Source organism: Bacillus sp. BC05(2025), from assembly GCF_056725905.1.
Genome location: NZ_JBWYRA010000011.1, coordinates 1 through 57,671, shown reverse-complemented (window position 1 = coordinate 57,671; position 57,671 = coordinate 1). Strand labels below are relative to the sequence as shown.

Sequence of the window (57,671 nt, the reverse complement as noted above, 5' to 3'; positions counted from 1 at the left end):
ATGACAATCAAACGCAAGAAAGTTTCAGTCATCGGTGCAGGATTTACAGGAGCAACAACAGCATTCTTATTAGCACAAAAAGAACTTGCAGATGTTGTATTAGTGGACATTCCACAACTGGAAAATCCAACAAAAGGGAAAGCGTTAGATATGTTAGAAGCGAGCCCAGTACAAGGTTTTGATGCTAACATTATTGGAACATCTGATTACGCAGATACTGCTGATTCTGACGTTGTCGTAATTACAGCAGGTATTGCGCGTAAGCCTGGTATGAGCCGTGATGACTTAGTAGCAACAAACTCTAAAATTATGAAAAGTATTACGCGCGACATTGCAAAACATTCACCAAATGCAATTATTGTTGTATTAACAAATCCAGTTGATGCAATGACATATTCTGTATTTAAAGAAGCAGGATTCCCGAAAGAGCGTGTTATCGGTCAATCGGGCGTATTAGATACAGCTCGTTTCCGTACATTCATCGCACAAGAATTGAATCTTTCTGTGAAAGACATTACAGGATTTGTTCTTGGTGGACACGGTGACGATATGGTACCTCTTGTACGTTATTCTTATGCAGGTGGCATTCCGTTAGAAACGTTAATTCCGAAAGAGCGTTTAGAAGCAATTGTAGAACGTACCCGTAAAGGTGGCGGCGAGATTGTAGGCTTATTAGGAAACGGTAGTGCATATTATGCACCAGCTGCTTCTTTAGTTGAAATGACAGAAGCAATCTTAAAAGATCAACGCCGTGTATTACCGGCTATTGCGTACCTTGAAGGTGAATATGGTTATAGTGACCTTTACTTAGGGGTACCAGTAATTTTAGGTGGTAACGGAATTGAAAAAATTATTGAATTAGAACTTCTTGCAGATGAAAAAGAAGCGCTAGATCGCTCTGTGGAATCTGTACGTAATGTTATGAAGGTTCTTGTTTAATAATTAAATATAAGTAGAAAAAGATTCGGGGCTCCGAATCTTTTTCTACTATATATGCAAATGTTTTTTTGAAATAATATGAAAACGCTATCATTTGGTGTATCCTATAATGAAACTATAGATTGATACTATACATTGCCCTCATCATAGTAAATTTCGGATCAAGTATCGCTTTTAGTAGGATAATAAGGTGAAAAAATCGGAGGGGGTTGTAACATGTTAAAGAAAAAAGTTCAAATTGGTCGTAAAATGGATGAAATTACAGTAGGAGAGAAATTATCTATCACTGAAAAAATTGAGGATAAAGATTTGTTATTGTACTTAGGTTTAACGAATGATGCCAATCCATTATATATTCAGCATGATTACGCATCCCAAACTCCGTATGAAAAGCCGATTGTACCAAGCATTATGCTAACTGGAATGATTACAACGGCAGTTACGAAATATTTACCAGGTCCAGGTAGTCATATTACGAGAAAGGACCTTACGTTCGTGAAGCATGTTCACCATTATGAAACGTTACAAATCCACTTTGAAGTTGTGGCTGTTTCTGAGGAGGAGCATACAATTGATATGCTTGTATCTGCTCATGATGAAAAAGGAGAAACGGTTGTAAAAGGTTCATTAACAGTAACGCCGCCTTTCAAATCAGTTTCTATTATGGAAAAAGCATTAGATAATTTTTAAAAAATGAAAATATGAATAGCGCTAGCATACCTTACTATAAGGGGCTAGCGCTATTTTTAGTTGAAGAATCCTTGTGTGAATCCTTCAGCGAAATCTGAACAGCCTGTTTTAATCGTATCCCAGCTTGGGGCGTTGAATGTAAGAATACACGTTACTATTAAAGATAGAATAGGTAGAACTAGTCGCATAAAAGACCTCCATATAATAAATATTTATATATTTAAATTAATAATATAAGTATTGGTAATGTAAGTCAATGAAGGGGGATTTTTTAGGATGAGATGGAAAAAAGAAGACGTTATCTTTGAAACGATAAGAGAAGCTGAAGTGTGGGCGGACGGGGTCGCGAATGAAATGTATGGAAGACTATTTAATGGATATGAAACACCGGACTATAAAATAGCATATGCTCTTTCGTTTTTTCTAGCGCAAAATCGAGAATTCAATATTCATACGGAAGTAGAATGGAATGAAAAGATAGATGTGTATAAAGTATGGATAACAACACGTTAATGGAAGGGAATGAGTAAAAACGATAGAACAATCTGAATCCATGAATAGACAATTATATTGAGAGGGGCCTTGTTTTCTAGTATGATGAGAATAACGGGGAAAATACTAGGATGAAGAAGGTTTCAAGTCTATAACTTGGAGGAAAAGAATGAACAATCGTATTTTAGTAGTTGATGATGAGGAGTTTATCTTAACTTTAATTGAATTTAATTTACAACAAGCTGGGTTTGAGGTTATAACAGCGATGGATGGAGAAATGGCGCTTCAAAAAGCGACAACAGAACGCCCAGATTTAATTATATTAGATTTAATGCTTCCAAAAATGGATGGTATGGAAGTTTGTAAAGAATTACGATTGCAGCGCGTTATGACGCCGATTTTAATGTTAACAGCAAAAGATGATGAATTTGATAAGGTGTTAGGTCTTGAACTAGGGGCGGATGATTATATGACGAAGCCGTTTAGTCCAAGGGAAGTTGTGGCACGTGTGAAGGCGATTTTACGCCGTACGAAATTGCAACAAGAAGAGCAAGTTACAGAATCATCAGATGAAGAGAGTATCACAATTGCTGACCTTAAAATTTTGCCAGAGTTTTATGAGGCTTATTTCCAAGGAAGAAAGCTTGAACTAACACCAAAAGAATTTGAACTACTTGTTTATCTTGCGAAAAATAAGAGCCGTGTGTTGACGCGTGATCAATTATTAAGTGCTGTATGGAACTATGATTTTGCTGGTGATACACGAATTGTTGACGTTCATATTAGCCATCTGCGTGATAAAATTGAACAAAATACGAAAAAACCGACGTACATTAAAACGATACGTGGTTTAGGATATAAATTAGAGGAGCCAAAAGGGGATGAATAAATTTCGTTCCAGGCTTCTTTTTACATTTGTTTCTCTTATTGTTTTCATTTTAGTCGGACTAGGTTTACTGCTGGAAACTGTGTTTGAAAACTACTATATAGATCATGCAAAAGAGAGAATGGTAAAAGAGACAGAATATGTTGCGGTATTAGCAGAAGAACAAGGTTTTGATAATGTTTTAAAAAATCCGTACGTTTTTGAAAAGTTAGAAGAAAAAATTCAGGCGTCTATTGCATTTGTAGATGAAAAAAAGAAAGTTCAATATAGCGGAGGAGAACATTCTGCGTTTAGCCAAGGGATAATTAAAGAACTTTCTTCAGAAACAACGAAACAAAGAAATAAAGTCATTACGAAAGAAACAGATCAAAATAATGAATTTTACCATGCGGTGTTCGTTCAAGATGTAGCAGGGAAACAAGGTTACATTTTGGTGAAAAGTACAATTGAGCCTTTGAAAGCTGTTCATCAAAAAACGTGGGGATTATTAATTATCGGATTTGTTATCGCGTGTCTCGTCGTCGTATTTCTAGGTATGAGAATTACAGGGCAATACATTAGGCCGATTGAATCCGTTACGAAAGTTGCTATCGAATTAGCGAAGGGCAATTATAAAGCACGCGCTTATGAAAGTCATTCAGATGAAACGGGAATGTTAAGTAAGGCGATTAATATTTTAGCTCGTAATTTACAAGAGATGACACTTGAACAAGAAATGCAACAAGATCGTCTGCATACGTTAATTGAAAATATGGGAAGTGGAATGATTTTAATTGATAGTCGCGGTTATATAAACCTTGTAAACCGTTCATATAAAGAAACTTTCCACGTAACAGATGAAGAATATTTAGATCGTTTATATTATGAATCGTTTCATCATCCAGAAATTATAGAGCTTGTGGAAGAAATCTTTATGACAGAAGTGAAAGTGCGTAAACAAATGTTATTGCCGCTTGGAATTGAGCGAAAGCATTTTGAAGTATATGGAGCACCAATTATCGGGACGAATCATGAATGGAAAGGAATTGTACTTGTATTCCATGACATTACTGAGCTGAAGAAATTAGAACAAATGAGAAAAGACTTCTTAGCGAATGTTTCTCATGAACTAAAGACGCCGATTACTTCTATTAAAGGTTTTTCGGAAACGCTATTGGACGGTGCTATGGATAATAAAAAATTCTGCGAACATTTCTTACACATTATTTTAAAAGAAAGTGAACGCATGCAAGGGTTAATTGAAGATTTATTAGATCTATCAAAGATTGAACAACAAGGATTTAAATTGAGTATGGGGACCGTTGATATGAAGGGACTTCTTGAAGACATTCATATGGTGCTTGATAATAAAGCGGGAGAAAAAGAAATCTCTCTACAAGTAAATACGCTAAAACGAGTCTCTGTCATTGGAGATCCAAGTCGTTTGAAGCAAATCTTTATTAATTTAATTAACAATGCAATCGTATATACGCCGGCTGGAGGCGTTGTTTCTGTAGAATTGGCAGAAGATAAATATAATGCTTATATAAAAGTTTCGGATACTGGAATTGGTATTAGTAAAGATGAAATTCCACGTATTTTTGAACGCTTTTACCGAGTAGATAAAGCGAGAAGTCGAAATACTGGTGGGACAGGTCTCGGATTATCAATTGTAAAGCATTTAGTTGAGGCGCATCACGGTACGATTACAGTGGATAGTGAAGTTGGGGAAGGGACAACATTTACAGTTGTTTTACCAAAATCAGCAACTGAAAAATAGGATGAAGGATGTTTACAATATATTAACAATGGCTTAATTAAATATTAATAAAGCTCTGTTAATATAATACATGAAAACCCCTTCATCCAAGGAGTAATTTTGGACGAGAATAGTTATGCTGTTCTCGTCACTTCCCTTTTATATTAGTAAACGTTTTTATATATGATAGAAAATAGCCGTTATTTTTCTTCTCTCTATTAGTCATGTTAATATAGAGAGAGGAAAGGAACGGTTTTTTTCTGTGAAAAAAATCATTTCAAATTTGTATGGGGAGGTTTCTGATTTGGAAAAAAAGGTCGTATTAGTAGATGGTAATAATATCGCGTATCGTGCTTTCTTTGCACTACCGCTTTTAAATAACGACAAAGGTATACATACGAACGCAATTTACGGTTTTACAATGATGTTGATGAGAATATTAGAGGAAGAAAAACCGACGCATATGTTAGTAGCATTTGATGCGGGGAAAACGACATTCCGTCATAAAACATATAGTGAGTATAAAGGAGGGCGTCAAAAGACTCCACCTGAATTATCAGAGCAATTTCCGTTTATTCGTGAGATGCTTGATGCATTCAACGTACCGCGCTATGAATTAGAAAATTATGAAGCGGACGACATTATGGGAACGCTAGCGAAAGAAGCGAGTGAACAAGGAGCAAATGTAAAGGTTATTTCAGGAGATAAAGATTTACTTCAACTTGTTTCTGATAACACGCTTGTATGTATTCCTAGAAAAGGAATTACGGAAGTAGATGAATATACGAAAGAAGCTTTATTTGAGAAATACAGCTTATCACCAAAGCAAATTATCGATATGAAAGGTTTAATGGGAGACCAATCAGATAATATTCCAGGTGTACCAGGAGTTGGTGAAAAAACTGCGATTAAATTGTTAACACAGTTTGGAACGGTTGAAGAAGTGTATGAAAATATAGATCAAGTAAGCGGGAAAAAATTAAAAGAAAAACTGGAAGCAAATAAAGAGCAAGCTCTTATGAGTAAAGATCTTGCAACGATTATTACAGATGCGCCGATTACAGTGCATGTGGATGATATGGAGTATAAAGGGTATGAAGCAAGTGATGTCATTCCGATGTTTGAGAATTTAGGATTTACATCTCTTTTAAATAAATTAGGTGTTACGCCAGAAGAAACGGCTCCAGCTGAATTAGATGATATTGCATTTGATATTGTGGAAGAAGTTACAGATGAGATGCTTCAGCAAGATAGTGCGCTTATTGTTGAAGTACAAGAAGATAACTATCATAAAGCAGATATTCAAGGTTTCGGTATTCAAAATGAAAATGGTTGCTACTTTATTCAGACAGACATTGCACTTAAGTCAGACGCTTTTAAAGAGTGGCTTGCAGATGGGGAAATGAGAAAGCATACATTTGATGCGAAGCGTGCGATCGTTGCACTGAAATGGAACGGTATAGATATGCAAGGGATCGACTTTGATCTATTAATCGCCGCTTATTTACTTGATCCGGCTGATACGGATAAAGATTTCCGTACTGTAGCGAAAATGAAAGAAACGCATGCTGTGAAATCCGATGAAGAAGTTTACGGAAAAGGTGCGAAGCGTGCTGTGCCAGAGTTAGAAGTAGTAGCGGAGCATGTAGCTCGTAAAGTGCATGTATTATATGATGTAAAACAAACTTTCGTTGAAGAATTAGAGAAGAATGAGCAATATGAACTGTTTACAGAGTTAGAATTACCGCTTGCACGTGTATTAGCTGATATGGAAGTAAAAGGTGTAAAAGTTGATACAGAGCGCCTTCGTAATATGGGAGAAGAACTTGCAGGTAGATTAAAGGAAATGGAACAGGAAATTTATAAGCTTGCGGGAACAGAATTTAATATTAATTCACCGAAGCAGTTAGGTGTTATTCTGTTTGAGAACTTAAACTTACCAGTTATTAAAAAGACGAAAACAGGTTATTCTACGTCAGCAGATGTATTAGACAAGCTGATGGATCACCATGAAATTATTCCAAACATTTTACATTACCGTCAATTAGGGAAACTAAATTCAACTTATATTGAAGGATTATTAAAAGTTGTACATGAAGATTCATCTAAAATCCATACTCGTTTCAATCAAGTATTAACGCAAACGGGCCGATTAAGTTCAACGGATCCAAACTTGCAAAATATCCCGATTCGATTAGAAGAAGGAAGAAAGATTCGTCAGGCATTCGTTCCATCTGAAGAAGGATGGATTATGTACGCAGCGGATTATTCGCAAATTGAACTTCGTGTATTAGCTCATATTGCAAATGATAAAGGGCTAGTTGACGCATTCCAACATGATATGGATATTCATACGAAAACAGCTATGGATGTATTTGGCGTTGAAAAAGATGAAGTAACTTCAAATATGAGAAGACAAGCGAAGGCTGTTAACTTCGGAATTGTGTATGGTATTAGTGATTATGGTCTTTCACAAAACTTAGGAATTACAAGAAAAGCAGCAGCGGAATTTATTGAAAAGTATTTAGAAAGTTTCCCTGGTGTACAAGAATACATGGATGACATCGTAAAAGATGCGAAGCAAAAAGGATATGTGGCTACACTATTAAATCGCCGTCGTTACATTCCAGAAATTACGAGTCGTAATTTCAATTTACGTAGCTTTGCTGAGCGTACAGCTATGAATACACCAATTCAAGGTACTGCAGCAGATATTATTAAAAAAGCGATGATTATTATGGCAGATCGTTTAGAAGAAGAAGGATTACAAGCGCGTCTTCTTCTGCAAGTACACGATGAATTAATATTTGAAGCACCAAAAGAAGAAATTGAAAAATTAGAGAAGCTTGTACCAGAAGTAATGGAGCATGCAATTGAACTCGCAGTTCCGCTAAAAGTTGATTATTCTTACGGTCCAACTTGGTACGACGCAAAATAAGGAAGTGATGAAATGCCTGAATTACCAGAGGTGGAAAACGTCAGACGGACACTTGAAAATCTTGTAACAGGAAAAACAATTGAAGATGTCATTGTTACCTATCCCAAAATAGTAAAACGTCCAGATGATGCAGAAATCTTTAAAGAAATGCTAAAAGGCGAGACGATTGAAAGTATAAAGCGAAGAGGAAAGTTTTTGCTTTTATATGTAACGAATTATGTCATTGTTTCACATTTGCGTATGGAAGGTAAGTATTTACTGCATCGAGAGGATGAGCCAATTGATAAGCATACGCACGTCCGTTTCTTATTTACAGATGGAACTGAATTACATTATAAAGATGTGAGAAAGTTTGGTACGATGCACCTCTTTAAAAAAGGTGAAGAGTTGAATCAAATGCCTCTTGCTGATTTAGGTCCGGAGCCTTTTGATGCTGAATTGACACCACAATATTTACAAGAGAGATTGCAAAAGACAAATCGTAAAATAAAAGTTGTATTATTAGACCAGCGTCTTTTAGTAGGGCTTGGAAATATATATGTAGATGAAGTTTTATTCCGTTCTCAAATTCATCCGGAACGAGAAGCGTCGTCTTTGACAACAGAAGAAATTGAACGAATTTATGAGGCGACTGTTACAACGTTAGGCGAAGCAGTGAAGCGTGGCGGAAGCACCATTCGAACATATATTAACTCGCAAGGGCAAATTGGTTCGTTCCAGGAACTTCTAAATGTATACGGAAAAAAAGGAGAACCGTGTGTGACTTGCGGTACGATATTAGAAAAAACGGTTGTTGGCGGAAGAGGAACGCATTACTGCCCGATTTGTCAGCCAAGAATATAGAAAAGAGATAACATCGGATAGGCATTTGTCATATACATACAGCAGAGCTATGTATAAGGGAGGAGCTTACCGATGTACCTTTATTTATCTCTTATTTTATTAGCTTTTACATTAAGCTTAGATAGCTGTAGTGTAGGGCTAACATATGGGTTAAGAAGTGTAAGAATTCCACTAAGATCAATTATAATTATCGGAATGTGTTCAGCGGCTGTTATGCTTGTTTCAATGGGAATTGGACATATGATCGCAAAGATATTTTCACCTGTTATCGCAACGCGTATCGGTGGGCTTGTTCTTATTGGAATAGGAATTTGGGTATTATACCAATTTTTTCGAAGTGAGAAAAAAGAAGAACCGAAGCAAGAGGAGAAGGTTTGGAAATTAGAAATTGCTTCACTCGGGCTAGTGATCCAAATTTTACGGAAACCGACTGTCGCAGATTTCGATAAATCAGGCACCATTTCTGCAGGAGAAGCATTGCTTCTTGGTATCGCTCTCTCTGTAGATTCGTTCGGAGCTGGAATTGGTGCATCTTTATTAGGGTATGCACCTGCAATGATGGCAATATTAGTTGCGGTTATGAGTTCTTTGTTTTTATTTATCGGAATGAAACTTGGAACGGTTTTATCAAATATGAAATGGTTACAAAAATTTACATTCCTGCCTGGGGTATTACTCATTATTATTGGAATTTGGAAAATGTAAGTATGGGCGTGGAACATTAGTTTCGCGCCTTTTATTATGAGGAGGGGAGGACGGTAAGTATATATTTATAGATAAAAAACCATTGTCAGGGTAAGGTAGCCCCATGGGGTGAAAAATCTTAAATTATATTCAATTGGTGATTTTGCAAAAAAGGCAGGTAGGACAGAGTAAACTAGTTGCCATCTTCAAGGAAAAAGAGCAAATATAGCTAAGAAGATGGTTAAGGAGTTGTTGGAAAGTGATGCTTGCGAAGAAAGTGAGAATCAAGCCAAATAAAGAACAAGAATTGCAACTTTGGAAATCTGTTGGCACGGCAAGATGGGCTTATAATTGGACACTGGCGAAGCAAGAGGAGAATTATAAGAATGGCGGAAAGTTCATATCAGACGGTTTTTTACGGAAAGAATTAACTGTGTTGAAGCAGACTGAAGAATATGCTTGGTTGTATGATGTTTCGAATAATTATAGCCAAACAAGCAATCAAAGATGCTTGTGAAGCATATAAACGATTTTTTAAGGGGCTGGCTGATAAACCACGATTCAAAAGCAGAAGGAAATCAAAACCCTCTTTCTACAACGATAACATCAAGTTAAAAGTAAAAGAAAAACAAGTTTTGATTGAGAAAGTTGGTTGGGTAAAAACATCCGAAAAGTTACCTGTAGAGGTGAAGTACTCTAATCCGCGCGTTAGCTTTGACGGTAAGTATTGGTATTTATCTGTCAGTATCGAACAGGAGTTTACAAAAGAGAAGTTAACGGCTGTTTCGTTAGGAATAGATATTGGAATCAAAGAATTAGCATATTGTTCTGATGGTCAGAAAAAGAAAAATATCAACAAAACAAAGGTGGTAAGACAGGCAGAGAAACGCCTTCGTAGGTTGCAACGTCAAGTTTCTCGTAAATATGAAATGAACAGGGAGGGAAACCGTTTTGTCAAAACGAGCAACATTATAAAAATCGAACAAGAGATACGACAACTACATAGAAGGTTATCAAATATCAGAAAGAATCATCTTCATCAGTCAACGAGCGAAATTGTGAAAAACAAGCCATTGCGTATTGTGATGGAGACGTTGCATATGAAAGGTCTGATGAAGAATAGACACCTAGCTAAAGCGATTGCGAAGCAGTGTTTATATGAGTTCAAAAGACAAATTCAATACAAGTGTGAAAAATATGGTATTGAATTTGTAGAAGCTGATACATGGTATCCTTCTTCAAAAATGTGTTCCAATTGTGGAAGCATCAACAAAGAACTAAAACTTTCTGACCGTGTATACAAATGCACTTGTGGTCACGAAATGGATAGGGATTTAAATGCGGCTATCAATTTGTCACAGTATGAATTAGCCAGTTAAAATCTAAAAGGTTACGGCTAATATGTAGGATTCGTTGTATCCGAATTTACGCCCTCGGAGTGTTAGATCAAACGAAAGTAGCTTTCTGCAAAATCGGACACATAGAACAGGGAAATAAACAAAATTTATAGATTTTTATAAGTTTATGGCAACGGATTATGATGACAGTAGTAATTGGATTAACGGGAGGCATTGCAAGCGGGAAAAGTACGGTATCAGAAATGTTTCGTGAGTTAAGTATACCGGTTATTGATGCGGATATTATTGCAAGAGAAGTTGTAGAGCGAGGAAAACCAGCATATAACAAAATAGTGGAAGTGTTTGGAGCGGAAATATTACAAGAAGATGGAGAACTGGATCGGCCGAAATTAGGAAGTGTCGTTTTCTATAATGAAGAAAAGCGATTGCAGTTAAATAAAATTGTTCATCCTGCAGTGCGTGAGGAAATGAATAGGCAAAAGGAAATGTACATAAAAGAAGGTGCGCAAGCGGTTGTGTTAGATATTCCTCTCTTATTTGAAAGTAAATTAACAAGTCTCGTTGATCGTGTTTTAGTTGTAGCAGTTAAGCCGCAGACGCAATTAGAACGCTTAATGAAGCGCAATAATTTTTCAGAAGAAGAAGCAACAGCGCGTATTCAATCTCAAATGCCGTTAGAGGAAAAAGTGAAACATGCAGATGAAGTGATAAATAATGATGGCACAATTGTGGGAACGAAAACACAATTGCGGGTAATTTTAAAGAATTGGAACATTATTGACTAAAAAATTGTGAAATTAATGAAAATGCTTAGTGACATATCCCCTTTTTGTGTTATACTATTATTGGGATTGGAGATAAATAGTATAACGCATTCAAGGGGGATAACATATTATGACTCGTGTGGCAATTAATGGATTTGGACGTATTGGGAGAATGGTATTTCGTCAGGCAATAAAAGAAAGCGCATTCGAAATTGTAGCAATCAATGCAAGCTATCCATCTGAAACGTTAGCACATTTAATTAAATATGATACAGTTCACGGCAAGTTTGACGGAACAGTAGAAGCATTTGAAGATCACTTATTAGTTGATGGGAAAATGATTCGCCTTTTAAACAACCGCGATCCAAAGGAATTGCCTTGGACAGATCTAGGTGTTGAAGTTGTAATTGAAGCAACTGGTAAGTTTAATTCAAAAGAAAAAGCAATTCTTCACGTTGAAGCTGGAGCGAAAAAAGTTATTTTAACAGCGCCTGGTAAAAATGAAGATGTAACAATTGTAGTTGGTGTGAACGAAGACCAATTAGATATTACAAAACATACTGTCATTTCAAATGCATCTTGTACAACAAACTGTTTAGCGCCTGTTGTTAAGGTGTTAGATGAGCAGTTTGGAATTGAAAACGGTTTAATGACGACAGTTCATGCTTATACAAATGACCAAAAAAATATTGATAATCCACATAAAGATTTAAGAAGAGCACGTGCTTGCGGACAATCGATTATTCCGACAACGACAGGTGCTGCGAAAGCGCTAGCAAAAGTTCTTCCACATTTAAATGGAAAACTTCATGGTATGGCACTTCGTGTACCAACACCAAACGTGTCTCTTGTTGACTTAGTAGTAGATGTAAAACGTGATGTGACAGTTGAAGCTATTAACGAGGCATTCAAAACTGTTGCAAATGGTGCGCTTAAAGGCATTGTAGAATTCAGTGAAGAGCCTTTAGTATCTATTGACTTTAATACAAATACACACTCAGCTATCATTGATGGTTTATCTACAATGGTAATGGGTGATCGTAAAGTGAAAGTACTTGCTTGGTATGATAACGAGTGGGGTTACTCTCGTCGTGTTGTAGATCTTGTAACGTTAGTTGTTGAAGAATTAGCGAAACAAGAAAATGTGCAACATATTTAAGTGAATAAGGGAGAGGGCAAGTGAATATTTGCCCTCTTTTTTTTAATTTTTTCTGAAAAGGAAAAAAATTATAGGAGTATATTTTCGGAAGTGGACATACCACGAAACGTTGGGATTACTGTATTTGTGAATCATTTATTTTTTTTAGGGAAAAGTAAAGAGGAAAATATGACAGAAAATCGAAAAAACTGTTGTTGCAAAATGAAAATAAACAAAGTATACTAACACTCGTAAACTTAAGAGCTGAGGTACGTAGTCACTACTTAAAGGGTTAGGACCTCTCTGGACTAACTTTCCCCCGTGGTAGTGGAGCAAGCCAAATTGCAAATTAGTTTTCAATTCGAACAGTTAGAATAAATTTACAAGGGGGAACTGTAGAATGGATACTATGGATACGATGGGTCGTCACGTGATCGCTGAACTTTGGGATTGCGATTTCGACAAGCTTAATGACATGCCGTATATTGAACAATTATTTGTGGATGCAGCACTAAGAGCTGGTGCTGAAGTGCGTGAGGTAGCTTTCCATAAATTTGCACCACAAGGTGTAAGTGGAGTAGTAATTATCTCGGAATCACATTTAACAATTCATAGCTTTCCGGAGCACGGTTACGCAAGTATTGATGTTTATACTTGTGGGGATCGTATTGATCCAAATGTTGCTGCAGAATATATTGCAGAAGGTTTAAACGCAAAAACGCGTGAGAGCATCGAGCTTCCTCGAGGCACTGGTAGCTTCGAAATTAAGCAGAGAGAAACAAAAGCTCTTTAAAAAAGAACATAATTGATTTAAAATGTAAAGAGGTGTATAATGCACCTCTTTTTTAGTTTATAAAAAAGAGGAAATATAACGTACTCGTTAGGGAAATAAATGGAGCTCTTACGAATAAGTTAGCATTCCATCTACCATCTTATTTTCGAAACCGAGATGATGACATAACGTGCTTTAACTTAAAGTGGTAAGAGAGTTAGAATGAGTTATATAATAATGTATATATATTGTCAGATGAAGTAAGTAGAGAAAAAATAAAGAGTATAGTGTAAAGGAGTGAATATATTGCGTTGTCCATCCTGTTCTCATAATGGTACAAGAGTGTTAGATTCGCGTCCGGTAGACGAGGGGCGCTCTATTCGAAGAAGGAGAGAGTGTGAAAGCTGTTTAAGCCGCTTTACAACATTTGAAAGAGTAGAAGAGTCACCTCTTATCGTTGTAAAAAAAGAAGGAACACGAGAAGAGTTTAATAAAGAAAAAATTTTACGTGGCTTAATTAAAGCGTGCGAAAAAAGACCAGTATCTTTAAGACAATTAGAAGAAGTAACTCAAAGTGTGGAACGTGAACTTCGTAATTTAGGTATATCAGAAGTGAAAAGTGATATGATTGGTGAAATTGTTATGGAAGAACTGCGTGATATCGATGATGTTGCTTACGTGCGTTTTGCTTCTGTATATCGCCAATTTAAAGATTTAAATGTATTTATTGAAGAATTAAAAGATATACTGCAAAAAGAAAGAGAGTAGAATTTGTATTGTATTCTCTTTACATACTATAAGGAATGAGATAAGAGAGCTAGAAGCGAAAGCTAATAGCTCTTTTTCGCTAAGAAATTATATAATAAAGATAGAACGAATGCAGTAGAGGATAGATTGGATGAGAGAAAGGAAAAGCAAGAATGGAAAAACAGTCATGGATGGAGCTATTGCCGATTGATCGTTATAAAGTAAGTGCGAAAGGGTTACTGCATAATTACGACCGAAAAGTGTTGACGATATTGTACCAACCGTTAATAGGTAGTAGAGCTTTTAGCTTGTACATGACGCTATGGGGAGAGTTAGAGCAAGATCGTGTGTTTGGAAAAGAGAATACGCATCATTCCCTTATGGTGACTATGCAAATGCAACTTCCTGAAATATATGAGGAACGAGTAAAGTTAGAGGCAATTGGGCTTTTGAAAGTATATATTAAGAAAGAAAAAGATATTCGAATGTTTATATATGAGCTGCAACCACCTTTATCTCCAAAGCAGTTTTTTGATGATATTGTTTTAAGTATCTTTTTGTACAATCGATTGAGTCGGACAAAATATAATCAAGTAAAGCAATATTTCTTAGAAGAAGAATTTGATTTTGTATCTTATGAAAATGTTACGCGTTCTTTCAATGATGTATTTGGTTCGTTTAATCCAGGACAGCTTGAGCATGCGCAAGAGGATCTTCGTATTCCGAAAACGACAGCTATGCCAAGTCGCGAGAAGGGAGACGCTCCAAAAGTTTGGAATGATTTCTTTGATTTCTCCTTATTTGTAGATGGATTGTCCGCTCTTGTCCCTAAAAAGGCCATTACAGATCAAGTGCGAGAATGTGTCATTACACTTGCTTACGTGTATGATGTAGATGTGTTATCGATGCAAAATATCGTTCTTGGTGCGGTGACAGAGATGCAGACAATTGATATTGAAAGGCTTAGAAAAGGAGCGCGTGATTGGTATCAGTTCGAAAACGGTCAAGCGTTACCTGTATTGAGTGAAAGAGTACAGCCTCATGCGGCACGTATGATGAAAGAGAAAGAGCCTTCTACGCAAGAAGAGATGTTAATCAAACAGTTAGAAGAAATCTCACCAAAGCAGCTATTGAAAGAAATCTCTGGCGGTGCAGAGGCGACGAAAGCGGACTTGCAAATCGTTGAAGACGTAATGATTAATCAAAAATTAACGCCAGGTGTTGTGAATGTACTTATTTATTATGTTATGCTACGCTCAGATATGAAACTTGCGAAAACGTATGTGGAAAAGATTGCTGGGCATTGGGCGCGTAAAAAGGTCGGTACAGTAGCTGAAGCGATGGCATTAGCGAAAGAAGAAAACCGTCAATATCAAGAATGGGCTGAGACGAAGAAAAAAGGTCGTACGTCGAAGAAAACAGTGCGAAAAGAAATGGTACCAGATTGGCTGAAAGAAGAGCCGAAAGAACAAGTGAAAGAAACTGTGAAAAAAGATGTAAGTGCTGAAAAAGGTGCAAGTACGTTAGAAGATGAACGAAAACGACTAGAAGAAGTGTTGAAAAAATATAAGCGTGATTAATAGAAGAGAATGAACGCTCTTTGAGGTGAGGAAATGGAGCATATTCAAAATTCGTTTGCAAAGTTAATGGAAAATGAAAATTTTAAAAATAGATATGAAGTATTAAAGGCGGAAGTAATGGCACATCCGCGTGTGAAAGAATTTATAGAAGAACATAAAGGTGAAGTAACAACTTCTATGATTGAGCGTAGCCTTGTGAAGTTATACGAATATATTGGACAAAGTGTAGGTTGCGCAGATTGTCCAGATTTAGGCTCGTGTAAAAACATGCTGCAAGGATATGAGCCGAAGCTCGTTATCCAAGGGAAGATGATCGATATTCAATACGATCGTTGCGTTAGAAAAGTAGCATATGACGAGAGAAAGAAATATGAAAAACTCGTTCAAAGTGTATATATGCCATCTGATATTTTACAAGCAACGATGGAAAACTTGGATCCATCAGATTTAGATGCACGTATTGATGCAATTGGTGCAGCTAATGAATTTTTAAGTACATATGAACCTGGTAAAAAAGTACAAGGTTTATATTTGTACGGTAAATTTGGTGTAGGGAAAACGTATTTGCTAGGGGCAATTGCGAATGAGCTTGCTCGAAAGAAAATAAGTTCGATGCTCGTATATTTCCCTGAATTTTTACGTGAAATTAAAAGTTCGATTCAAGATAATTCGATTGGGGAAAAGATTGATGCGGTGAAACGCGTACAAGTTTTAATGTTAGATGATATTGGAGCAGAAGCGATGTCAAGCTTTGTGCGTGATGATGTGCTTGGTGCAATTTTACAGTTCCGTATGTTAGAAAACTTACCGACGTTCTTTACGTCTAACTTTGATTTCAAGGAGTTGGAACATCATTTAACGTATACACAGCGCGGTGAAGCGGAAGAAATGAAAGCAGCTCGTATTATGGAACGAATTAAATATTTAGCGAAACCAATTCCAATTGGCGGGAAAAACCGTCGTCATAAGTAAAGAGTAAGCTGAGAAGCTTACTCTTTTTTTCGTATGAAGTACTTTTCAAAGTAGTCGAATTGTAAAATGAAAAGTTCTTATTGAAAATTCGTAGTAGCTTGTATCATTTTTTTCTCCCTCCCTTAATATATATAAAATTAGCAAGCCATATTGAGTGGATTTTCTAACGATAGGAAATGTAATTCTACTAAGAGTGAACTTCACGCGGGACGGACTCTTATAGGATTTGTAACGTATAGATACAGTCCTTTAGAGCAGGGATAAAAGGGGGGACAAAAGTGATTGAAATTTGCTTCGAAGAAAAAAATGATGCTATGCACGTATATAGACAACTACTGAAAAGAGCGGAACTGTTATATGAAGAAACGAGTGTGTATTTACAGGAACAAAAAGTGGTGATTCACATACCAGTAGGTGAATCGAATTATATTGAAAAGATTTTATTGCCAGTAATGGTATATTTTATTGTGAATGTGAAACAAAATGAGTGGATATATACAATCTTAAAAGAGAAGTTTTTTTATGAAGAAGAGGAAGAGTGTCATCAAATATTGCATATGGCACATGAGATTTTAAAGGGAAGAAGAAAAGGGATTACCAGTGAATTAACGCGTCACACATTTGAATCATATATTAAATCTTCTTTAAATAACTGGCTTTGTGATCCGCTTTCATTCTCGTTTTCATCATATGTTCGTTTTCGTCTTCGTACATATAGGGAAATGGTAGCTAAGCTTGCCGAAGTGGCGATTGATGAGTATAAGTTGGAACAAGAATATCAAATGTTTATTGAGTCGCTAAGACAACAAGTGCGTAGCCGGAAATCACGTTTGTCCTGTGTGCATCTTATTTTTGATGAGAGTTTTATTTTCTACGATGATAAAGGTAGACGTTTAAAACAGGAGAAATTGGTTCAATATATAGATGAGGAATTATTGAAGCAAAAGGATGTATATATTGATACGAAAGTAATTGCGCCACTTCTTTCTATTTCGCCGAAAAAAATTTATTTATATACGAAAGAACAAGACCATAATATGATTATTACTTTGCGAAATGTATTTCAAGAACGGGTACAATTACATGGATTACATGAGTTTGAGCGCAATGTGAAAAATTTAAAAAATAAAGGTAACGCCCTTGATTTTCTAAGTTTTTGAGCATATAATTACCTACATAAATGAAATATATTGAAATGTCATGATGAGGACATGAGTAGTTTTCTACGATTTTCAGAGAGGGAAGCCTTAGGGTGTGAGCTTCCTAGTACGGGATTATTACTTACCACCTCTAAACTTTAGCAGTGAACGATTCTTCTAGTAATTGCTAACGGACAACACCGTTATGTTGAACTTGAGCAATTAACAATAAGGTTAATTGGAACAAGGGTGGAACCACGAATTCAACACTCGTCCCTTTTTACGGGATGAGTGTTTTTTATTTTGAGAAAAAGAGGAGTGACCAGTGATGGCAGATGTAGTTAAAATTACTTTCCCTGATGGAGCTGTGAAGGAGTTTCCAAAAGGCGTAACAACTGAAGAAATCGCAGCTTCTATTAGCCCAGGCTTAAAGAAAAAAGCTGTGGCTGGAAAATTAAACGATGAGATGATTGATCTTGTTACACCAATCGAAGAAGATGGTGCAGTTTCTATCATTACATTAGATTCTGAAGATGGCTTATATATTTTACGCCACTCAACAGCTCACCTTTTAGCACAAGCGTTAAAACGTTTATATAAAGATGTTAAGGTTGAGCTTGGCATTGGTCCGGTAATTGAAAATGGCTTCTACTACGATATTGATATGGAAGAAGCAATTACAGTTGAAGACTTCAAGAAAATCGAAAAAGAAATGCAAAAAATTGTGAACGAGAACTTAGAAATCGTTCGTCATGAAGTACCACGTGCAGAAGCAATTCGTCGTTTTGAAGAAATCGGCGATGAGTTAAAATTAGATTTAATTAACGATCTTCCAGAAGATGCTGTTATTTCAATCTATGAGCAAGGCGAATTCTTCGACCTTTGCCGTGGCGTTCACCTTCCATCTACAGGGAAAATTAAAGTATTTAAATTATTAAGCGTTGCAGGTGCTTACTGGCGCGGCGATAGCAATAATAAAATGCTACAACGTATTTACGGTACTGCATTCGTTAAGAAAGCAGAATTAGATGAGCACTTACGTATGCTTGAAGAAGCGAAAGAGCGCGATCACCGTAAATTAGGTAAAGAATTAAAACTATTTACTAATAGCCAAAAAGTAGGACAAGGTTTACCACTTTGGTTACCAAAGGGTGCAACAATCCGCCGCATTATCGAGCGTTACATCGTTGATAAAGAAGCGAGCTTAGGCTATGATCACGTATACACTCCAGTACTAGGAAGCAGAGAGCTTTATGAAACTTCTGGACACTGGAACCACTACCGTGATGGTATGTTCCCATCAATGGAAATGGATAATGAAGAGTTAGTTCTTCGTCCAATGAACTGCCCTCACCACATGATGGTTTATAAAAACGATATTCACAGCTATCGTGAATTACCAATCCGTATTGCGGAACTTGGAACAATGCACCGTTATGAAATGTCAGGTGCGTTATCTGGCTTACAACGTGTACGCGGAATGACTTTAAACGATGCACACATTTTCGTTCGCCCAGATCAAATTAAAGAAGAGTTAAAACGTGTTGTAAACTTAACTCTAGAAGTGTACAAAGATTTCGGTTTAGAGAACTATTCATTCCGTCTATCTTATCGTGACCCAGCAGATACTAAAAAGTATTATGCTGATGATGAAATGTGGGAAAAAGCACAAGGTATGTTAAAAGAAGCTATGGATGAAATGGGTCTTGATTACTATGAAGCTGAAGGTGAAGCGGCATTCTACGGTCCAAAACTTGACGTTCAAGTTCGTACTGCTCTTGGAAAAGACGAAACACTTTCAACTGTACAATTAGACTTCTTACTTCCAGAACGCTTTGAACTATCTTACGTTGGTGAAGACGGTAAACAACATCGTCCAGTTGTAATTCACCGTGGTGTTGTATCTACTATGGAACGTTTCGTAGCCTTCTTAATTGAAGAATACAAAGGTGCATTCCCAACTTGGTTAGCTCCAGTTCAAGTACAAGTAATTCCAGTTTCTCCGCAAGTACATTTAGACTATGCGAAGAAAGTACAAGACGAATTACGCCGTGCTGGTATCCGTGTTGAATTAGATACTCGTGAAGAGAAAATTGGTTACAAAATCCGTGAAGCACAAATGCAAAAAATTCCGTACATGCTTGTAGTAGGTGACAATGAAGTAACTGAAAACGGCGTAAACGTACGTAAATACGGTGAACAAAAATCAGAAACAATCGCATTAGATGCTTTTGTTGACATGATTAAAGTAGAAGGAAAACGATAAGAAAAAGCCGCGGTATACCGCGGCTTTTCTATGTAATATAAGTAAGAGAAATTAGAAAAAAAAACCATGTAATACTTATCGTAAAAAAGTATTGCAAGTATGTTAGTTGTTTGTTACAATATTTCTTGTTGTTAGTAAAACACATCGCGTCTTCTTGACAGACGTCATGTCCTATGATAAACTCATCAAGGATAATAGAATATTGTTTTGTGGAACAAGTAGAAGCACCCGCTTCTCACCTGATGGACGCATTCGCAGTTTACAGGTAAATGTATTTCTTACTTAAGATTTTACAAGTGTGGGTGTCGTATGCCCGCACTTTTTTTGTCGGGTTCTATGACTACAAACTATGTTCTGAGAAAACCTTGGAGGTGGCTTACTATTAGCAAGGATATGATGATTAACGAGCAAATTCGTGCACGTGAAGTACGTTTAGTTGGTGCAAATGGCGATCAACTTGGAATCAAGTCTCGTAATGACGCTTTAGACTTAGCTGCAAATCTTAATCTTGATTTAGTATTAGTTGCTCCAAATGCGAAACCGCCAGTATGCCGCATTATGGACTACGGTAAATTCCGCTTTGAGCAACAGAAGAAAGAAAAAGAACAGCGCAAAAATCAAAAAGTAATTAGCATGAAAGAAGTTCGTTTAAGTCCAACAATTGATGAACACGACTTTAACACAAAACTTCGTAATGCTATCAAGTTTTTAGAGAAAGGCGACAAGGTTAAAGCGTCAATTCGCTTTAAAGGACGTGCCATTACTCATAAAGAAATCGGTCAACGTGTTTTAGATCGCTTCTCAGAAGCTTGTGCTGAAGTTAGTACAATCGAATCTAAGCCTAAAATGGAAGGACGCAGTATGTTCTTAGTTTTAGCACCGAAAAACGATAAGTAATAGATAGAGGAGGAAATACCTATGCCTAAACAAAAAACTCATCGCGGCGCTGCAAAGCGTTTCAAAAAGACTGGATCAGGTAAACTGAAACGTTCTCACGCTTACACAAGCCATTTATTCGCTAACAAATCTACAAAAGCTAAACGTAAACTACGTAAAGCTGGTGTAGTAAGCGCTGGTGACTTCAAACGCATTCGTCAAATGCTTGACAACTTAAAATAAGTTCGGCTGATATATAGAACAATTAGGAGGTAATATTATGCCAAGAGTAAAAGGTGGTACAGTTACTCGTCAACGTCGTAAAAAAGTAATTAAATTAGCAAAAGGTTACTACGGTTCAAAAAATACATTATTCAAGGTTGCTAACCAACAGGTTATGAAATCTCTAATGTATGCATTCCGTGACCGCCGTCAAAAGAAACGTGACTTCCGTAAATTATGGATTACACGTATCAACGCAGCAGCTCGTATGAATGGTCTTTCTTACAGCCGCTTAATGCACGGTCTTAAAAATGCTGGCATCGAAGTTAACCGCAAGATGCTTGCTGACTTAGCTGTTCATGACGAAAAAGCTTTCGCTGAATTAGCAACAGTTGCAAAAAACAACATTAACTAATTAATTAGTTGAAACCTTAGAAGATTTTTCTTCTAAGGTTTTTTGTTTGTGTACAAAGAGAGATATGTCGTTATCGATATGACAAAACCAATATAAAAGCTATAGCAATATAGAAGAATATGCATATGAAGCCAGGAGAATCCTCCTGGCTTCTTTTAATTATCACCTTCTGGAAAGAAGAGTATCTTTCCTACCTGAAACGACACTGCTATAATGGAAAGATGATATGGAACTTTCATCAGATAAAATAATATTTTTATTAGTGGGCAATTCCTGGATAATTATTAACTATCATCAATCGGAATGAACAATCTAATCGTGATGATTGAAACGTATTTGTAAATTAAGGACAAGCTATTTTGTAAAGAGGTAGATAGCTGACTTATTAATAAGAAACGAAAAATAATAATGAACTTTGAGATGAAACAACATTGTTGCGTAACATGCGATGTTGGAGGAGGACAATAGAATGGACTTACTACAACTATTTAAATTACAAAAAGAATTAGATGACCGTATTGCGAAGGAGCATGACTTACAACCGAAAAAGTTGTTAAAAGAAAAAATGTTAGCTCTTCTTGTAGAAATTGGAGAACTTGCAAATGAAACACGTTGTTTTAAATATTGGAGCAACAAACCAGCATCAGAACGTGAAGTGATACTAGAAGAATACGTAGATGGTTTACATTTTATTTTATCAATCGGAATTGATTTAGGTATTGATAAAAACTTCCTATTCTATAAGTGTGCACAGACGAATAAAACACAAGTAGAAATTTTCTTAGACACATATGCGAAGGTAATTCGTTTTACAGATCAACCATCTATTACGAACTATATTGAATTATTTACAAGCTACCTTCGACTTGGACAAGCGCTTGAGTTTGAACAAGAAGAGATCGAAAAAGCATACTTAGATAAAAACGAAGTAAATCATCAGCGTCAAACACAAGGATACTAAGTTAATTTTTGAATATTTCAATTTCCTTTTGTATAATGAAGTGACTGAAGAAAAAGGAGGGTGTTGGCAATGACAAAATTAGACGAGACATTGACAATGCTAAAAGAATTAACAGATGCACGTGGTATTGCGGGTAACGAGCGTGAACCACGCGAAGTAATGAAGAAATATATTGAGCCGTTCGCGGACGAACTTTCTACTGATAATTTAGGAAGTTTAGTTGCGAAAAAAGTAGGGGAAGAAAACGGCCCGAAAATTATGGTTGCAGGTCACTTAGATGAAGTTGGCTTTATGATCACGCAAATTGATGACAAAGGTTTCCTTCGTTTCCAAACAGTTGGTGGCTGGTGGTCACAAGTTATGCTTGCGCAGCGCGTGACAATTGTAACGCGTAAAGGAGATGTAACAGGTGTAATTGGTTCAAAACCACCGCACATTTTACCTCCAGAAGCGCGTAAAAAGCCAGTTGAAATTAAAGACATGTTCATTGATATTGGTGCTTCTAGCCAAGAAGAAGCAATGGAGTGGGGCATACGACCAGGAGATCAAGTTGTACCTTACTTTGAATTCCAAGTGATGAAGAATGAAAAAATGTTACTTGCAAAAGCATGGGATAACCGAATCGGTTGTGCAATTGCAATTGACGTATTAAAACAATTAAAAGATGAAAAGCATCCAAACGTTGTATACGGCGTAGGGACTGTACAAGAAGAAGTCGGTCTTCGTGGTGCGAAAACATCTGCAAACTATATTAAACCAGATATCGCGTTCGCAGTAGATGTTGGTATCGCTGGTGACACACCTGGTGTAACGTCAAAAGAAGCGCAAAGTAAAATGGGTGATGGACCACAGATCATTTTATATGATGCTTCTGTTATTGGTCATACAGGTTTACGTGACTTTGTAGTTGATGTTGCTGATGAATTGGAAATTCCATACCAATATGATTCAGTAGCAGGCGGCGGAACGGATGCAGGTGCAATCCATATTGCTGTAAATGGTATTCCGTCTATGGCCATTACGATTGCAACGCGCTACATCCATTCTCATGCAGCAATGTTACATCGTGATGACTATGAAAATGCAGTGAAGTTAATTGTAGAAGTTATTAAACGTCTTGATAAAGAGGCTGTACATAACATTACATTTAATTAATAGAAAAAGCGAAGGAGGTGCTCCTTCGCTTTTTTACATTTTAAAAAGGTCTCTCTAACCCTGCTGCAGTATGAGCTCCTAAAATAATTAAACGAGTTAATTGCATAGCCATAAAATGCGGGGTATATATCATCCCTCTTTTTAACCATGACATAATCATCCCGATATGAGCTCCTGTCACATAACTAATTAAAATATCACGAGGAACCATAAGATCTTTATCATCGGGCTGTGAAATAGATAAGCTTAATGTTAAATGTGTTTGTATCGTTTTCATCATTTTATAAGAGTAGTTTCCAGCAGCTTTATCGCCAAGCATAACGTTATAGAAGTTCGCATTTTCTGCGATATGCTCGAACAAAGCTAAAAATGTCGGATGTGGTGAATCAAATGTAAGTTGAAACTCTTCTTTATTTCTATTTTTGGGTTTAATAACTTCGGTTAATTTTTCTAACATTTCTTCGATGCTTTTGTCTAGTAAGTCATATTTATCGTGGTAATGACTATAAAACGTAGCACGATTTACAGGAGCACGTTCTGCAATATGTTGAACAGTTACATCGTCAAATCCTTTTTCGCCTACTAAAGCGACAAAAGCATCCTGTATGAGTTGTCTCGTTCGCTTTACACGTGGATCATTTGTATTTTTAATAGACATTTTTACTTCCCCTCGTTTAATTTTCTATACTTAAACAACATATTGGTATTATATTGTTGTTTAAGCGACATTTCATACGTAAAATGTCGGTTGTAGATTCGAAATAATTATTTATAATTATAAACGATAGTCCTTCAGAAATCAGCACCGCTCGCAGGTAGATAAATTTCGATTTACACCTCAGATGGTGTGATTTTTTTGTTTAAAAGTTAATATAATTAACAATTAAACAGTCTAAACAATAAGGACATAAATAGTTTAGAAAAAAATTATATGCGATATAAGGAGAGGAATGCAATGAATCAGTTTCGAAGAATGGTGATTATTAACATTATCACATTAATTGTACTAGTTGGCGGCGGTATTGGCGGTTATTACTATTACAATCAAGCGGAAAATTACTTAAAAACAGACAATGCAAAAATTGATGGAAAGGTAATTCCGATTGCATCACCAGTAGCAGGTAAATTAACTGACTGGAAAGCCGAAGTAGGTAAGAACTACAATGAGAACGATAAATTAGGTGCTGTTACTGTAGCAGCAGCAAATGGAGAACAAACAGTAGATGTAACAATTCCACAAAATGCAACAGTTGTACAATCAAACGCGACGACAAATGCTTTCGTTGGAGCAGGTAGCCCAATTGCTTATGCATTTGATATGAACAATTTATGGGTAACGGCAAACATTGAAGAAACAGATGTTGACGATGTACAAAAAGGTCAAGACGTAGATGTGTATGTAGATGCATACCCAGATACAACGTTATCAGGAAAAGTAGAGCAAGTTGGATTAACAACAGCAAACACATTCTCTATGTTACCATCAAGCAACGCAACAGCGAACTATACGAAAGTAACACAAGTAGTACCAGTTAAAATTTCTTTAGATCATAGTAAATCAGTAAATATTGTTCCTGGAATGAATGTGTCAGTTCGTATTCATAAGTAAGGGGGAGATGAGATGTCCTCAATTGCAATTGCAGGATATGCACTATTTTGTATAATCGTCTTCTTCCTTGTAAATCGTCTTTTACGAAAGAAAAAAACGAACGTGGGAGAAGAACAAGTCCCAGCCGTAAATAAAATAGAAGTAAGTAAGGTAGAAACAGAAGAGAAAGAAATTGAACGAGAGCAAGAATCGGAAATTTCTAATGTAGTTGAGTTAGAAACAGGAAAGCAAGAAGAAGTAAAAGAAGAAAAAGAAGTGCCGAAAAAGCAAATGTCTACGCCTGTAGAGAATGTGAATGTAAAAGCAGTTGTAGCTGTATTAATTCTCGGCATGTTCGTTTCTATTTTAAACCAAACAATCATTAACGTTGCATTGCCTCCGTTAATGAATGAATTTAACGTATCAACTTCAACAGCACAATGGTTAATTACAGGTTTCATGCTGGTAAATGGTATTTTAGTACCGATTAGTGCCTTTTTAGTTTCACGATTTACGTATCGTAAATTATTTGTAGCAGCAATGTTATTCTTCACGGTAGGATCTATCATTTGTGCTACTTCAGGAAACTTTACGATGATGATGACGGGCCGTGTTATTCAAGCGGTTGGTGCGGGTATTTTAATGCCGGTTGGTATGAATATCTTCATGACATTATTCCCGCCTCATAAGCGCGGAGCAGCGATGGGATTACTAGGTGTAGCGATGATTTTAGCTCCAGCTATCGGACCGACTGTAACAGGTTGGGTGATTGAAAATTACAGCTGGAACTTAATGTTCTACGCGATGTTTATTATAGGTTTAATTATTACGTTCCTATCTTTAAAATTCTTTACATTAGCTCAGCCAGTGTCTAATACGAAATTAGATGTATTTGGTGTTGTTAGTTCAAGTATTGGACTAGGAAGCTTACTGTATGGATTTAGTGAAGCTGGAAATAATAGTTGGACTAGTGCCGAAGTTGTTATTTCGCTTGTTATCGGTGTAATTGGTTTAGCGTTATTTATTTGGAGAGAGTTAACAACAGATAATAAAATGCTTGATTTACAAGTGTTTAAATACCCAGTATTTACTTTTACTTTAGTAATTAACGCAATCGTTACGATGGCATTATTCGGAGGTATGTTATTACTTCCAGTATATCTGCAAAACATTCGCGGTTTCACACCGATTGAATCAGGTTTATTATTACTTCCAGGATCATTAATTATGGGGATTATGGGACCTATTGCAGGTAAACTATTTGATAAGTATGGTATTCGTCCGTTAGCGATTGTTGGGTTAGCCATTACAACATTTGCGACATATGAATTCACAACGTTATCGATGGATACACCGTATAGCGTTATTATGACGGATTATATTATACGTTCGATTGGTATGTCATTCATTATGATGCCAATTATGACAGCTGGTATGAACGCACTGCCGATGAAATTAATTTCTCACGGTACAGCAACGCAAAATACGTCAAGACAAGTAGCTGGTTCAATTGGAACGGCGATATTAATTACACTTATGACGCAACAAACGACTGCTCACGTAGCAGATTACGGCAACATGTTAACAACTTCAAATCCAATTTTAGTTGATAAAGTACACGGCATGGGGCAAAGCTTAGCGGCCTTAGCTGGATCAGCGCAAGCAGGAGACGCGATGAGTACACAACTATTATATGGACAAATTTCAAAGCTATCTGCAATTAACGGTATTAACGATGCCTTCTTAATTGCAACGATACTCGCAGGGATTGCTTGGGTGTTATCGTTCTTCTTACCATCAGGCAATAAACGAAATAGAAAAGCAGGGAATTAATTTCCCTGCTTTTTTTGTTCTTTATGCGGTTAAATATAAAAGCTGATAACCAGCTATGGAGCAAAGCCCTGTTATAAACAAAATTGTTCCCATAGCACGAATACTTGATATTTGTCTGCCGCTTATAATAGCCAATAGTCCAGCTAAAGAGAAGAGGCACCAATATAAAGTTCCCGAAATTGGAACCATCCCCTCTAAATCTATTCCAGAACCTATACAAACGATAGGAACAACGATAAGCGATATGCTAATGAAACCAGCTATAATGGTAAGTGATTTACGACATTTAATACCAGCAATAATTAAAAAAATGCCAATGATGAAGTCGCATAAAATCAAAGTAAAAGCTAAAATTATCCAACCTAATATTCCGAACAAGTCTGTATTACCTCCGATTTATGAGTTTTTAAAAAATATTATATATAGTATGAATCACCCACAGTCGTGAGTAGCCAGAAGATAACCCCTAATATACCAGTGATAAAAATAATGAATCCCATATTACGTATACTTTTCATCTTTGCTTGTAATCCACTCAATCCTGCCGATAATCCAGTTAAAGAAAACAGTATCCAATATAAAGTAGTTGAAATAGGGAGGATTGTATTGCTCTCCACCCCCATGCCCCAAAAAACAAAAGGTAGTGTGGCAAAGGAAAAACTAAGTAGCCCCATTAAACCGACAAATAATTTACGGTGTTTCACGCTAGTAACAATTAAAAAAATACCACCGAAAAATCCGCATAAAACAAGAAGTGGCATATAAACAACCCAAAGTAAGCTCAACATATGTAATCTCCTTCTATGTAATCAGTTACATTTTACTACATGAGGTTTATTTTGGATATTATTGATAAAGTGAAACTTTAATCAGTGGGAGTCTTACTGCCCATTAAAGCGGGATAAATATGTATAAATTGATAGAAATGAGAAGTAATCATACGAATTGATAAAAGAGGTATCGCGATGATACCTCTTTTTAGCTCAAGAATGCCAACAGATTATTCATAATATGAAATAACATAGCTGGAATAATAGATTTTGTTTTTTTACATAAAATAGCCATTAATAATCCCATGAAGAAAGTAATGACCATTACGCCAAGTGAGTATGTATGAGCGATACCGAAGAAGAAGCTTGTTATAATCGCTGCAATCCAAAATGGAAAGCGTTCTGAGAAAAAACGAAGTATAAAGCCACGGAAAATAAGCTCTTCAAAAATTGGTGTGAGTATTGCAAAGCCGAGAAGTAATAATATTTGATACTGCTTAAAGACATCTAAGTTTAGTGCGGAAGATTGCTGCTTTGTTGCGTCTTGGAACACATAATTTAACAAGACGTAATTGAGTAAAATGTTTATAGCGAAGAAAAGAAGTAAGTATACGTATGTACGCCATTCTTTAAGTGCTTTAAAGTTAAATGATTGTAGTAGTAATTTTTTTGCGGGTTCGAATTTGAAAATGAAGAATAACAACACGGCTAGTTGTAATACGATACTTGCAGTATTTACGATAGATTCATACAGGGCAATTTGTTTTTTATCTGTAAGACCAGCTGTATAAATTGTTAAGGGCATTGCGAGGAACACAGTAATGAGTCCGGTTCCGAAAAAAGCAAATAAAACGGAGCTAATAAATTGTCCCCATGACATAGAGTATTTCTGTTCATTAGAGAGTTGTGTAGCGGGTTGCATTTGTAAAATCACCTCTTTATATTTGTATATTTAATTATAAAGTATTTTATTTTTGGATGTAACATTTAAATATTACATATACAGGTGTATTTTCCATAAAATAATAAAAGAGGTATCACCCTATAGTGATGCCTCTTTCTCATTGATAACTATGTTCGGCCTTGTTATTCAATTTTGATTGCTCTATTTGCAATTCGTGCTCTACCAATCGATCTAACTGTTGAATAGCTTTTAATGCTTTTTCATAAGAAATCGTTCTATAATGATGCGCTCCGCCCGGTTCTTCATCTGCTTCGTCTGCCCATTTAATAATGTTTTGAAGAGACGTTCTTTCAATTTCTTGTTCCACTAAGAAAGAATCTGTATGAAGAAGAATCGCAATAGAAATTTCTTTTGCTAGTTTAGGGTGCTCTCCTAATCTAATAAGCAATTTATGAGCTCTTTCTGCTCCTTTAATTGCGTGTATATCATTCTTTTTGTATAAATCATAGTCCCATTCGCCGCCTGTGTACCATGTATGATGTCCGATATCATGAAGGAAACCAGCTTTTGTCGCAGCATCGACTGAGGCGTGATGCTTTTTAGCTAAGTGAAACGCATGGTAAGCGACAGCAATCGCGTGGACCATCCCAGAACGATTTACGTATTTTTGTGTAATATGGTGTTTAAAAATTTGTTCAAGCGTAATACGGTGCATAAAACATTCACTCCTTTTATCTTATGGTGTCTATAAAGAAAATCGATCGGTTTAAATGTATTTTGAACATTGTACTCCATCATAGTTCGTTAGTAAAGTAGAAATGTTTAGGAGAAGAAAAAATTTTTCTGCAAAAAAATCACCTTGGCCTATGCAAAGGTGATTTTCAAATTGCTTATTTTTTTAATCCTTGCTCTAGTGTTTCTAACATTTCGTGCTTTTCATTTTCATCAGCGTTTTTCCAAATGACTTCAAATAAAACACCAAGACCTGGCAGCATTTTTTCTTCACCGCTTTGAATTGCATCGACAATTGTTTCTTGTAATTGATCTTGTGTATTACCAGATACATTTGCTAATACAGCACCGCGTAAATTAAAACTCATTGTTTTCACCTCTTCTTCAGAATTGAAACTGACGTTAGTTTTTGTTCTTTTTTATGTAAATATGTATGGAAAATAGGCTATAATGATAAGACAAGAAGAGAGGGAAATACATATTATGAAAAACATTGATTCAGTACAAAATCCGCGTGTGAAGCAGTGGAAAAAGCTGCAAACGAAAAAAGAGCGCGATAAAAAAGGTTTATTTTTTGTAGAAGGATTCCACTTAGTGGAGGAAGCTTTAAAGGCAGGGATTGTAACGGAACTTATCGTGTCAGATCAGACAGACCTTCCGAAAGATTGGACAGTTAATGATGTAGAAATGTATATCGTACCTGAAGCTATCGTAAAAGTACTTCGTGAAACAGAAACGACGCAAGGTGTATTTGCTGTTTGTGAAAAGCATGAGAAGGAAGTAGCTCTTGCTGATGGGAAATTTCTTTTATTAGATGGCCTGCAAGATCCAGGTAACTTAGGGACAATTATTCGTACAGCTGATGCAGCCGGTATTCATGCCGTTGTGCTTGGAGAAGGATGCGTTGATGCATATAATAGTAAAGTGCTTCGCTCTACACAAGGTTCTATTTTCCACTTACCAGTTGTAAAAGGTAACTTAGAAGAATGGGTAGACGAGCTAAAAGAAAATAACGTTCCTGTATATGGAACAGCTCTTGAAAATGGAGTTCCTTATGGTGAAGTAACACCAGCTGGTAGTTTTGCATTAATTGTAGGAAATGAAGGAAATGGCGTACGCCAAGAAATTCTTGCGAAAACGGATCAAAACTTGTATATTCCGATTTACGGCGGGGCAGAATCATTAAATGTTGCAGTTGCAGCAGGGATTTTAACGTATTATTTGCAAAGCCCGGTTGCGAACAAATAAAAAACTTCTTATAATAAGTTGAAGTACATTATATCAAAAGTTAAATAACGAAAAACGTTGATAGAGAAGAGTAGCTTACAAAATCGCCATATAGGGAGAGAATGCCGTAGACTGAAAGCATTCTTATGGTAGACGGAAGTGAATTCACCTCTGGAGTTGACGCCAGGACCATGTACATGTAAAGGCGTTCCGGTCAGAATTGATCGTTATAACTAATGAGTGGGCAGACATGTTCTGTCAATTTAGGGTGGTACCGCGAATTTACCTCGTCCCTTTTTGGGAGCGAGGTTTTTTTATTTTTAAAATTAGGAGGGTTCCAAAATGGAAGCACGTTTAAAAGAGCTAAAGCAAAAAGCGTTAGAGCTTATTGAAGAAGCGAAAGAGCTAAAAGGCTTAAACGACGTACGCGTAGCGTATTTAGGAAAAAAAGGTCCAATTACAGAAGTATTACGCGGCATGGGAAAATTATCAGCAGAAGAGCGTCCACGTATGGGAGCATTAGTAAATGAAGTACGTGAAGCGATTCAAACTCGTTTAGACGACAAAATTAGTAATTTAGAAAAAGCAGTAATCGAAGCAAAATTAGCTAATGAAACAATTGATGTTACCTTGCCAGGTCGTCCTGTTGAAACAGGTTGTCACCATCCATTAACAGCTGTTGTTGAACAAATTGAAGATGTATTCATCGGTATGGGTTATGAAGTAGCTGAAGGAACAGAAGTAGAAAAAGACTACTATAACTTCGAAGCATTAAACTTACCGAAAGATCACCCAGCGCGTGATATGCAAGATACATTCTACATTACAGAAGAAACGTTATTACGTACACATACATCTTCTGTACAAGCACGTACGATGGAAAATAATAAAGAAAAAGGTCCAATCAAAATTATTTGTCCTGGTAAAGTGTATCGCCGCGATGACGATGATGCGACGCATTCACACCAGTTCATGCAAATTGAAGGTCTTGTAATCGATAAAAACATTCGCATGAGTGACTTAAAAGGTACACTGCAAGTATTCGTGAAAAAGATGTTCGGTGAAGATCGTGAAATCCGTCTTCGTCCAAGTTTCTTCCCATTCACAGAGCCATCTGTAGAGATGGATATTTCTTGTATGATGTGTCACGGTAAAGGTTGCGGCACTTGTAAAGGAACTGGATGGATCGAAATTTTAGGCGCAGGTATGGTTCACCCGAACGTACTTGAAATGGCTGGTTATGATTCAAAAGAATATCAAGGTTTCGCATTCGGTATGGGCGCAGAGCGTATCGCAATGTTGAAATACGGCGTAGATGACATTCGTCATTTCTATACAAATGATGTACGTTTCTTACAACAATTCAAACGAGCGTAAGGGAAGGAGAGGATAAGTATGTTCGTATCATATCGTTGGTTACAAGAGTATGTAGATATTAAAGATGTAACAGCACAAGAACTAGCAGATAAAATCACGAAAAGTGGTATTGAAGTAGAAGGTGTTGAAGTATTAAATAAAGGTGTAAAAGGTGTTGTAGTTGGTCACGTATTAGAATGTGAAAAACACCCAGAAGCTGATAAGTTAAGCAAATGCTTAATCGATATCGGTGAAGAAGAGCCAGTTCAAATTATTTGTGGAGCTGCTAACATTGCAAAAGGTTTAAAAGTACCAGTTGCAAAAGTTGGAGCTGTACTTCCTGGCAACTTTAAAATTAAAAAAGCAAAACTACGTGGTGAAGCTTCTCACGGTATGGTTTGTGCGCTTCAAGAGCTTGGTATTGATGGAAAGTTAGTTGCGAAAGAATACGCAGACGGTATCTTCATCTTCCCAAGTGACGCTGAAGTTGGTGCAGATGCACTTGAAATTTTAAACTTACATGATGAAGTACTTGAGCTTGGTTTAACGCCAAACCGTGCAGATTGCTTAAACATGTTAGGTGTTGCATATGAAGTCGCTGCTATTTACGGTCGTGAAGTAAAACTTCCAGCTATCGACTTACAAGAAACAGCAGAAAAAACTGCTGATTACATTTCTGTAAGTGTAGAAGCGAAAGAAGAAAACCCATTATATATTGCGAAAATGGTGAAAAACGTAAAGGTTGGTCCATCTCCAATGTGGATGCAAACGCGCCTTATGGCAGCTGGCATTCGTCCAATTAGCAACGTAGTTGATATTACAAACTACATTTTAATGGAATACGGTCAACCGTTACATGCATTCGATTACGATAAATTAGGTTCAAAAGAAATCGTTGTTCGTCTTGCAAAAGAAGGCGAAAAAATTGAAACGTTAGATGATCAAGAGCGTACGTTACAAAATCATCATCTTGTAATTACAAACGGCACAAAAGCTTTAGCTGTTGCTGGTGTAATGGGTGGAGCTGATTCTGAAGTTACAAATGAGACAGTAAACGTTTTAATCGAATCTGCATACTTTGCAGGTCAAACAGTGCGCCGTACATCAAAAGACTTAGGTCTTCGCAGTGAATCAAGTGCACGTTTCGAAAAAGGAATCGACCCAACGCGTACGTTTGAAGCAATTCAACACGCAGCTGCTTTAATGGCGAAATACGCTGGCGGAGAAGCACTTGAAGGTGTAGTAGAAGCTGACAATTTACAGGTACAAGAGCGTACAGTATCTGTTACGGCAGAAAAAGTAAACCGTGTATTAGGTACAAATATTTCTGCAAGTGAAATGGGTACAATGTTCACAAACTTAAAATTCCCATTCACAGAAGTAGAAGGAACATTCCATGTGAATGTACCAGCACGTCGTCCTGACATTACAATTTCAGAAGACTTAGTAGAAGAAGTGGGTCGCCTATACGGTTATGACCACATTCCAGTTACATTACCTTCTGGAACAATGACTCGTGGTAAATTAACATCAGCACAAACGAAACGTCGTAAAGTACGTCGTTTCTTAGAAGGTGCTGGTTTATATGAAGCGATCACATATTCATTAACAAGCGCTGACAAAGCGAAACAATATATGGTTGAGCCAAACGAAAAGGCGCCTGTAGGTCTTGCACTTCCAATGAGTGAAGAGCGTAGCCAACTTCGTTTAAGCCTAGTGCCACAATTGTTAGAAGCAGTTTCATACAATGTTGCTCGTAAAAACGACAGCGTTGCTTTATATGAAGTAGGTTCTATCTTCTTACCAACAGAAGATGGAGAACTTCCGAAAGAAGAACAACATCTTGCAGGTGTTATGACAGGTCTTGCTCTTCACCATGCATGGCAAGGTGAGAAGAAAGTAGTAGACTTCTTCGTTGTGAAAGGTGTACTAGAAGGATTATTCGACGTACTTGGCGTTTCAAACCAAATCACTTATGCACCAGCAAAACGTGAAGGTATGCACCCAGGTCGTACAGCTGACATCGTATTAGATGGCGAAGTAATTGGTTTCATCGGTCAATTGCACCCAGAAGCAGAAAAACAATTAGATGTGAAAAATACATTCGTATTCGAATTATCTCTTGTAAAAGTATTCGGTGCAGATGCAGAAGAAACTTACTACTCAGCGATCCCACGTTTCCCATCTATGACACGTGATATGGCTGTTGTCGTAACGAAAGAAACAAAAGCTGGCGAAATGAAGCAAGTTATTGCTGAAGCTGGTGGAGAACTTCTGAAAGACGTAACACTATTTGACTTATACGAAGGAGAAAAAATGGAAGAAGGCAAGAAATCACTTGCATTCTCTATGAACTACTTCGATGCAGAGCGTACGTTAACAGACGAAGAAGTAACAGAAGCACATAACCGCGTGTTAACAGCGGTAGAAGAGAAATTTGGTGCGGAGTTACGTAAATAATAAGAAATTGCCGGATTTATTCCGGCAATTTTTTTATGGAACGATTGTAAAAATCGTCGATATATTTTTAGGTGTCTTGCATCTTTCTCTCGAATGTAGTACATTAATTTTAGTTTAACAAAATGAAAGACGATGATAAGGAAAAGTAGTATATACTATAATCCAAAGCGAGTCAGGGACGGTGAGAGCCTGATGAGGAGGTATATGTGAAGAACACCTTGGAGTTGCTAACCGAAATTGAATCTTGTATTCAAGAGTAGACTTAGACGGGAATCCGGCCTGTTACAAACCGGGAAGTATGTATTACATACGAGTTAAAGTTGGTCTTTATGACAAATTGGGTGGTACCGCGAAGTTTAACCTTTCGTCCCTTTATGGATGAAAGGTTTTTTTGTATTTAAATATATCAGCAAAGGAGAATTTCACTATGGAAAACACATTAGTAAAAAGTCTGTATAGAGATACAGATAAATACGCAGGTCAAACAGTACAAGTATCAGGGTGGATTCGTAACTTACGTGATTCAAAAGCATTTGGTTTCATCGAATTAAACGACGGTAGCTTCTTCAAAAGCGTTCAAATCGTTTTCGATACGGAATTAGATAACTTCAAAGAAATTGCAAAACTTCCACTTAGCTCTTCAGTTAAAGTAGAAGGTAAAGTAATTGCAACGCCTGGAGCGAAGCAACCATTTGAAATTAAAGCAGACAAAATTGATATCGAGGGCTTATCAGATTCTGATTACCCACTTCAAAAGAAACGTCACACGTTTGAATACTTACGTACAATTGCTCACTTACGTCCAAGAACAAACGCATTCTCTGCAACGTTCCGCGTACGTTCTATTGCAGCATTTGCAATTCATCAATTCTTCCAAGAGCGTGGATTCGTACATGTCCACACACCAATCATTACTGGTAGTGATACAGAAGGTGCTGGCGAAATGTTCCGCGTAACAACGCAAGATTTAAACAACGTACCAAAAGGTGAAGATGGACAAGTTGATGAATCAAAAGACTTCTTCGGCAAAGAAACAAACTTAACAGTAAGCGGACAGCTGAACGCTGAAGCTTATGCGTTAGCATTCCGTGATGTATACACATTCGGACCTACATTCCGTGCAGAAAACTCAAACACAACTCGCCACGCTGCTGAGTTCTGGATGGTTGAGCCTGAGATTGCATTCGCTGAACTAGGTGATGTAATGAACCTTACAGAAGATATGCTGAAATATGCAATGAAATACGTATTAGAGCATGCACCAGAAGAAATGGAATTCTTCAACAGCTTCGTTGATAAAACAGTTTTAGAGCGCATGAACAACGTAATTAACTCTGACTTCGGTCGTATCACATATACAGAAGCAATTAAAGTGCTTCAAGAGTCAGGTGCTGACTTCAAATACCCAGTAGAATGGGGTATTGACTTACAAACAGAGCATGAAAGATACTTATCAGAAGAAATCTTCAAACGCCCTGTATTCGTAACTGACTATCCGAAAGACATTAAAGCATTCTACATGCGCTTAAATGACGACGGTAAAACAGTAGCTGCTACTGACCTTCTAGTTCCTGGCATCGGCGAATTAATCGGCGGAAGCCAACGTGAAGAAAGAATGGACGTTTTAGTAGACAGAATTAAAGAATTAGGTATGAACGAAGAGGATTACTGGTGGTACTTAGAACTTAGAAAATACGGCGGTACAAAACACGCTGGATTCGGTCTAGGTTTCGAGCGCTTTCTAATGTACATCACTGGCATGGCTAACATCCGTGACGTAATTCCATTCCCAAGAACTCCAGGTTCTTCTGAATTCTAAAATATGAAAAAAGCGAGAGGATTTCCTCTCGCTTTTTATTTTGTATATTGTATAGTTTATTCTCCCGTAGCAAAAAGTAATGCGAAGGGGTGAATTTAAATGAGTAAAAAAGTGAAAAAAGATCATTCAAGATCGGACCTAGGTTCTCCAGAAGTAGAAGGACAAGGAACGACAACACATGAAACAGGTTCTCATAAAGTACCTTCATCTAATAAGAAGCAGAAACGAAGTTAACATAAAAAGGAGAGTCTTGGCGGCTCTCCTTTTTTATGTATTACATCTTTTTATCATGAATCTCTTTTGTAATGTTATCTATATCTTTGTCTATTCGATCTAAATAGAAAAACCAAAGTAAGCTCATGAACACATAATAGATGGCCATCACACCAAGGTTATCAGATATATTTTCGAATGTGGATTTAGAAGTGAAAAAAGCTCCCCAAATGATAGAAATAGTGAGGTAAGAAAGTGGGCCCACGAGGTGTACGAAAACATATAATAACTTTTTAACTTTTACAGCATTTATATGAAAAACCTTCTTTTTCTAATCATACATTCAAGTTCCTCACAGAAGTGTTGTAGTTTTGCTGGATTATGTATTAAGAAGCGGGCATCGTGTTTTCCGATAAATCTTCGAATTCGAAAGTTTAATAAAAAAGAACGGCCATAACGCTCTATTAAATCGTTGAACTCTCGTTGCTCACTGAGTAGCTGAATATTTTCTCTAATTTCAAACTGTCTTTCGTGTGGATCGCCTAGTAAAATATTTAGAATCATTTGTAGAAGTAGCAATGGGAATCTCCTCCTATGTTAGAATAATCTGTATATTATAATTATAACAAAACTATAAGGACAATAGTAGGGTGAAACAAAAAAACAGGAGTTTGTAGGCTCCTGTTTTTGTCGATACTATTTTAGTAAGCGAAGCGCCTTCTCCGTATTAGCAAAATGCAGTTTCACAAACTCAGGTAATCGTTCTTTACCAAGCTTTTGAATTAATTTAGCGGCAGCGATATCAACTTGTTTACCAGCACCTTTTGGAAGTGGCATACCAGCTTTTTTGCTTAGTTCGTCAAATTGTTTTACGAATGAGTAACGAGCTAAAATAGAGGCAGCAGCTACTGCTAAATGGACGCTTTCGCCTTTCGTCGCGAAATAAACATTTTCACGCTGTACCTGTTTTTGTTTAGCTAAATATTTGTAGTATGTATCAGGTTGTGTAAATTGATCGATTAAGACGCCTTCAGGTTTTGTAGGTGCGATTTTTGCTAATAAGTTTGTAATAGCTTTATTATGTAGTAGGGCTTTTAACTTACCTTGGTTGTTTCCTTTATCAAATAGCTCGTTATATTTTTCATTATGAAGAACGAGAGAGCTGTAAGGAACAACGTGTAGAAGTTGTTTCGCAATGGCAGTAATTTGATCGTCATTTAAGTTTTTAGAGTCTTTTACACCAAGCTCTTTTAGCAATGGAATTTGCTTCGAATCCACATATACAGCAACGACTGTCATCGGTCCGAAGAAATCACCAGTACCCACTTCATCTGACCCCACGATAGACATTGTACCGATGGAAGCAGGTGGTATATAACGGTGTGAATCGACAGATTTTTTTACAGCTATTTTCGGCGTTTGGGGGACAGTTTGCCAACGGGCAGCTTCCGCTTCAGCACGTCCACCTTGGAACATTACTTTGCCGGATTTATACGCTGTAATTGTGCAAGATGGTACCTTTGCCATGAAGATCCCGCCTTGCGGAGTTTTCGGGCTAAGAGATTGTTTATATTGTTGTTTCATGTCTTCAATTACTGTAGAATTTGTTTGAATTACGATAGAATTTGACATAATGGTCGCCCCTTTTTTTATATTGTTATTTTTATCATATCGGATTGTTCTTTCTGTTTCCATATTATGAAGGTTCATGGTATGATAAACTTTAGGATTCTGTACGTGATTGGAGGCCGGTGAGTTGTCACAACAAAAGGGAAAGAAAAGTCGAATTAATGTAGAAATCTATGGTCAGCAATATTCAGTTGTTGGCGATGAAAGTACAAGTCATATCCGCATGGTAGCAGCGATTGTGGATGATAAAATGCGCGAACTCAATGCCAAGAATCCTTCGCTTGACACGAGTAGACTAGCGGTATTGACGGCGGTAAACGTCATACACGATTACATAAAATTAAAAGAAGAACATGAGAAATTGAAAGAAAGTATGACAAAAAAAGGAATGGAATAACATGATTGATATTATTATCATTTTACTGCTTGTTATGGGATTTTTCCTCGGCTTACGCAGAGGGTTTATTCTGCAACTTGTAAAGTTAACAAGCTTTATTATCGCATACCTTGTTGCATACTGGTACTGTAAAGATTTAGCGCCAGCACTTGCGAAATTTATTCCGTATCCATTTGATAAAAACGTATCTGTTCCAGAATGGATTGATGCAAATAATATTGAGACAGTATTTTATCAAGCGCTTGCGTTTATCATATTGTTTATTATTACAAAAATTGCACTTTCATTACTTGGTAATTTGTTAAATATGTTTGCAGAAATACCGGTTTTAAAGCAAGTCAATGCGTTCGCGGGGGCAATCCTCGGATTTTTAGAAGTATATATTATTTTGTTTGTGTTAATTATCATTGGAAACATTCTTCCGATTGAACAACTGCAAACACCATTACAAAAATCATCAATTAGCAAAATAATTGTAGACGATACACCGATTCTCTCTGAAAAGGTGAAGGAACTATGGCAGACAGGTAGCAGAGTATAACTTCTCTTTTTTCGGAAAGAGGAGTTTTTTTCTATGAAAGAAAGGTGGGGCAATCATGAAAGTAAATAAAAAACAAGTTATTAAATTATTAGAGACAATCGGCCTGTTTATGGAACTAAAGGGCGCGAATCCATTTAAAATATCGGCATTTCGTAAAGCGGCAGCAGCATTAGAAAGTGATGATCGTAGTCTTTCTGAGATTGAAGATTTCACGAAGATTCCGGGCATTGGAAAAGGAACAGCAGCGGTTATTCAAGAATATATAGAGTCGGGAACATCTGAAGTATTACAAGAGCTTGAACAAGAAGTGCCAAGTAGCTTATTACCGTTATTAAAATTGCCAGGCCTTGGTGGCAAAAAAGTAGCTAAGTTATATAAAGAGTTAGGCGTTATTGATATGGAGACGTTAAAAGCTGCTTGTGAGGAAAATAAAGTACAAGCTTTAGCTGGTTTCGGTAAGAAGACAGAAGAGAAAATATTAGAAGCAATCGATCAAGTAGGATCTCGTCCAGAGCGTGTACCAATCGCAATGGTATTGCCTATTGCCGGGGAAATAGAGGAGAAATTGTCGAATATTGCTGAGGTAATTCGTTTCTCTCGCGCTGGTAGTTTGCGCCGCGTTCGTGAAACAGTGAAAGATTTAGACTTTATCATTGCAACGACAGAACCAGCCGCAGTACGTGAACATTTACTACAGTTCGATAATATGATTGAAGTAATCGCAAGTGGAGATACGAAAGTTTCTGTCCGTCTTCAATATGAATATGATATTTCGATTGATTTCCGCTTAGTAAAACCAGAAGAGTTTATTACAACTCTTCACCATTTCACAGGATCAAAAGACCATAACGTAAAAATGCGTCAAATCGCAAAAGATAAAGGCGAGAAAATTAGTGAGTACGGTGTAGAGAACTTGGAAACAGGTGAAGTGAAAACATTTGAAACTGAAGAAGAATTCTTCGCTCATTTTGGTCTTCCATTTATCCCGCCAGAAGTGCGTGAAGATGGAAAAGAAATTGAATTAATTAAAGAGTATCCAAACTTAATTCAGTTCACTGATATACAAGGTGATTTACATATGCATACAACATGGAGTGACGGTGCTTTTTCTATTGAAGAGATGGTACAAGCGTGTCGTGCTCGTGGATATAAGTTTATGGCAATTACTGACCACTCACAATACTTAAAAGTAGCGAACGGTTTAACGAAAGAGCGCCTTCGTGAACAAGCGAAAGAAATTGAACGCATGAATGAAAAGTATCCAGACATTACAATTTTACGCGGAATTGAAATGGATATTTTACCAGACGCAACACTTGATTTTGATGATGAAGTATTAGCGGAATTAGATTACGTCATTGGAGCGATTCATTCTAGCTTCTCACAAGACCGTGAGACGATTATGAAACGCCTTCGTGCTGCGCTAGAGAATAAGCATGTCACAATGATTGCCCATCCGACAGGACGTCTTCTTGGACGCCGTGAAGGATACGATGTAGATACAGATTTATTAATCGAACTCGCAAAAGAAACAAATACAGTTTTAGAATTAAATGCGAATCCAAATCGTTTAGATTTAAGCGCGAAATTATTAAAACAAGCACAAGATGCTGGTGTAAAAGTAGCGATTAATACGGATGCTCATACACTTGAAATGTTAGAAGATATGGAAACAGGTGTAGCTGCAGCACGTAAAGGTTGGATTCAAAAAGATAATGTGATTAACACGTGGGATATTGAACGTTTATTAGACTATATTAAACGTAATAAGTAACACAAGGGGGACCTGCAACATGTTAGAAAGAACGTTGCGTGTATTAGAATACAATAAAGTAAAAGAACAATTACTTGAACATACAGCCTCTTCACTTGGTCGTGACAAAGTGAAGCATTTAGTGCCAAGCACTGATTTTGAAGAAATTGTAGAAATGCAAGATACAACGGATGAAGCAGCAAAAGTCATTCGTTTAAAAGGTAGTGCACCATTAGGTGGTATTACGGATATTCGCTCAAATGTGAAGCGTGCAAAGATTGGAAGTATGTTAAGCCCAAATGAACTACTTGATATTGCGAATACGATGTATGGTAGTCGCAATATGAAACGTTTCATTGAAGATATGGTTGATAATGGTGTCGAGCTTCCCATTTTAGAAACGCATGTCGCTCAAATTGTATCTTTATATGATTTAGAAAAGAAAATTACAAATTGTATCGGTGATGGTGGTGAAGTAGTCGATAGCGCAAGTGATAAACTACGTGGTATTCGTACTCAAATTCGTACTGCAGAAAGCCGTATTCGTGAAAAGTTAGAAAACATGACGCGTTCTTCAAACGCGCAAAAGATGCTGTCTGACTCGATTGTAACAATTCGTAACGAACGTTACGTAATCCCGGTAAAACAAGAATACCGCGGTGTATACGGCGGTATTGTTCACGATCAATCAGCATCTGGGCAAACGTTATTTATTGAACCGCAAGTCATTGTAGAATTAAATAACGCGCTTCAAGAAGCACGTGTGAAAGAAAAACAAGAAATCGAACGCATCTTATTGATGTTAACAGAAGAAGTAGCAGTAGAAGCGGATATCGTTTTATCTAACGTAGAAGTAGTGGCGAATCTTGACTTCATCTTTGCGAAAGCTTTTTATGCGAAGCGTATTAAAGCAACGAAGCCAATCGTAAATAACGAGCGTTATATGGACTTAAAACAAGCGCGTCATCCGCTTATTGATCCAGAAATTATCGTGCCAAATAACATTATGTTAGGTAAAGACTTCACGACAATTGTTATTACAGGGCCGAATACAGGCGGTAAAACAGTTACGCTGAAAACAGTTGGTATTTGTGTGTTAATGGCGCAATCTGGTCTTCACATTCCTGTAATGGACGAGTCAGAGATTTGTGTATTCAAAAATATCTTTGCTGATATTGGTGATGAGCAATCGATTGAACAAAGTTTAAGTACGTTCTCCTCACATATGGTGAACATTGTTGATATTTTAGAAAAAGCTGATTTCGAAAGCTTAGTTTTATTCGATGAATTAGGTGCTGGAACAGACCCACAAGAAGGGGCTGCACTAGCCATTTCAATTTTAGATGAAGTATGTAATCGTGGTGCTCGCGTTGTTGCTACGACGCATTACCCAGAATTAAAAGCATACGGATATAACCGTGAACAAGTTATTAATGCGAGCGTTGAGTTTGACGTGAACACGTTAAGCCCAACGTATAAATTATTAATTGGTGTACCAGGACGTAGTAATGCCTTCGAAATTTCGAAACGTCTTGGGTTATCTGATCGCGTGATTGAACAAGCGCGTAACCACATTAGTACAGATACAAACAAAATTGAAAATATGATTGCGAAGTTAGAAGAAAGTCAAAAGAACGCAGAGCGTGACTGGAACGAAGCAGAAGCACTTCGCAAGCAATCTGAAAAGCTGCATCGCGAATTACAACGTCAAATCATTGAATTTAACGAAGATCGTGATGAACGATTATTAAAAGCGCAAAAAGAAGGGGAAGAAAAAGTCGAAGCTGCAAAGAAAGAAGCAGAAGGTATTATTCAAGAACTTCGTCAATTGCGTAAAGCACAGCTTGCAAATGTGAAAGATCACGAGCTAATTGAAGCGAAGAGCCGTCTAGAAGGTGCAGCACCAGAGCTTGTGAAGAAACAAAAAGTAAACGTGAAAAACACTGCACCGAAACAACAGTTACGCGCAGGTGATGAAGTAAAAGTATTAACATTCGGTCAAAAAGGTCAACTACTTGAAAAAGTAAGTGATACAGAGTGGAGCGTACAAATCGGTATTCTGAAGATGAAAGTAAAAGAGTCTAACATGGAATACATTAACACGCCGAAGCAAACAGAGAAAAAAGCAGTTGCGACAGTAAAAGGTAGAGACTACCACGTTTCATTAGAACTTGACCTTCGTGGTGAACGATTTGAAAATGCAATGGCGCGCGTCGAGAAATATTTAGACGATGCCCAACTTGCAAGCTATCCTCGCGTATCAATCATTCACGGTAAAGGAACAGGAGCACTTCGCCAAGGTGTTCAAGATTACTTGAAGAAGCACCGTGGTGTGAAAAACTTCCGTTACGGTGACATGGGCGAGGGAGGCCTAGGCGTAACAGTTGTCGAATTAAAATAGAAAACAACGAAACAAAGGGGAAACCATTATATGTTTATGGACAAACTTGCAAAAGTATTGTTAGCTTGTTGCGGAATATTTTTGGTGATTGGGGTTATTTATTTAGTTGTTTTTGCGAAGTAAACGAGCGTCAATCGTGGCAGAATGATATTGCCATAGATTGACGCTTTTAATATATATGAAAAGGAATAAAACATGAAAATCAACCAATACATAAGTGAAGCAAAATCTTGCTCAAGACGCGAAACAGACCGCCTTATTAAAGCTGGACGCGTGGCTATTAACGGCAAAATATGTACGCACGGTGCAATCGTGAACGATGGTGATGTTGTAACGATTGATGGGCAGGTTCTTGCAAAGGAAGAGAAAGAAAAGGTGTATATCGCTTTTCATAAACCAGTTGGTATTACTTGCACAGCAGCCGATCATATTGAAGATAATATTATTGATTATATCAATTACCCAGAGCGTATCTTTCCTGTTGGGCGATTAGATAAAGAGTCGGAAGGGCTTATTTTATTAACGAATGATGGCGCCATTGCGAATCAAATTTTACACGGAGATCATGAGCACGAGAAAGAGTATGTTGTCACTGTCGATAAGCCATTTACAGATTGGTTTATTGATGAGATGTCTAGCGGTGTAAAGATTAGAGATGGAATGACGAAGCCGTGTAAGGTGACGAGAGTGGATCATTCTACATTTCGCATCGTTTTAACGCAAGGAATGAACAGACAAATTCGTAGAATGAGCCGTGCTTTCGGGTTTACTGTAACAAAGCTAAAACGAGTTCGTATTATGAATATAGAGCTAGACGATCTTGAAGTAGGAAAATGGAGAAGCGTTACATCTGAGGAATTAAACATATTAATTGGGCAGTTATAGGGAGGAAAAATTTTCTCCCTATATTTTTTTGTCAGAAAAAATAAAACTATTGATTTTTTTAAAAATAGCCCATATAATAAAAAACAACAAGTTTCGACAAGATATTTTATAAAAGTAATGATGAGGACATGAGTTGTTTTTTACGATTCTCAGAGAGGGAAGCCTAGGCTGTGAGCTTCCTAATACGGAAAGACAGACTTACCACCTCTAAACTTCAAGAGTGAACTGCATGATGCATTGTAATTCTTGGCGGATAAAACCGTTATCAATTTACACGAGCTATAAAATGAGCTTATTTTGTTATAAATTCATTTTATTAGAATAAGGGTGGAACCACGATTTCAACACTCGTCCCTTTGTTAGGGACGGGTGTTTTTTGCGTTCTTTTACGGGGAAGTATGCTTGAAAGAGGATATGTGACGGATTTTAATTCAGAATATTTTGTTAATTAATCATTTTAGGAGGTTAGTAGAAATGAAATCATCTTTAAAGTTTTCTGAGATGTTTGCAATAAGTTTAATGTTATTTGCACTATTTTTCGGTGCAGGTAATATGATTTTTCCACCAGCTTTAGGGCAAGGTGCTGGAACAGATGTATGGATTGCCTTGTTCGGTTTTATCGTAACGGGTGTTGGATTACCTTTATTAGGAGTTATCGTTATCGCTTTAAAGGGAGATATAAATGAGTTAGCAGGACGTGTACACCCTATATTCGCACTAGTGTTTATTACTGCAATTTATTTATGTTTAGGCGTATTCGTAAGTGTGCCGCGTACAGGAACTGTTGCTTATGAGATGAGTGTTGCACCGTTTTTACCAAGTGAGATAGCTGGTCAATCGTATCCACTTGTTATCTTTACATTCATTTTCTTTGCCGTAACTTTCTATTTAGCTTTAAACCCATCGAAATTAGTGGGTCGAATTGGTAAAGTATTAACTCCAATTTTATTAGCTGTTATTGCAATTATCGTAGGTAAAGCATTTATTACACCAATTGGAGAATTTGGCGCACCGACAGAAGCGTATAGTGCTCCTCTTTTCAAAGGATTTATTGATGGATATTTAACTTTAGATGGACTTGCAGCGCTAGTATTCGGAAATGTTGTCATTCATGCTTTAAAAGAAAAAGGAATTACAAATAAAAATAGTATTGCAAAAGTAACAATCTTTGCAGGATTTATTGCAGCACTTGGTTTACTGCTAGTTTACTTAGCTCTTGCTTATCTGGGAGCTTCAAGTGTGTCTCTTGGAATGGGAGCAAACGGAGGAATTATTTTAACAAACGTTGTAAATCATTTATTCGGTAGTTACGGAACTTTATTATTAGGAATCGCAATTTCAGCAGCATGTTTAACAACTTCTGTAGGTATTGTTGCAGCTTGTGGGGAATATTTTTCTTCTTTATTACCAAAGCTTTCTTATCAAAAAGTCGTTTTCATTTTCTGTGTATTAGCATTTATGGTAGCAAATCTTGGGTTAACTCAGTTAAATGCATTAGCATTACCGATTTTAATTGCAATTTACCCAATTGGTATCGTGCTGATTGTATTATCGCTAGTTGAAAACTATATTCGTCTTCCTTTAGTAATGTATGTAGGTGGTATTGTAGGAGCATTCATGATCAGCTTCTTTGATGGATTGCACAATGCGAATCTTCAAATTGAGGCATTAGCACCTATTTTAAATAAAATTCCGTTATATAGTGTAGGGATCGGTTGGTTAGTTCCTGCTCTAGTAGGTATTGTAATTGGATATGTCATTTCTATTTTTCAAAAGCAAGAAGTTGCTGTAGAAAAATAGTGAAAAGAGGCTTTCTATGAAAGAAAGCCTCTTTTTTTGTAGAGAAAGCCGTATATATAGAAATTTAGATATTCGAAATTTTATACGTAATATAGTTGACAAAAAAATTATGAGTAGGCTAAGATTGACTTAGTTGTGGAAATATTGGAAGGAAAGTGAGGAGTGGAAGGTATAAGGTTTTCTATAACGATATCATTTTTGTAAATAGGGGTGATAGAGTAGGAGAATGATAGTTTTATTTTTTTTGCGTTTCATTGAGAATGATAATCAATGATTAGGGACTTATGTTAAAATATGAATCGCTCTTTATAAGGAATAGGGAGGGATATTATTTTTAACACGCATTGAGAATGATAATCAATAATATCTATATTACATAAACAAATTACAATTAAATAATGATAGAGGATTATTATTTTTTCTTATAAATTGAGAATGATTATCATTTTTAAAAAAGTGTAGATGAAGGATAACAAGGAGGAAGTAAGCCAAATGAGAAAGATTTCTGTATTACCCGCTTTTATTATAACGTTCGTATGTATGCTAGCTTTTCTTGTCATGCCATATGGGAAAGTTTCAGCACAACTAGCTGACGGTACTTATGATATTAACTATGTCATCCAAAAAGCGGAAAATGATTCAGCTTCCATGGCAAATGATTATTTTGAAAAACCAGCTAAGTTAGTTGTAAAAAATGGTGATATGAGAGTACAAATTCCGATGAATCATAGTGCTTGGATTACAGAATTTAAAGCACCTGAGAACGGGAATTTTGTTGATGCAAAAGTTGTTAGTAAAGATGAAGAGGCAGATAAAAGAACTGTAGAGTTTAAAATAGATGATTTATCTAAACCAGCAGCTGCAAAAATTCATGTTGTTGTACCAAACGTAAACTATGACCATCACTACACAATTCGCTTTGCGTTTGATGCAAATATAAAAGCGGTAGGTGGAGAAAATAAAGCAACTACTGCAACAAAGAATAATGATCAAACAAAAACAGAGACAAAAGTAAAAGAAGAAGTGAAGAAAGAAGAGAGTAAAGAAGCAAATAAAGAGGCGAACAAAGGAACAAATGAAAATGGTAAAGCTGAAAAAACAGATAACCCAAAAACAGGCGATGAATCACGCATCGGATTATTTGCAGTGTTAATCCTTATCTCAGGTGTCTTCTTAATTCGTAAAGTACGTCAAAACTAAATAAAGGAGCGTTATTCCATTGAATAGATATCTTAAAATTGTGATTGCGATGTGCTTAATGATATTTACATTCGTATCGACATTACAACCACTTGCTGTTCAAGCAGCTACTAAACTAGCCGATGGTGAATATTCAATTGGTTTCAAAGTTCTTAAGGACACATCAGATGAAGAATCTATGATGAATCAATACTCTGTAAGTCCAGGAACTTTAAAAGTGAAGGATGGGAAGAAGAAGGTATCCTTTACGTTAGAACATAGTTCATGGATTACAAAGTTTGAAACAGAAAAAAATGGCCAGTTTGTTGCGACAAATATAAGTAGTGAAGATAAAGAAAAAGATACAAGAGTAGTAGAATTTGAAGTGGACGATGTAGAGAAAGTATTACATGCGAAAGTAAAAGTAGACATAGACTTTTTAAATTATCATCATGATTATGATGTGCGTATTGCATTTGATCAAAACAGTATTACACCGATTCATGTAGAAAAACCAAATGAAAAAGAGGATCCAGCAAATAAGCCAGATCCAAATGAAAAACCAGATCCAAGTCAGAAGCCCGACCAAAAGCCTGACCCAGATCAACAACCAAATTCTAACACAATTGCAGATGGAGAGTACAGTATTCCATTTAAAGTGTTAAAGGATCAAACAGATGAAGAATCTAAGATGAATACTTACATGGTAAATCCAGGAGTATTAAAAGTAGAAAATGGTAAGAAAAAAGCAATTGTAACACTAAAAAGTAGCTCGTTAATTAAAAATTTCCAAACTGAAAAAGATGGTACGTTTGTTGATGCAAAAGTAGTAAGTGAAGATAAAGAAAAAGATACAAGAGTAATAGAGTTTGAAGTAAACGATTTATCAAAAAAACTAAATACAAAAGTATTTATCGAAATGACGTCAAGAAACTATAAGCAAACGCATGATGTGCAACTTTTATTTGAACAAGATAAGCTTGAACAAATTAAAAACGAAGAGAAACCGGAAGTAGAAAAGCCAGATGGAAACAAGAATCCAGATACTGACAGAATGAAAGACGGCGAATACAGCATCAGTTTCAAAGCTTTAAAAGATCAATCAGAAGAAATTTCAATGATGAACACGTACACGAAGAGTCCAGGTGTGTTAAAAGTGAAAGATGGTAAAAAATATGTATCATTCACATTAACAAATAGTGCATGGATTACAAAGTTTGAGTTTGAGAAAAATGGCTCGTTTGTTGATGCGAGTGTATTAAGTGAAGATAAAAAAGCTGATACACGTGTAGTGGAAGTTGAAGTAGACGATTTAACGAAAAAGCTAAATGCAAAAGTAAAAGTAGATATCGATGCGATGAATTATCACCATTTTTATGACATTCAATTTGCATTTGATAAAGATAGTATTAAACCGTTAGACAACCAAGGCGGAAAGGATAACCAAGGCGGAAAGGATAACCAAGGCGGAAAGGATAACCAAGGCGGAAAGGATAACCAAGGCGGAAACGACAACCAAGGTGGAAAGGATAACCAAGGCGGAAACGACAACCAAGGTGGAAAGGATAACCAAGGCGGAAACGACAACCAAGGTGGAAACAATAACCAAGGTGGAAACGACAACCAAGGTGGAAACAATAACCAAGGTGGAAACGACAACCAAGGTGGAAACAATAACCAAGGTGGAAACGACAACCAAGGTGGAAACAACAACCAAGGCGGAAACAATAACCAAGGTGGAAACAACAACCAAGGTAATAACACAACCATTGATCCAAAAGCACTAAAAGATGGTGAATACAGCATTGGCTTTAAAGTGTTAAAAGATCAAACAGAAGAAATTTCAATGATGAACACATATACAAAGAGTCCAGCTGTACTAAAAGTGAAAGATGGTAAGAAGTATGTGTCGTTTACATTAACGAATAGTGCATGGATTACAAAATTTGAATTTGAGAAGAATGGTTCTTTTGTTAACGCAAAAGTGTTAAGTGAGAATAAAGAACAAAATACAAAAGTAATAGAGTTAGAAGTAGATGATTTAACGAAAAAATTAAATGCAAAAGTAAAAGTAGATATTGATGCAATGAATTATCACCATTTCTACGATGTTCAATTTGCGTTTGATCAAAATAGTATTAAAGCATTAGGTAACCAAGATAGAAACGACAACCAAGGCGGAAACGACAACCAAGGCGGAAATAATCAACCAAAAGTGATAGTTGATCCGAAAAATTTAGTAGATGGTCAATATGATATTCCATTTAAAGTGTTAAAAGATAAAACAAATGAGCTTTCAAAGATGCATGACTATACTGTACATCCAGCCAAATTAATCGTTAAAGATGGTAAAAAGTATATTGAGATGACGCTGAAAAATAGTGCGTGGATTACGAAATTCCAAACAGAAAAAGATGGTTTATTTGCTGATGCAAAACTAGTGAGTGAAGATAAAAATGCAAATACGAGAGTAGTGCAATTTGAAGTAAGTGATTTATTTGCAAAATTAAATGCAAAAGTGAAAGTTGATATTAATGAAATGAACTACCATCATTTCTACGATGTTCAAATTCAATTTGATACAAATAATATTGGTGCATTAGGAATGATTAAAGAGGACTCAAAAAAAGATCCGAAAAATGATCTGAACAAACCAGTGATTACATCGAAAGTAGATAATGTAAAAACAGTAAGTACTCCTGATTTCAACCGAAATGCAGATGATAAGAAGAAAAAAGAAGAGCAAAAAAATGATTCGAAAAAAGAGAAAAACTCAAAAACTGCAGATACAGCCCAACTTGGTTTATACATGGTGTTACTGCTAGGTTCACTTGCTTTACTAGTTCGTAAATATAGAGCAGGTAGATTGTAATTTTTGGAGTCTTGATGCATGTTCGCATGCATCAAGACTTGTTTCATATTGTTTGGAAAGGAGTGGTGATAGAGAGTGAAAAAAATTGCAAGTGTACTAATGGCTATCATTTTATTAGTGTGTATAGCTGGATGCTCATCACCTAAAAAAGAAACAGCGAAGCAGGTAAAGAGTGAAAGTAAAGAGCGAATTGTTGCCACGACAGTTGCTGTTACCGAAATTATGAATGCGTTAGAAGTAGATTTAGTTGGTGTTCCAACAAGTACGAAAGATCTACCAAAGAGATATAAAGGTTTACCTGAAGTCGGGAATCCGATGAGTCCTGATATGGAAAAGGTAAAGTCATTAAGACCGTCAGAAGTATTATCCGTGACAACACTTGAATATGAATTAAAGCCAGTTTTTGATGGTGTAGGTATGAAAGCAAACTTTGTAGACTTAACTAGTTTAAAAAATATGCAAAATTCCATTAGTAATTTAGGTAAGCAATATGGGCGTGAAAAGCAGGCTAAAGTAGTTGTAACGAAGTTAGATAATAAGGTTGCAGAGATTAAAAAAGCAGTAAAGGGAAAGAAAGAACCGACAGTGCTTATTTTATTAGGTGTACCGGGGAGTTATTTAGTAGCAACAGAGCATTCTTACATTGGCGATTTAGTGAAACAATTAGGCGGTAAAAATATTGTACAAGGTGAGCAAGTAGAGTATTTAGCCTCTAATACAGAGTATTTAAAAAAAGCAGATCCAGACATTATTTTACGAGCAGCACATGGTATGCCTGATGAAGTTGTAAAAATGTTTGATAAAGAATTTAAAACAAATGATATTTGGAAACACTTCGCTGCAGTTAAAAATAACCGTGTTTACGATTTAGAAGAGCGTTTATTTGGGACGACAGGCAATTTAGCAGCAATTGAAGCGTTAGATGAATTGAAAAAAATGATGTATCCGTGATGCATTTTAATATAAAGGAAGAGTGGAATGAATAAAAAAACTTGGAGTTTCCTCATTGTTACTGCATTGCTTATTGTTATGACATCATTGTCAGCAATGAAAGGGAGTTTAGAAATAGGGATAGTGGACCTTCTGCAAGGGATATTTACAGGGGACAATGAAGATGTTGAAGTAATTAAAGATTTGCGTTTCCCGCGTATTATTATTGCGCTGTTCACCGGAGCAGCTCTTGCTGTTTCAGGTGTGCTTTTTCAAGCTGTTATGAAAAATCCACTCGCTGATGCTGGCGTAATCGGTATATCTTCAGGAGCAAGTTTTATGACACTTGTTATTATTACGTTATTCCCTCAATTCTTTTTCTGGACACCAGTATTCGCCTTTTTAGGTGGTGCGTTTGCATGTTATCTCGTTTATGCATTTTCATGGAAGTCAGGGTTAAGTCCACTTCGTATTATTTTAGTTGGTATAGCTATTAATGCAATGTTCACTGGATTAAATGAATCGTTCATTACAATTTGCGGATATTTCATTAAGAGTATTAAGCAAACGACGACTTCTAACATAACGATGAAGACGTGGGGTGATGTAGAAATAATGGTTACGTATGGAACGATTGGTCTTATCCTCGCTCTGTTCGTAGGAGCTTGGTGTAATTTATTATCGCTACAAGATAAGACCGCGAAAAACTTAGGTTTGCACGTGACGAGAGTTCGTCTTATTATTTCTGCTATTGCAGTACTTTTAGCGGCAGTATCAACGGCGATTGCAGGTGTTATTGCTTTCGTAGGATTACTCGTTCCGCACATTTCAAGACAACTAGTCGGTTCAGATCATAAAGTATTAATTCCATTTTCTGCTCTTGCAGGAGCCTTATTAATTTTGACGGCGGATACGATTGGAAGGTTAATTGTGCCACCTAATGAAATTCCAGCGGCAACGATTATGGCAGTTATTGGTGGACCGTTCTTAATATTCTTGCTTAGAAAGAGTGATAAAGTTCATGGAAATTAAAAATGTAACCTTTTCGTATGATAATGTAACGGATCGATTAAAGTCGGTTAGTAGTGAAATAGAAATTGGTAAAATTACAACAATTATTGGTCCAAACGGTTGCGGGAAGTCAACATTACTTGGCGTGATGTCAAGAAATCACGATCCTCGTAGCGGAGAGGTAATACTGGACGGAAAGGCGATTAGCCAATATAAACCGAAAGAGTTTGCTAGAAAATTAGCCGTTGTCCATCAACAAAATGAAGCACCAGCAGATATGACGGTAGAGAAATTAACAAGTTTTGGTCGTATGCCTCATAAAAATATTTTTTCCTCGCAAACTGATGAAGATAGAGATGCAATCGAAAGGGCTTTAGCATGTACGAACTTGCTAAGTAAACGTGATAAAGAGATTCACGCTTTATCTGGTGGAGAAAGACAACGTGTTTGGATTGCGATGACGTTAGCTCAGAAAACACCGATGCTCTTTTTAGATGAGCCGACAACATATTTAGATATTTATTATCAACTTGAAATATTAGAGCTAGTAAAAGAGTTAAATGAAGTGCATGGATTGACAATCGTTATGGTATTACACGATATTAATCAGGCGATTCGCTATAGTGATCATATCATCGTTATGAAAGATGGCAAGATTGTTACGAAAGGTAAGCCGGATGATGTTGTGACAGAAAGTATGATAAAGACGATATACGGTGTAGATGTTGTCGTAAAGCAAGATGAAGATACAGGGTTGTATATGGTTCCAATGGGTATTTAAATATGCGAACAATCCGTTTTGAGGTGATAATTTGAGTAGTAAAAAAGAACGGAAGAAGAATTCTTTTTTTCAACGAATACTTACAGTTGTTTTTTTAGGTACCTTTTTCTATTCAATATATGAATTAGGTGGTATTTTCATGGATTACTATGAAAATCGTAAAGTAATGGCCGAAGCACAAGATATTTATGAAAAAAGTCCGATGGAAGAGCAATCACAAGACGGGGAAGTGCGTAAACAGTTCAAAGCTCTGCAGCAAATTAACGAAGAAATAGTTGGATGGATTACGATGGATGATACACAAATTAATTATCCAATTGTTCAAGCGAAAGACAATGATTACTATTTATTCCGTAATTATAAAGGTGAAGATATGAGAGCAGGAAGCATCTTTATGGACTATCGTAATGATGTGAAGTCTCAAAATCGAAATACTGTTTTATATGGTCATCGTATGAAAGATGGTTCTATGTTTGGAAGTTTAAAGAAAATGTTAGATGAGGATTTCTTCCTGTTACATCGTAAATTATATTACGATACATTATTTGAAGGATATGATCTTGAAGTGTTCTCGGTGTATACAACAACAACTGATTTTTATTACATTGAAACGGATTTTAGTAATGATACAGAATACGCCTCATTTTTGGAGAAAATTCAAGAAAAATCGCTGTACAAAACGGATACAAAATTGACAGCAAGCGATCAAATCGTAACACTTTCGACGTGTGACTATGCACTTGATCCGGAAGCAGGAAGGTTAGTTGTGCATGCGAAACTAGTAAAAAGAAAGTAATTAAAAAAGTATAGAATATGAGAAGTGGTAAAAATTCTCATATTCTATACTTTAAAAAAGAAATATGTTTACTGTGCTGCAGCCATCGGCATACGTACAACTTTTACATCATAGTAAGAGATTTTATTATCAAGAATATAATCTGGCATTCCGCCTTGGTGTGAGTGAGCAGCTTTAAATGCTGGGCTCTTTGTCCAACCTTGAAAATCTTCTTTTGCATTCCAGCGTGTGCTAATTGTTACTTCATCATAATCAACGGTATTTTGCGTTAAAAGAACTTCTAATCCTAAAAAGCCTGGCATTGTTTCGACTTGACCTACTTTATTAAAACGATCAATTAATTTATGTCCATTTCCCTTTGTAATTTTAGCTGTATTTGTAACAATAATCATGTTTATTCCTCCTATTAAGTGTAGCCTGTATTTTCGAGAATTCATATACATTAAATGATAATGAAAATCATTATCAATGTCAATGTTAATTTTGCATTATGATACTATTTTTTATGTAAGTATAATGTCCTTCAGTTGAATGTGTTGACTATATATTTAACTTGATTATATATTATGTAAATAGAATCAATGGGAAATGTGTAGAAGTAAAGAATGTTTATACTTTGCTGTCGCAATACTATGAACAAGGAGGATATTATGGTCGAATCACTTTTACTTAGTATTGTTATTATTATTACGTTGGGTATTGCTTCGCAATGGACTGCATGGCGATTCCAGCTCCCTGCTATTGTTGTTATGGCAGTTGCTGGATTATTAATTGGTCCAGTTTTCGGTATTATTAATCCAAAAGAGGTACTTGGAGATGTTTTTAGTCCGCTCGTATCACTTTCTGTTGCGATTATATTGTTTGAGGGTAGTTTAAGTTTAGACATACGTGAACTGAGGGGACTATCAAAGCCAGTATTTCGTATCGTTACGTTTGGTGCGTTTATTGCTTGGATTGCTGGCTCGCTTGCAGCTCATTACGTCGCTGGATTAGATTGGGCAGTTGCATTTATTATTGGAGGTCTCTTTATTGTGACAGGCCCAACGGTAATTATTCCGTTGTTACGCCAAGCACGATTAAAGCCAAGGACGGCTGCAATTTTAAAATGGGAAGGTATTATTGTTGATCCATTTGGAGCTTTGCTTGCTGTATTTGCATTTCAAATTGTAAATTTCTTAACGAAAGAAAGTGTACAATTACATACGTTGCTGTATTTCTTTGCAGGTTCGTTATTTGCAATGGTGCTTGGGTATGCGTTCAGTATTTTTATGAGCTATATGATTTTAAAGGGAAAAGTACCAGAATATTTAAAGGCACCAATTTTGCTTGTTACGGTACTATTATGCTTCGGTATTGCAGATGAAGTGATGCATGAAACAGGTATGCTAGCTGTAACAGTAATGGGGATTACACTTGCGCGAATGAAGAGATACATCTCCTCTATCGGTGATATTCGCCATTTTAATGAAAATATTTCAGTACTATTAACGTCAACAGTTTTTATTATATTAACAGCATCGCTTCCAAGGACAACTATTATGGAGATTTTCAGCTGGCCTATTATAAGTTTTGTACTTATGATGCTATTTGTTGTGCGTCCCTTATCGATTTGGATATCGACAATCGGTACAGAATTAACAAAATCAGAACGAGCGTTAGTTGGCTGGATTGCGCCGCGAGGTATTGTTGCATTAACAGTTTCTAGTTATTTCGCGACGGAGTTATTACAAGAAGGTTATAAAGATGCTTCTATATTAACAGCACTTACATTTGCACTTGTTATTACGACCGTTTGTGCTCACGGATTTTCAATTGGATTTTTAGCGAAGAAATTAGGATTGGCGAATACGGAGCCACCAGGAATTTTAATTTCAGGTGCGAGTACCTTCTCTTCTGCTTTTGCATTGCATTGTAAAGAGATGGGTGTTCCAAGCTTAATTGTAGATGTATCAGAAGAACATTTGCAATGTGCAAAGGTAAAGGGGCTTAATACATATAATGGCCAAGTACTATCCGAACAGCTACAATTTGAAGTGGATATGAATCAGTATGAATACTTGATCGCTGTAACAGATACGGATTCATATAACGTCTTAGTTGCAAATACGTATGTTCCGCAGTTTGGACATCATAATACATTTTTACTTCCAATCCATGATGTGGGGAAAATTGAGCAAGAGCGTATTTCTCTATCGAAAAAAGCGCATTTACTGTTTGGTCCAAATGAAATTTATGAAGAGTTAAATCAGAAAATTGAAGATGGTTATACATTTAAAACGATACAAGTTACAGAAGAAGAAAAGATAAATAAGGAAGAAAGAGATTTTGAGGAAGTAATATTATTTATTCGTCATAGTGACGGTAGTCTTACCTTTTCCACATTGTATAAATATATAGCAGTTGTGCCAGGTGATGAGCTAGTTGTACTAGCAAAGCAATAATATGGTATAGTGAAACGAGGCTGTTTTTCAGTCTCGTTTTTTACATGCTTCCTATAGAGAAAGCATGCAAATGGAAAGGAAGTTATTATATGCGATCAGAAGTAACTGTAAAAATAAAACCGAAATTTATAAAAGAAATTAAAAGTGGATATCCGCTTATTTTAAAAGATGCGATTCAAAATTTAAATGATGTTCGTGAAGAAGGAACAATCATTAAAGTAGTAGATGAGAAGAACAACTTTGTCGGAAAAGGTTATTATGGAAAACAAAATAAAGGATACGGCTGGATTTTAACGAGAAAAGAAAGTGAACAAATTAATCAATCTTTCTTTGAAAGTAAAATTAAATCTGCCTTACATAAACGAAAACAATTTTATAAATCAAGTGATACGACAGCATTCCGTGTAGTGAATGGTGAAGGTGATGGTCTTGGCGGACTAATTATCGATTATTATGATGGATACTATGTAGTAAGTTGGTATAGTGAAGGGATTTATACTTTCAGAGATGAGATTATAGCAGCTCTCCAAAAAGTAGCAAACTTTAAAGGCATTTATGAGAAAAAGCGTTTTGATACGAAAGGGAAATACATTGAAGGTGATGATTTCGTAGCAGGAGAGCGCGGTGAATTCCCGCTTATCGTAAAAGAGAATGGTGTGAACTTTGCTGTTTATTTAAATGACGGAGCGATGGTTGGTGTATTTTTAGATCAACGTAACGTGCGAAAACAAATTCGTGATAAGTATGCAAAGGGAAGAACCGTGTTAAATATGTTCTCTTATACAGGTGCTTTTTCTGTATTTGCAGCGCTTGGCGGAGCGAGCAAAACGACGAGTGTCGACCTTGCAAATCGTAGTTTAAGTAAAACGATTGAGCAGTTTAGTGTAAATGAAGTGGATTATGAAGCGCAAGATATTATTGTAGAAGATGTCTTTCTGTACTTCAAATATGCAGCGAAGAAAAAGATGAAATTTGATATGGTCGTACTTGACCCTCCAAGCTTTGCACGATCAAAGAAGTATACATTTAGTGCAGCGAAAGATTATAAAAACTTATTAAAAGAAACAATTGCCATTACAGAAAATAACGGGATTATCGTTGCTTCTACAAACTGTAGCGCATTCGATATGAAAAAGTTTAAAGGCTTTATCGATACAGCATTTAAAGAAATGAATGGCAAATATAAAATATTAGAAGAACATTCTTTACCAGAAGATTTCCGTACCATTGATCAATTTAAAGAAGGGGACTATTTAAAAGTAGTTTTCATCGAGAAAACTAAAGGTTAATAAAGAAAAAAGGAGCTCGCGTTTACTTGAGCTCCTTTTTCTTATTGAACGATATTTTGTACTCTGCCGACTTGCCCGTCCTGCAATCGCACTTTAATACCATGCGGATGGGAAGGGGAATTCGTTAAAATATCCTTTACAATTCCACGTGTTAATTTGCCTGTGCGTTGATCTTGTTTTAATACAATATCAACTTCGAGGCCGGGGGCGATATTAGAACGTTTTTGTCCGTTCATTTATACACCTGTACGTCTACGTTGGTTGTTTGTTTTCTTCGTTTGTTGGTTTTGTAATTTTTTTGTTTCTTGGCTTTGGTTTTTGGCATTTTGACCATTACCGTTACCTTGCTTTTTCTTTGCAAGTTGTTCACGCATTAAATCAGCTAAACTTACTTTTTTGTTTTCTGACATGATAAGTCTCCTTTATATAAAGTTAATTATGAACTATCGTAGTAAATTTCATCATATCATTGTTAGGGAAGGAAGGGAA

55 protein-coding genes, 2 pseudogenes and 5 other annotated features are annotated in these 57,671 nt (G+C 36.4%); of the genes and pseudogenes, 44 read left to right on the top strand and 13 right to left on the bottom strand.

Annotated features, from left to right (window positions below; all coding sequences use genetic code 11):
• Positions 1-939 carry a malate dehydrogenase gene (gene mdh / locus ACZ76X_RS24625; RefSeq protein WP_000153232.1) on the top strand — a complete coding sequence of 313 codons (939 nt, stop codon included), beginning with the start codon at positions 1-3 and terminating at the stop codon, positions 937-939.
• 216 nt (positions 940-1,155) lie between these two features.
• The gene (locus ACZ76X_RS24620; RefSeq protein ID WP_000914180.1) at positions 1,156-1,629 is read left to right on the top strand and encodes a MaoC family dehydratase; all 474 of its coding nucleotides are present in this window, start codon (positions 1,156-1,158) and stop codon (positions 1,627-1,629) included.
• 56 nt (positions 1,630-1,685) lie between these two features.
• Here ACZ76X_RS24620 and ACZ76X_RS24615 read toward each other — a convergent pair whose 3' ends face one another.
• Positions 1,686-1,817, bottom strand: coding sequence for a hypothetical protein (locus ACZ76X_RS24615; RefSeq protein ID WP_001241581.1), 132 nt, complete (start codon positions 1,815-1,817; stop codon positions 1,686-1,688).
• An 88-nt stretch (positions 1,818-1,905) separates the two neighbouring features.
• On the opposite strand from ACZ76X_RS24615, the gene ACZ76X_RS24610 reads away from it, so the two are divergent.
• From ACZ76X_RS24610 to ACZ76X_RS24510, 21 genes and pseudogenes are all read left to right on the top strand, one after another.
• Complete coding sequence (locus tag ACZ76X_RS24610; RefSeq protein ID WP_479851972.1) at positions 1,906-2,142, top strand: hypothetical protein; 237 nt, start codon at positions 1,906-1,908, stop codon at positions 2,140-2,142.
• A 148-nt stretch (positions 2,143-2,290) separates the two neighbouring features.
• On the top strand, positions 2,291-3,010 hold the full coding sequence (phoP, locus tag ACZ76X_RS24605; protein ID WP_098668052.1) for a two-component system response regulator PhoP: 720 nt from the start codon (positions 2,291-2,293) through the stop codon (positions 3,008-3,010).
• On the top strand, positions 3,003-4,766 hold the full coding sequence (gene phoR / locus ACZ76X_RS24600; RefSeq protein ID WP_479851971.1) for a sensory box histidine kinase PhoR: 1,764 nt from the start codon (positions 3,003-3,005) through the stop codon (positions 4,764-4,766). Before phoP ends, phoR begins: the two co-directional genes overlap by 8 nt.
• A 283-nt stretch (positions 4,767-5,049) precedes the next feature.
• Entirely contained in the window at positions 5,050-7,683 is a 2,634-nt protein-coding gene (gene polA, locus ACZ76X_RS24595) for a DNA polymerase I (RefSeq protein WP_479851970.1), read from the top strand.
• 12 nt (positions 7,684-7,695) lie between these two features.
• Positions 7,696-8,526, top strand: a complete 831-nt coding sequence (gene mutM, locus ACZ76X_RS24590; RefSeq protein WP_479851969.1) for a DNA-formamidopyrimidine glycosylase — start codon at positions 7,696-7,698, stop codon at positions 8,524-8,526.
• Positions 8,527-8,598: 72 nt separating this feature from the next.
• Positions 8,599-9,231 carry a sporulation membrane protein YtaF gene (gene ytaF / locus ACZ76X_RS24585; protein ID WP_000281740.1) on the top strand — a complete coding sequence of 211 codons (633 nt, stop codon included), beginning with the start codon at positions 8,599-8,601 and terminating at the stop codon, positions 9,229-9,231.
• 174 nt (positions 9,232-9,405) lie between these two features.
• Positions 9,406-9,507, top strand: a pseudogene (locus tag ACZ76X_RS24580) (IS607 family transposase); the annotation flags it as partial.
• Positions 9,470-10,589 (top strand): annotated as a pseudogene (locus tag ACZ76X_RS24575) (RNA-guided endonuclease InsQ/TnpB family protein). The pseudogenes ACZ76X_RS24580 and ACZ76X_RS24575, both read left to right, overlap by 38 nt.
• A 161-nt stretch (positions 10,590-10,750) precedes the next feature.
• Complete coding sequence (gene coaE / locus ACZ76X_RS24570) at positions 10,751-11,353, top strand: dephospho-CoA kinase (RefSeq protein ID WP_479852031.1); 603 nt, start codon at positions 10,751-10,753, stop codon at positions 11,351-11,353.
• Between the two features lie 109 nt (positions 11,354-11,462).
• Positions 11,463-12,491, top strand: coding sequence for a glyceraldehyde-3-phosphate dehydrogenase (locus ACZ76X_RS24565; protein WP_000198979.1), 1,029 nt, complete (start codon positions 11,463-11,465; stop codon positions 12,489-12,491).
• Between the two features lie 388 nt (positions 12,492-12,879).
• Positions 12,880-13,263, top strand: coding sequence for an adenosylmethionine decarboxylase (speD, locus tag ACZ76X_RS24560; RefSeq protein WP_002003660.1), 384 nt, complete (start codon positions 12,880-12,882; stop codon positions 13,261-13,263).
• A gap of 285 nt (positions 13,264-13,548) precedes the next feature.
• Entirely contained in the window at positions 13,549-14,010 is a 462-nt protein-coding gene (nrdR, locus tag ACZ76X_RS24555; protein ID WP_001203687.1) for a transcriptional regulator NrdR, read from the top strand.
• A gap of 152 nt (positions 14,011-14,162) precedes the next feature.
• The gene (locus ACZ76X_RS24550) at positions 14,163-15,569 is read left to right on the top strand and encodes a replication initiation and membrane attachment family protein (RefSeq protein ID WP_479851968.1); all 1,407 of its coding nucleotides are present in this window, start codon (positions 14,163-14,165) and stop codon (positions 15,567-15,569) included.
• A 33-nt stretch (positions 15,570-15,602) separates the two neighbouring features.
• Entirely contained in the window at positions 15,603-16,541 is a 939-nt protein-coding gene (gene dnaI / locus ACZ76X_RS24545) for a primosomal protein DnaI (RefSeq protein ID WP_479851967.1), read from the top strand.
• A gap of 278 nt (positions 16,542-16,819) precedes the next feature.
• Positions 16,820-17,701, top strand: coding sequence for a putative sporulation protein YtxC (gene ytxC / locus ACZ76X_RS24540; protein ID WP_479851966.1), 882 nt, complete (start codon positions 16,820-16,822; stop codon positions 17,699-17,701).
• Positions 17,702-17,732: 31 nt separating this feature from the next.
• Positions 17,733-17,961, top strand: a binding site (T-box leader).
• Positions 17,962-18,008: 47 nt separating this feature from the next.
• On the top strand, positions 18,009-19,946 hold the full coding sequence (gene thrS / locus ACZ76X_RS24535) for a threonine--tRNA ligase (RefSeq protein ID WP_000786083.1): 1,938 nt from the start codon (positions 18,009-18,011) through the stop codon (positions 19,944-19,946).
• 210 nt (positions 19,947-20,156) lie between these two features.
• Positions 20,157-20,277, top strand: a sequence feature (ribosomal protein L20 leader region).
• A 62-nt stretch (positions 20,278-20,339) separates the two neighbouring features.
• Entirely contained in the window at positions 20,340-20,843 is a 504-nt protein-coding gene (gene infC, locus ACZ76X_RS24530) for a translation initiation factor IF-3 (RefSeq protein ID WP_000973214.1), read from the top strand.
• Between the two features lie 21 nt (positions 20,844-20,864).
• Positions 20,865-21,065, top strand: coding sequence for a 50S ribosomal protein L35 (gene rpmI / locus ACZ76X_RS24525; protein WP_001125945.1), 201 nt, complete (start codon positions 20,865-20,867; stop codon positions 21,063-21,065).
• 37 nt (positions 21,066-21,102) lie between these two features.
• Positions 21,103-21,459: a 50S ribosomal protein L20 gene (gene rplT, locus ACZ76X_RS24520; RefSeq protein ID WP_001138362.1), complete on the top strand. Its 357-nt coding sequence runs from the start codon at positions 21,103-21,105 to the stop codon at positions 21,457-21,459.
• Positions 21,460-21,928: 469 nt separating this feature from the next.
• On the top strand, positions 21,929-22,420 hold the full coding sequence (locus ACZ76X_RS24515; RefSeq protein ID WP_000365050.1) for a dUTP diphosphatase: 492 nt from the start codon (positions 21,929-21,931) through the stop codon (positions 22,418-22,420).
• A 69-nt stretch (positions 22,421-22,489) separates the two neighbouring features.
• Positions 22,490-23,575 (top strand): M42 family metallopeptidase, encoded by a 1,086-nt coding sequence (locus ACZ76X_RS24510; protein WP_479851965.1) that lies wholly within the window; start codon positions 22,490-22,492, stop codon positions 23,573-23,575.
• Between the two features lie 40 nt (positions 23,576-23,615).
• Here the strand turns inward: ACZ76X_RS24510 and ACZ76X_RS24505 are convergent, their stop codons facing one another.
• Complete coding sequence (locus ACZ76X_RS24505; protein ID WP_098668063.1) at positions 23,616-24,233, bottom strand: TetR/AcrR family transcriptional regulator; 618 nt, start codon at positions 24,231-24,233, stop codon at positions 23,616-23,618.
• 297 nt (positions 24,234-24,530) lie between these two features.
• On the opposite strand from ACZ76X_RS24505, the gene ACZ76X_RS24500 reads away from it, so the two are divergent.
• Complete coding sequence (locus ACZ76X_RS24500) at positions 24,531-25,184, top strand: HlyD family secretion protein (protein ID WP_048531600.1); 654 nt, start codon at positions 24,531-24,533, stop codon at positions 25,182-25,184.
• Between the two features lie 12 nt (positions 25,185-25,196).
• Complete coding sequence (locus ACZ76X_RS24495; RefSeq protein ID WP_479851964.1) at positions 25,197-26,996, top strand: DHA2 family efflux MFS transporter permease subunit; 1,800 nt, start codon at positions 25,197-25,199, stop codon at positions 26,994-26,996.
• Positions 26,997-27,017: 21 nt separating this feature from the next.
• Here the strand turns inward: ACZ76X_RS24495 and ACZ76X_RS24490 are convergent, their stop codons facing one another.
• The 5 genes from ACZ76X_RS24490 to sspI all read right to left on the bottom strand — a co-directional run bounded on the left by ACZ76X_RS24490 (position 27,018) and on the right by sspI (position 29,770).
• Complete coding sequence (locus ACZ76X_RS24490; protein WP_479851963.1) at positions 27,018-27,374, bottom strand: ammonia permease; 357 nt, start codon at positions 27,372-27,374, stop codon at positions 27,018-27,020.
• A gap of 38 nt (positions 27,375-27,412) precedes the next feature.
• Entirely contained in the window at positions 27,413-27,784 is a 372-nt protein-coding gene (locus ACZ76X_RS24485) for a DNA-binding protein (protein WP_479851962.1), read from the bottom strand.
• Between the two features lie 190 nt (positions 27,785-27,974).
• Positions 27,975-28,688: a CPBP family intramembrane glutamic endopeptidase gene (locus tag ACZ76X_RS24480; RefSeq protein ID WP_479851961.1), complete on the bottom strand. Its 714-nt coding sequence runs from the start codon at positions 28,686-28,688 to the stop codon at positions 27,975-27,977.
• A 139-nt stretch (positions 28,689-28,827) separates the two neighbouring features.
• The gene (locus ACZ76X_RS24475) at positions 28,828-29,385 is read right to left on the bottom strand and encodes an HD domain-containing protein (protein ID WP_479851960.1); all 558 of its coding nucleotides are present in this window, start codon (positions 29,383-29,385) and stop codon (positions 28,828-28,830) included.
• 175 nt (positions 29,386-29,560) lie between these two features.
• Positions 29,561-29,770 (bottom strand): small acid-soluble spore protein SspI, encoded by a 210-nt coding sequence (sspI, locus tag ACZ76X_RS24470; RefSeq protein WP_000009513.1) that lies wholly within the window; start codon positions 29,768-29,770, stop codon positions 29,561-29,563.
• A gap of 82 nt (positions 29,771-29,852) precedes the next feature.
• Between sspI and ACZ76X_RS24465 the strand changes: the two genes are divergently transcribed.
• The 5 genes from ACZ76X_RS24465 (at position 29,853) to ACZ76X_RS24445 (ending at position 36,498) form a co-directional block, all read left to right on the top strand.
• Positions 29,853-30,650, top strand: coding sequence for a TrmH family RNA methyltransferase (locus tag ACZ76X_RS24465; RefSeq protein ID WP_479851959.1), 798 nt, complete (start codon positions 29,853-29,855; stop codon positions 30,648-30,650).
• Positions 30,651-30,698: 48 nt separating this feature from the next.
• Positions 30,699-30,927: a binding site (T-box leader), on the top strand.
• A gap of 44 nt (positions 30,928-30,971) precedes the next feature.
• Positions 30,972-32,006 (top strand): phenylalanine--tRNA ligase subunit alpha, encoded by a 1,035-nt coding sequence (gene pheS, locus ACZ76X_RS24460; protein WP_044790621.1) that lies wholly within the window; start codon positions 30,972-30,974, stop codon positions 32,004-32,006.
• A gap of 18 nt (positions 32,007-32,024) precedes the next feature.
• Positions 32,025-34,445 (top strand): phenylalanine--tRNA ligase subunit beta, encoded by a 2,421-nt coding sequence (gene pheT / locus ACZ76X_RS24455; protein ID WP_098668071.1) that lies wholly within the window; start codon positions 32,025-32,027, stop codon positions 34,443-34,445.
• 123 nt (positions 34,446-34,568) lie between these two features.
• Positions 34,569-34,820, top strand: a binding site (T-box leader).
• A 52-nt stretch (positions 34,821-34,872) separates the two neighbouring features.
• A complete protein-coding gene (asnS, locus tag ACZ76X_RS24450) occupies positions 34,873-36,264 on the top strand; it encodes an asparagine--tRNA ligase (RefSeq protein WP_098668072.1) in 1,392 nt (463 codons plus the stop codon).
• Between the two features lie 99 nt (positions 36,265-36,363).
• Positions 36,364-36,498 (top strand): YuzL family protein, encoded by a 135-nt coding sequence (locus tag ACZ76X_RS24445; protein ID WP_098668073.1) that lies wholly within the window; start codon positions 36,364-36,366, stop codon positions 36,496-36,498.
• Between the two features lie 40 nt (positions 36,499-36,538).
• Here ACZ76X_RS24445 and ACZ76X_RS24440 read toward each other — a convergent pair whose 3' ends face one another.
• The 3 genes from ACZ76X_RS24440 to rnhC all read right to left on the bottom strand — a co-directional run bounded on the left by ACZ76X_RS24440 (position 36,539) and on the right by rnhC (position 38,109).
• Positions 36,539-36,790: a hypothetical protein gene (locus ACZ76X_RS24440; protein ID WP_479852030.1), complete on the bottom strand. Its 252-nt coding sequence runs from the start codon at positions 36,788-36,790 to the stop codon at positions 36,539-36,541.
• Positions 36,787-37,056, bottom strand: coding sequence for a hypothetical protein (locus tag ACZ76X_RS24435; RefSeq protein ID WP_479851958.1), 270 nt, complete (start codon positions 37,054-37,056; stop codon positions 36,787-36,789). The genes ACZ76X_RS24440 and ACZ76X_RS24435 overlap by 4 nt, the downstream gene beginning before the upstream one ends.
• Before the next feature lie 117 nt (positions 37,057-37,173).
• Entirely contained in the window at positions 37,174-38,109 is a 936-nt protein-coding gene (gene rnhC / locus ACZ76X_RS24430; RefSeq protein WP_479851957.1) for a ribonuclease HIII, read from the bottom strand.
• A gap of 124 nt (positions 38,110-38,233) precedes the next feature.
• Here rnhC and zapA point away from each other — a divergent pair, with 124 nt between their 5' ends.
• The 12 genes from zapA (at position 38,234) to srtB (ending at position 53,452) form a co-directional block, all read left to right on the top strand.
• Positions 38,234-38,503, top strand: a complete 270-nt coding sequence (gene zapA, locus ACZ76X_RS24425; RefSeq protein ID WP_000082701.1) for a cell division protein ZapA — start codon at positions 38,234-38,236, stop codon at positions 38,501-38,503.
• A gap of 1 nt (position 38,504) precedes the next feature.
• Positions 38,505-39,044, top strand: a complete 540-nt coding sequence (locus ACZ76X_RS24420) for a CvpA family protein (protein ID WP_000565407.1) — start codon at positions 38,505-38,507, stop codon at positions 39,042-39,044.
• 55 nt (positions 39,045-39,099) lie between these two features.
• Positions 39,100-40,818 carry a DNA polymerase/3'-5' exonuclease PolX gene (polX, locus tag ACZ76X_RS24415; protein WP_479851956.1) on the top strand — a complete coding sequence of 573 codons (1,719 nt, stop codon included), beginning with the start codon at positions 39,100-39,102 and terminating at the stop codon, positions 40,816-40,818.
• A 19-nt stretch (positions 40,819-40,837) separates the two neighbouring features.
• A complete protein-coding gene (locus ACZ76X_RS24410) occupies positions 40,838-43,198 on the top strand; it encodes an endonuclease MutS2 (protein WP_479851955.1) in 2,361 nt (786 codons plus the stop codon).
• Between the two features lie 195 nt (positions 43,199-43,393).
• Complete coding sequence (locus ACZ76X_RS24405) at positions 43,394-44,083, top strand: 23S rRNA pseudouridine(2604) synthase RluF (protein ID WP_479851954.1); 690 nt, start codon at positions 43,394-43,396, stop codon at positions 44,081-44,083.
• A 108-nt stretch (positions 44,084-44,191) separates the two neighbouring features.
• Positions 44,192-44,442: a binding site (T-box leader), on the top strand.
• Between the two features lie 115 nt (positions 44,443-44,557).
• Entirely contained in the window at positions 44,558-45,883 is a 1,326-nt protein-coding gene (brnQ6, locus tag ACZ76X_RS24400) for a branched-chain amino acid transport system II carrier protein BrnQ6 (protein WP_479851953.1), read from the top strand.
• Positions 45,884-46,375: 492 nt separating this feature from the next.
• Positions 46,376-47,083, top strand: coding sequence for a heme uptake protein IsdC (gene isdC, locus ACZ76X_RS24395; protein WP_479851952.1), 708 nt, complete (start codon positions 46,376-46,378; stop codon positions 47,081-47,083).
• 19 nt (positions 47,084-47,102) lie between these two features.
• Positions 47,103-49,934: an NEAT domain-containing protein gene (locus tag ACZ76X_RS24390; RefSeq protein ID WP_479851951.1), complete on the top strand. Its 2,832-nt coding sequence runs from the start codon at positions 47,103-47,105 to the stop codon at positions 49,932-49,934.
• 75 nt (positions 49,935-50,009) lie between these two features.
• A complete protein-coding gene (gene isdE, locus ACZ76X_RS24385) occupies positions 50,010-50,885 on the top strand; it encodes a heme ABC transporter substrate-binding protein IsdE (RefSeq protein WP_479851950.1) in 876 nt (291 codons plus the stop codon).
• A 27-nt stretch (positions 50,886-50,912) separates the two neighbouring features.
• Positions 50,913-51,896, top strand: coding sequence for a FecCD family ABC transporter permease (locus tag ACZ76X_RS24380; protein WP_479851949.1), 984 nt, complete (start codon positions 50,913-50,915; stop codon positions 51,894-51,896).
• A complete protein-coding gene (locus ACZ76X_RS24375) occupies positions 51,886-52,656 on the top strand; it encodes an ABC transporter ATP-binding protein (protein ID WP_479851948.1) in 771 nt (256 codons plus the stop codon). The genes ACZ76X_RS24380 and ACZ76X_RS24375 overlap by 11 nt, the downstream gene beginning before the upstream one ends.
• A 31-nt stretch (positions 52,657-52,687) precedes the next feature.
• Entirely contained in the window at positions 52,688-53,452 is a 765-nt protein-coding gene (srtB, locus tag ACZ76X_RS24370; RefSeq protein ID WP_479851947.1) for a class B sortase, read from the top strand.
• A 68-nt stretch (positions 53,453-53,520) separates the two neighbouring features.
• Here srtB and isdG read toward each other — a convergent pair whose 3' ends face one another.
• The gene (gene isdG / locus ACZ76X_RS24365; RefSeq protein WP_000587815.1) at positions 53,521-53,844 is read right to left on the bottom strand and encodes a heme oxygenase; all 324 of its coding nucleotides are present in this window, start codon (positions 53,842-53,844) and stop codon (positions 53,521-53,523) included.
• A gap of 258 nt (positions 53,845-54,102) precedes the next feature.
• Between isdG and ACZ76X_RS24360 the strand changes: the two genes are divergently transcribed.
• Positions 54,103-55,893 (top strand): cation:proton antiporter, encoded by a 1,791-nt coding sequence (locus ACZ76X_RS24360; protein ID WP_479851946.1) that lies wholly within the window; start codon positions 54,103-54,105, stop codon positions 55,891-55,893.
• An 89-nt stretch (positions 55,894-55,982) separates the two neighbouring features.
• Positions 55,983-57,182, top strand: a complete 1,200-nt coding sequence (locus ACZ76X_RS24355; protein ID WP_479851945.1) for a class I SAM-dependent rRNA methyltransferase — start codon at positions 55,983-55,985, stop codon at positions 57,180-57,182.
• A 41-nt stretch (positions 57,183-57,223) separates the two neighbouring features.
• Here the strand turns inward: ACZ76X_RS24355 and ACZ76X_RS24350 are convergent, their stop codons facing one another.
• Together ACZ76X_RS24350 and ACZ76X_RS24345 are read right to left on the bottom strand one after the other, a co-directional pair.
• A complete protein-coding gene (locus tag ACZ76X_RS24350; RefSeq protein WP_001014310.1) occupies positions 57,224-57,418 on the bottom strand; it encodes a YwbE family protein in 195 nt (64 codons plus the stop codon).
• On the bottom strand, positions 57,419-57,592 hold the full coding sequence (locus ACZ76X_RS24345; protein WP_001293578.1) for a hypothetical protein: 174 nt from the start codon (positions 57,590-57,592) through the stop codon (positions 57,419-57,421).
• Positions 57,593-57,671 lie beyond the last annotated feature (79 nt).

What these genes read in the sequence shown, in the direction of transcription:
- ACZ76X_RS24610 (WP_479851972.1), top strand. Translation starts at nt 1,906, where the DNA reads ATGAGATGGAAAAAAGAAGACGTTATCTTTGAAACGATAAGAGAAGCT.
- rnhC (WP_479851957.1), bottom strand. Translation starts at nt 38,109, where the DNA reads ATGTCAAATTCTATCGTAATTCAAACAAATTCTACAGTAATTGAAGAC.
- rplT (WP_001138362.1), top strand. Translation starts at nt 21,103, where the DNA reads ATGCCAAGAGTAAAAGGTGGTACAGTTACTCGTCAACGTCGTAAAAAA.
- speD (WP_002003660.1), top strand. Translation starts at nt 12,880, where the DNA reads ATGGATACGATGGGTCGTCACGTGATCGCTGAACTTTGGGATTGCGAT.
- sspI (WP_000009513.1), bottom strand. Translation starts at nt 29,770, where the DNA reads ATGAGTTTTAATTTACGCGGTGCTGTATTAGCAAATGTATCTGGTAAT.
- ACZ76X_RS24620 (WP_000914180.1), top strand. Translation starts at nt 1,156, where the DNA reads ATGTTAAAGAAAAAAGTTCAAATTGGTCGTAAAATGGATGAAATTACA.
- ACZ76X_RS24360 (WP_479851946.1), top strand. Translation starts at nt 54,103, where the DNA reads ATGGTCGAATCACTTTTACTTAGTATTGTTATTATTATTACGTTGGGT.
- ACZ76X_RS24615 (WP_001241581.1), bottom strand. Translation starts at nt 1,817, where the DNA reads ATGCGACTAGTTCTACCTATTCTATCTTTAATAGTAACGTGTATTCTT.
- pheS (WP_044790621.1), top strand. Translation starts at nt 30,972, where the DNA reads ATGGAAGCACGTTTAAAAGAGCTAAAGCAAAAAGCGTTAGAGCTTATT.
- ACZ76X_RS24375 (WP_479851948.1), top strand. Translation starts at nt 51,886, where the DNA reads ATGGAAATTAAAAATGTAACCTTTTCGTATGATAATGTAACGGATCGA.
- ACZ76X_RS24380 (WP_479851949.1), top strand. Translation starts at nt 50,913, where the DNA reads ATGAATAAAAAAACTTGGAGTTTCCTCATTGTTACTGCATTGCTTATT.
- ACZ76X_RS24475 (WP_479851960.1), bottom strand. Translation starts at nt 29,385, where the DNA reads ATGCACCGTATTACGCTTGAACAAATTTTTAAACACCATATTACACAA.
- ACZ76X_RS24420 (WP_000565407.1), top strand. Translation starts at nt 38,505, where the DNA reads ATGATTGATATTATTATCATTTTACTGCTTGTTATGGGATTTTTCCTC.
- ACZ76X_RS24565 (WP_000198979.1), top strand. Translation starts at nt 11,463, where the DNA reads ATGACTCGTGTGGCAATTAATGGATTTGGACGTATTGGGAGAATGGTA.
- rpmI (WP_001125945.1), top strand. Translation starts at nt 20,865, where the DNA reads ATGCCTAAACAAAAAACTCATCGCGGCGCTGCAAAGCGTTTCAAAAAG.
- ACZ76X_RS24345 (WP_001293578.1), bottom strand. Translation starts at nt 57,592, where the DNA reads ATGTCAGAAAACAAAAAAGTAAGTTTAGCTGATTTAATGCGTGAACAA.
- pheT (WP_098668071.1), top strand. Translation starts at nt 32,025, where the DNA reads ATGTTCGTATCATATCGTTGGTTACAAGAGTATGTAGATATTAAAGAT.
- ACZ76X_RS24485 (WP_479851962.1), bottom strand. Translation starts at nt 27,784, where the DNA reads ATGTTGAGCTTACTTTGGGTTGTTTATATGCCACTTCTTGTTTTATGC.
- isdC (WP_479851952.1), top strand. Translation starts at nt 46,376, where the DNA reads ATGAGAAAGATTTCTGTATTACCCGCTTTTATTATAACGTTCGTATGT.
- ACZ76X_RS24465 (WP_479851959.1), top strand. Translation starts at nt 29,853, where the DNA reads ATGATAAGACAAGAAGAGAGGGAAATACATATTATGAAAAACATTGAT.
- coaE (WP_479852031.1), top strand. Translation starts at nt 10,751, where the DNA reads ATGACAGTAGTAATTGGATTAACGGGAGGCATTGCAAGCGGGAAAAGT.
- ACZ76X_RS24505 (WP_098668063.1), bottom strand. Translation starts at nt 24,233, where the DNA reads ATGTCTATTAAAAATACAAATGATCCACGTGTAAAGCGAACGAGACAA.
- ACZ76X_RS24445 (WP_098668073.1), top strand. Translation starts at nt 36,364, where the DNA reads ATGAGTAAAAAAGTGAAAAAAGATCATTCAAGATCGGACCTAGGTTCT.
- infC (WP_000973214.1), top strand. Translation starts at nt 20,340, where the DNA reads ATGATGATTAACGAGCAAATTCGTGCACGTGAAGTACGTTTAGTTGGT.
- isdG (WP_000587815.1), bottom strand. Translation starts at nt 53,844, where the DNA reads ATGATTATTGTTACAAATACAGCTAAAATTACAAAGGGAAATGGACAT.
- ACZ76X_RS24355 (WP_479851945.1), top strand. Translation starts at nt 55,983, where the DNA reads ATGCGATCAGAAGTAACTGTAAAAATAAAACCGAAATTTATAAAAGAA.
- brnQ6 (WP_479851953.1), top strand. Translation starts at nt 44,558, where the DNA reads ATGAAATCATCTTTAAAGTTTTCTGAGATGTTTGCAATAAGTTTAATG.
- asnS (WP_098668072.1), top strand. Translation starts at nt 34,873, where the DNA reads ATGGAAAACACATTAGTAAAAAGTCTGTATAGAGATACAGATAAATAC.
- ACZ76X_RS24515 (WP_000365050.1), top strand. Translation starts at nt 21,929, where the DNA reads ATGGACTTACTACAACTATTTAAATTACAAAAAGAATTAGATGACCGT.
- ACZ76X_RS24480 (WP_479851961.1), bottom strand. Translation starts at nt 28,688, where the DNA reads ATGCAACCCGCTACACAACTCTCTAATGAACAGAAATACTCTATGTCA.
- dnaI (WP_479851967.1), top strand. Translation starts at nt 15,603, where the DNA reads ATGGAGCATATTCAAAATTCGTTTGCAAAGTTAATGGAAAATGAAAAT.
- mdh (WP_000153232.1), top strand. Translation starts at nt 1, where the DNA reads ATGACAATCAAACGCAAGAAAGTTTCAGTCATCGGTGCAGGATTTACA.
- ACZ76X_RS24405 (WP_479851954.1), top strand. Translation starts at nt 43,394, where the DNA reads ATGAAAATCAACCAATACATAAGTGAAGCAAAATCTTGCTCAAGACGC.
- mutM (WP_479851969.1), top strand. Translation starts at nt 7,696, where the DNA reads ATGCCTGAATTACCAGAGGTGGAAAACGTCAGACGGACACTTGAAAAT.
- phoP (WP_098668052.1), top strand. Translation starts at nt 2,291, where the DNA reads ATGAACAATCGTATTTTAGTAGTTGATGATGAGGAGTTTATCTTAACT.
- ACZ76X_RS24550 (WP_479851968.1), top strand. Translation starts at nt 14,163, where the DNA reads ATGGAAAAACAGTCATGGATGGAGCTATTGCCGATTGATCGTTATAAA.
- ACZ76X_RS24410 (WP_479851955.1), top strand. Translation starts at nt 40,838, where the DNA reads ATGTTAGAAAGAACGTTGCGTGTATTAGAATACAATAAAGTAAAAGAA.
- polX (WP_479851956.1), top strand. Translation starts at nt 39,100, where the DNA reads ATGAAAGTAAATAAAAAACAAGTTATTAAATTATTAGAGACAATCGGC.
- phoR (WP_479851971.1), top strand. Translation starts at nt 3,003, where the DNA reads ATGAATAAATTTCGTTCCAGGCTTCTTTTTACATTTGTTTCTCTTATT.
- ACZ76X_RS24500 (WP_048531600.1), top strand. Translation starts at nt 24,531, where the DNA reads ATGAATCAGTTTCGAAGAATGGTGATTATTAACATTATCACATTAATT.
- ACZ76X_RS24495 (WP_479851964.1), top strand. Translation starts at nt 25,197, where the DNA reads ATGTCCTCAATTGCAATTGCAGGATATGCACTATTTTGTATAATCGTC.
- ACZ76X_RS24510 (WP_479851965.1), top strand. Translation starts at nt 22,490, where the DNA reads ATGACAAAATTAGACGAGACATTGACAATGCTAAAAGAATTAACAGAT.
- ytaF (WP_000281740.1), top strand. Translation starts at nt 8,599, where the DNA reads ATGTACCTTTATTTATCTCTTATTTTATTAGCTTTTACATTAAGCTTA.
- thrS (WP_000786083.1), top strand. Translation starts at nt 18,009, where the DNA reads ATGGCAGATGTAGTTAAAATTACTTTCCCTGATGGAGCTGTGAAGGAG.
- ACZ76X_RS24350 (WP_001014310.1), bottom strand. Translation starts at nt 57,418, where the DNA reads ATGAACGGACAAAAACGTTCTAATATCGCCCCCGGCCTCGAAGTTGAT.